Here is a 57,671-nt window from a genome sequence, read left to right on the forward strand (position 1 = left end):
CAACAAACTCATTCATCGTATTTGTGCCGTGGTGAAACGAGGAGAAAAATATAACTATTCTTTTTCTTCCCCTTTGTTAATGACATAGAAATCGGACGGTCGGCGAACTGGCGATAGGTAATTCGGGAGCGAACCTTGGCCGGTTTAGCTTCTGCCCGTCGACGCGGTCAACTCTTAGGCCGTCGCAAAGGTCTGTCGTAAGCGGCTGAGCAGAAAGCCCGCATTGGTGAAAGCCTCTACAACGAAGCCAAGTACTCCGTGGAGCAGATCGCCCGTGAGTTGCATATTTTTAAACCACCCTGTATTAATACCTCCGCCAGCGAGGAGTCGAAATTGAAGCTGCAGTTTAAATCTCATTCGTTAAAACTTAAACAAGAAGTATTTTCAGTCATTTAACATTTTTTTAAACGGAGGTCTGTTAATTGTTACGTCAAATGTTTTTCACATTTATTAAACGACCCTTTAATTGAAGTTACGCTTATGGCGGCTAGAAGAACACAGATACAGGTAATACGACGGCTAAGCGTTCCGTCATTGTTTCAGGTAGTGTAGGGCCACAACGCCCTATTTGAAAACGATTGTATCAACTAACCTCAAATCAAGGTTTTTCTGAAGGCTCCCCCCTTCGATTAGTTGTCTTCCTCTCCCCACCAGTACCGGGTGGACAACCAGATGAAATTCATCAATCAGGCCTGCTGGCAGCAATTCCGGCAGCAGGCTGACACTGTCTACGGAAATTTTTTTACCCTGTTGTCGCTTCAGCTTCAGCAGCTCCTGGGCCGGATTGCTCCGGACAATACGTGTATTTTCCTCCACCTGGTCTAGGGTTCGTGACATCACCACTCGATCGATCGCCGTCAGTTTTTGGGCGAAGCGATTTTCATCGGATGTACCGGATTGGTGTTTGGCCACATCGGCCCAAAAGGGAAACATCAGCTGATACATAATCCGGCCGAAAAAGAGCAGATCCACCTCGTCCAGCAGGCTGGTGAAATACTCGTGCACCTCTTCACTAGGATTGAACAGCGTGTGGTCGCAACAGCCATCCAGGCTGATATTCATACTAAAAGATACCGTTCTCATGTAGTTCGCTAGTCAGTTACTGTTTGCACAAAGGTAAACTCGACGAGCTGCGTTTATCAGGGTCAATCGCGACAATATGAGGGCGTTGTTAGGACCATTTCCCCAATCGATAGACATCTTAATCTAATCAGGAAACGGTATATGGATTGTAAAATGGCAGGGATGCTTGTATCGTTCAGCACATTCAAAACACCAAGCATTTTACGGTTGAAACGCTCTATTAGTAGCATAATTTCGTTGCTTATAAGGGAATTGAAAGCACTATTCGGGCCCACTTAAATAGGCACTTTTTCAAGAGTTAATATGCTCTCATTCAAATAGTTACTTACCTAAAATACTTTGTGGAATTACGAAAAATTTGGCACTATTAGGCTAGATTTAGGGTTCTATTACTAGCGACTAGATACTCATTATATGTACTGTATTAAATGTGGCAATTTAATTCCTGAAGCGCGTCTGAAAGCGCTGCCAACGGCTAAAACCTGTGTACATTGTTCAGCGGCTCAGCGAGTAGCCGGCTTCCCCTTGATTACCGGTAAAACGGAATATTCTGCTCTACAGATCGTATCACAAGCTGATGCCCAACAGTTGCATAAAATGGGAGCCCGACGAGGCACAGGAGCCTCTACTTATATGAAGCGCGAGAAGCGGAACTAGCATCTGCTGTTAGTTTTGCTCTTGTTCGATCCTACTGTCGGCTAACTCAACATCGAGTTGGCCGTTTTTATTGGACTCAATTCGTTTAACAAGCCGCTGAACCTGCATCTTATGAAAATTCGAACCACGAGGTGTTCTGAAGCCAGCTAGGTTCAGTTGTTCAGCAATTTGTTCGTAGGTCTTACCCGTTGAGCGAAGCATACTGATCAGGGCTGATGCCCGACGACTGTTTTCATTTTCTTCCGCTATTTCTCTGGAGAGTTGAGCCCCTCTTAACCCAGCATCCGCTTTTTTAGGGTTGGGGCCGCCCCTCCGCCATTCGCCAAGCCGAACCCGTCGAGCTTCGACAGCCTGTTGAGTACGGATGCTGATCAGGACCCGCTCCCGGTCGGCGATGGCCATAAATAGCGTTAGCGTGAATTTATCCAGATTCGGGATATCACAACTTTCCAGACGCTCGCCTAATTCCTTGTAGATATGAAGTGCATTTTCGGTATTGCGGCTTAGTCGGTCAATTTTGGCCACGACTAAGGTAGCCCGCTCCTTTTTGCAAAGTGCAATCGCTTTTTGGAGTTCCGGCCGTTTATGAATGGTTTTTCCACTCCGAATGTCCGTGAACTCAGCGAGTATGGTCTTGTCTTTATAAAAGTGATTGATATAAGCACGTTGAGCCTCGAGTCCTAAGCCCGATTCCCCCTGCTTTTTGGTCGATACCCGGAAATAAAGCACGTATTGTTCTTCTGTTTTCATAAGCTTTTCCCTACCAGCCGATTCCACTATACCATCTTGAGCTATTGATTAAGCCTTCCGGGGGCGTTTGATCGATGGAAGGCATAATCTTCAGCGCTGAGGTGGAGACGTAGGTATTCATCCATCCCGATGTCGTGACGTTCCAGTACGTACCGGCGAAAGGGAAAGCTCCGTTTCGCTTTGTCAAGTCCGCCTGCTTTTTCGGCCCTACGCAGTCCATCATGAGGTAAGCCTTCTAAATATTCCTCAAAGTAGATCTGAAGTAATTCCCTGGCTGAGCGGCTTTCGGCTTGAGGAGCGAGTTGCCGCTCTAACCACTCTTCTAAATCTTCGCTAGAAGCGATCGGCTCTAATTCAGCGGGTTGATCAAAAACGGGTAAGTCCTTTACCTTATTATAATAGCAATAGGTGGCATTACCAATTCGAAACATCTGAGCCATATACTCCCGCTGTCCTTCTGGTAGGGAGGCTAACACCTCGGCTTGCTGCAAGTTGTATTTTTCGATCGGGTGACGCATGGCTATTGGAGGGGTGGCATTTTAAATTTTGACGAATCTTCATAAATGATATCCTTATCGACGAACATACCCCCGGCGGGACACTTGGCTACCCGGTAAATCTGGCTAAAGGGGATATGGATACGTTCTGGTAAGGTGCCCTTTTCCGGGCTGAAAAATGTATCCAGTAAAATCCCTTCCGGGTCAAAATCAAACTGAGAAGCTGAATCCGCGTGGACGTAGATCGGACACATATACCGCCTGATGTGGAGCCGGGCGCTGTCCACAAAATCAATGTAATTTGCCGACACCATGTAATGTGCATGAGGGTCGGCGACATCGCTGACCATTTGGTTGAGAATGGTCAATAACGAAAGGTCAACGGAATTAAGAGATGCAGTGGGATCTGTGGGCATGGGTTTAGGATTCTGGTTCAACAAATCGAGTGATCCGTTCATTATATAAGTCAAGGGCGGCATCGCTGGCGTCCTGAGCGGCTATATCCAGTCGGAGCCATTTGGCCCTCTCGCCCACCGCTTCTACTTTGGTTTCAAAGGTCAGTTCTGTTTGTACCCATTCAGAGGATCGGCCGAGTGTTTTCGCCTGCTGCATAACAGCATTAAAAATAGCCGTCGTCCGATTGGGATCATCTGTTACCAAATTTAGCCCGGCAATTGTATTCACAAAATCGGTATAAGCTAAACGCCCAGGTGGCAAATCGCCCCGAAACCAGCTATAGGCTAACCGACGTACCACCTCACTCTCCGCTTCCATTCTCTATCATTGTCGTTAAGTTTACCTGCTAAATATAGTCAATTTCGGGTTTGTAACAAAGCCATAACGTCCGTCATGGCTTTGTTACGAAAGGTATTTATTATTTACAAGTTGGCTGCCAAATTGGCATGCAATAGCATCCGAAGCTTCAGGGCATTTAAATTTATCCTATTGGAATAAGTTTCATTCAAATGGCTATTCCAAAACAAATATTTGTAACCTAAAAACTTTTATTTGTTACTTAATGTAAATGTGTTTAGGTAGGATTCAGTAAAGAATCAACTATAGTCTATAGATTAGACTACTCTTAAATATATTTTGATTGATGTTGGTAGCAAAACCTATCAAAATGTATGTTTGTAATCCTAGAATTCAGTAGTATTATTTATTTCCTACTTTAACTACTTACTGCAACTTAGTCAATGACAATTAGGTAATTTTTAATGTAAATATTTACATTTTAAATAAATGTTTATAAATTTAATTTTACCTTGCTTTTTACAAAAAAATGAATAAACAATTCTATCTAAAGCGGTGAGTTTATAATGAGCATGTAACATTTTCATTCTTAACTTTTAAATTGTGTTTTTTTGAAAACTCACAATTAAAGGAAAAGATAATTCGACTGTAAATAATTGCTGTCCTAAACAATGATTTCAAATCAATATAATTAACCCCTAAAAAATTCATTCAAAATGTGGGATAAATTAATTTCAAAGTATGCCTCTATTTGGATTTGGTCCATACTTTTCGGATTAAATGCAACAATTAATTTCTCCTTAGTCGAGACGGCTTATGAAAGGGACTATGGGTCTTTAATAATAATAATAATAATAATTGTCATACTATGTTTCTCAGTTGTTCTAAATACGTGGTTTAAGTTACTTCGATTTTTTATTGATACAATTGTCCCCCTCTTTTTTGAAACGCTTAGTGAAGAGGAAGAGATTGTATTAAAAAAGAATAATAGTAAGCATCTTATTTTTGCCTTTCGATCAATAATTTATAGTTCAGCTTTATTAATTGCTATAGGAATAGCCAAAGGTATTATATTAAATATTAGATATTTTTATTAATGATAAATAAGATGTATTTCTCTGGAAAGATAAAAAATATATCTTTTTCCATAATTTTATTAATGTCATTTTCATGCAAAGAAAATGATACGGTTTATTTCATTGATAATAATAAATTTGTTACAAATAAATATAAAAATATATTGGCATTTGATCTGGGATCGGATGATCGATTAGTCTCAGCTGTAATTATTTCCAACAAAACAAAATCTCAAAGAAATACATTAATCTTACCATTCGAAATTAAAAATTCAGAAAAACAATCAAAACTTTTTAATTCATGGTCAGTACATCTAGGTAGTACAATCATTGATTACTCTCTACCTTTACATAACGGCGATGAAAGGTATATAATAAACATTTCTCCACGCTGGAGTTCTTCTTTAGACGAAACAAACAGTATTTATTGGCAGTCTCTACCAGCTACCAACAGATTTATCTATAAGCATTATAGAAACCCTGATTCTAGCTTAATTTCATCAATAAGTAAACAAGTGGAATCAATAGATGCGATCGCAATTTCACTTCCTGAAGAAGCTAAAGTATTTGAAGAACGAAATTTATCCAAGGAAATTATAAAACCAGATTTTGAACAAAATGAAATTAGATTTTTTGAGATTAATACAATAAAAGCAAATAATAGTGAACTCAAAATAGAATACACTTTAAAGCCCCCTCTATTAAGTAATGAGACTATAAAAGATCTTATAAAATTCCTTGCTACTATAGCTTTTCCATTAATTATTATTTTCTTGAACAAAGCAAAAGTACCTGTTAATGAGGATGAGAAGAGGAAGAGAAGGATTTTAAAATATGCCTTTTTATCAATTGAGGTATTAATTCTAATTATAGTTGGAATTCTTGGGTACTTGAGTTGGCGGCAAGGAAAAGGCATACCAATTCTCGACATCACAAGTATTTTTACTGGTTCTTTATTACAATACTTTGTAACAAAAACCGAATCTAAGTAAAAGTGCTATTGGCCAATTGGCTCCCCTAAATACAATAATGATGGCACTAGCTTCATAATAATTTAAATTACTATTTTTTAATATCTTTCAACAGAACTTAAATTTAATTATTTGCAATTTGAAAGACTATATACAAAAACAACGCGAATCTATAATAACTAATTCTGTAAGTATTGACGAAAAAAAATAGAGAAGACACGTTAAACAAAGCATATCTCGATGAATTTCGCCTTAAACAATCAGATCCATCTGGCCCCATTTATGATATTATTTTAAATTTAATAACACTTCTTGCAAATAATTTAACTTAATAAGATTTCAGGACATTATTCCAGGTTTGGGTATAATAACTGATCCAGCAACATGATCCAACTGATTTATACCTCTTTTCAAAACATCATATTCGTGAGTTCTTCGAGAATCGTCCCAAATAAAAATGAGTAATTGATTATATCGAGATTTATACTCACTATCATTTCCAAAGTATAAACTATTGTCAGCAGCTACTTCCTCAATTATATCGGCAAACCTGGCCGTTTTTCGTACAAATTTCACTTCTAAAATTAACTGCATTGAGGGTATCCCTAGATCGGCACGGGCATTCTTCTGACCAATTGGCTCGAAATAAAACTCGTCAACTAAATCTGGGAAAATAGGTGCTAGTAATACGTACAGAAGATTCTGTACATGATATTCATTTTGAATATCCCATTTTTGAAGGGTACTTGTAGTTGTTCTTGGCTTGTCTTCCCAGGTCCAACGCCGAAATCCAGCAGGAATCCTTTCTAAAAGACTGATTAATTGAGTAATCGTCGGTTGATTAAGAGATATAGATGGAACAGATTCTAGCAGAAATTGTAATGCCTTTAGCAGGAGGCCTGCTTGGCATGGATCCAATTCATCATTTTCTACAACATCTTTATATATATTTACTAAAAGTCCCTCATTATCAGCCTCTTGAAGAATTTGATTAATTCCGCTTTGGCTTAAAGCAATCCGAACAGCTGAAGCGTTACCAGCAACAGAAAGAGAAATGGGGCTATTCGAATCTAGTATTCTAAGGGCACTGTAAGCTATACACCGTTGCCAGAGTGCTAAACCTTTACACGTTTCTTGAACAAAACTCAACATCCATTCTGCCACCTCTTTTTGAATAGCTCCTCCAACCAATTTAGCCCCAACAGCGATGCCTAACAAGGCAATAACATCTGTTGCAAATGGAGCTCGGGATGCGCCCATAACGGTGACTGATCGTCCTACTAGTCGTCGGAGTCCACTGACTAAATTTTGTTGATGCTCAGAATATATTGTCGAATCTATTTGTGCTAATAAGCCAAGCTGAGCGACATGCCTATAATCCATAATAGATAGGTCTGTGGGCAACTTCGCATTAGTTAAGGTATTTTCTTCCAAAGAAATCCACGCTATAAATGCAGCCTCTAAGCTATAATCATCTATTTGCTTAATCGTATTAATTAATGTCCGACTAGCATCACTTAATAATGGATTAACAGTAGAGTTCATAAAAACCAGCGAGTCGTTCCTATTCGATTTAAAATAGCATCGGAAGTCCAGTAAGGCACTCCTGAAAGTTGCCCAAGCATTTGAGCCACTAACTGAGAATAGAAAACAGTTACGGGCATCGGAGCTGGTTGAAAGCTTCGCCAAGAATGGGCCGCGAAATTCACCACTTGCTTAGCCAAATAGGTTAAGTCTTTGAATGTTGAATCTCTATGTAACACTAATTGCACTGGTGTTGGCAAACCATCAGTAGCCTGTTTCAGCTCAGTTCCACCTGTGAGCGAAACAAGCATAATCCGTTTTGTTAACTGAACGTATTGCCCTCTATCGGGTGCTAATCGCCCTTTGTTATAGAAGCCAACCCCATTTTTTTTATTCGTATCAAATAATAGATAAGGATGGTCTTGCGCTACATGTACGAATGCGAATTCGACTTGATAATCACCTAATTCGCTCATTACTTTTTTAACCGCTTCAGCTTCAGCCTTTTTGAACTCCTTAAAGGCATGAAATATTAAACGAACTGTGTCCCTTGGCTGCCAGTTCAGGTCGTGTTTGACACTTGCCATTGTAGTACGCAGACTATCTAATAGCGTAGCAAAATATTCCTCTTCTGGGACCGCAGAGGAGACATTAGAGACGAAATAATTTCCATCTCCAGTAAACACAGTTGTTACTCCAATCATTCTCTCTCCACCCCCGAAGCGTCCTTCTTTGATCGTTGCCGAACCAATACCGAATACAACTTCGTGAGCTATAGGTCGATCCGCTTTTAACAACCAAGGGACACCATTTAATTTGGCATAAGTCGCTAAACTCATATTGTTCAACGTCCAGACTACTTTCTTATCTGGTAAAGCAAGCGCTTCAAGGGTAAATTCTTGAACAGGTATTTGCTGACCGATTAATCGGGCTTTAGTAGTTAAGTAGGGGTTATTATTATCAGAACGGTCACGGAATGTCCGATCTATCTGAACCAGTGCCAAATTCCATGGATCTTGGTTCGTTAAACCCTGAGCCTTTATTGCATCACTTGTGGCTCGATTATATGATTCAACAGAATCATCGATTGTTGTAAAAAATTCGATATGGCATCCTGTCAAATAATACTTCGCTTTTAGGCCAGTATACTCAAAAGATTTACCCTGCGCATATTCCACTGGAGGAATGCCATCTAGGAATTTTCGCAGAACTTGTTCGACTTGACCTTTTTTTGAAGCTTGGCATATAACGCAAATCCTTGGTTTTGAAGGTGAAAAACCTTCTCTTGAATAGGGCCCGTATTTTTGTAATCCTATGTCATTCAATTGGCTAACTTTTTGGCCACCAAACGCATATACGAACGTTGGTTTTTCAGCCATACCGATAATTGGTAAGTTTATCTCGTCAACTTTTTCTGTTAAAAAGCTGCCAATTTTGAATGGAATTCCACCTACCAATTCTAAGGAAAGCTTTTGAAAGGATTTTAATGCACTGGCAAGCCTATTTAGTTTTTCAGGGCCTGTATGAAAAGCGGCTGCTCTTTTTTCAAGTTCAGTTAAAATATGCGTTGATTGTGTACCATACAGATGTTTTATACAATGTGTTAAGACATCCTCCCTAGGCTCTAAAAATAATTTTGATGCCTGTAAAGGGGTATCTTCTCCTGGTCTTAAATCATCTAACTGTAATAAATCACCATCTTCAATACCAATAACTTTACCTACGGTTGCAAATCTGGGCTTTACGTCTGGATTACGACTACTGTTTGCCCGACCGACGTAGAAACCAGTCAAGGGTACACCATACTGAAGTAATTGGGCACAGTTATAGGAAATTCTGGGCGCAGTACTAACATTGATACTTAATGCCACAAACGGGTTTTCACCCGTTGGGTTTTGAATTCGAAATTCGATCTCCCAACGGGCAAAGACACTTAAGCCTTTCAACAAAGAAGTGTTAGGCGGCAAACAGTCAGCTATTAAATTCCTGGTGTTTACTAAATAGCTTATTGGCCGAGTAGATGTTATCCAACAAGAACGCTCTTGTAAACGTTGGTACATCGCTTTGGTCGCTAAGGCTGCTACCAAGTCTAGATTTTCGGATAAAACAAGAGAGCTTTTCCTACCACCCACTGAACTGGTATTTTTTTGGATCGGTATAACCCTTATACGATCGGCAGTTCGTTGGATAAGATGCGTATTACGATGCTGATTTAGTAACTGCTCAAATCGGTCATCTGAATACCTGAATTCTTCTATTTCAATGCTACCATCTTCAAACAGAATAGGAGCCACGTTTAATACTACAGCCATTAATTACCTATTTTGTTGCTAAAGTACAATTACTGAGTTGACAGCAAAAAAATTCTTTACCTTGTATAGAAAGGTGGACTGAGAGGGGTTTTACCGTCATATGAATTTGGAAAATAGCCAATATATCCGCATTAATCGCCGTATTCCTCTATTTGTCATGCATGAACCTTAGTTAAGTCAGAGTGAGATTTTGCTTTTATTGATAAGCTCGCCTGACACCTTGAGCATTGTTTGATGAAACACTATATACCCCATTTGATCCCGGAGAAACACCGGGTATTGCCGGATTATTTCCAGCAGCAAAACCAACCCGAAACCGCTCCAGTCACTGACCCAGTTGATTTTATGTGGTGGGCGGTGGCTGCTGTGTCAGCGCTAGCTGCTCTATTCGTTTGGTCTTACCATACTGGGTTTGGCTTTTCTCTACTTCTCCTCGCTTTCTTTGCTTCTCCCTGGGGGCGGCACCGGATTGAAAATTGGCTCCGGTTTTATTTCACCCCTATTTTAAAAACGGGAGTTTTGGGACTGCTCGTTATTTCCTGTGTTGTAACCAGTCAACAATACCGTGAGCAAATAGCGCAGGCTGCTGAAGCCTCCCGACTAGCAGCGATTGCCAAACAGAAGGCAGAACAGGAAGCGAATCATCGAGCCATGCTTCGCTTAGATAGCTTGCGAACCTATATAACAAAAGGGGACGGGCAGTTGAAAAAAGGTGCTTATGCTACATCAATTGGGTTTTACAAAAAAGCTGTACGGCTTACTTCAGAAGTTAATGCAACAGAACGTCAGCATATCTGGGCTGGTTTAGCCGAAAGTTATTTTCGAACGAAGCAGCACCAATTGGCCGTTCAACAATATGATGCCTTGATGGCAGATGGTTCAGCTGACCCAGAATACCATTATAAACGAGCACTCTGCTACCAAAAGTTAGGCCGTAAACGTGAAGCGATTGCCGATTTATATGAAGCTTCCGAAGCCGGTTATAAACCTGCTACCAAATTATACGACCAGTTGAATCCACTCCTTAGAAAACTGCTCTATTATCAGACGGTTTGTTGCGACGGCTCAGATAGTCCATCTAATGCGAAGGGAAGTGGTGCTTGCTCGCATCACGGGGGCGTCTGTAACTGGAATAAACCAATTTATGAAACCTACCGTAAGTACGATGGCAACGGTCTTTGAAATGCGTCCATTGGAGCCGCAAAGTTTTATGCAGCGACTCTTAAATCAGCACCCGATCGAAAACGCGGTCATTGAGCTCAATAATGTGCTGGCATCGAGCGCTATCCGTTCTATACCCGTTTCGGAGATTGATCGGATTGAACGGAAGTACGGCTTGTCATTGTCGAAGCAGTTTGGATTGAATTTGGAAGAGTTTTATGCGGTTTATCTCAATTACGCTTTGGCCGATCGGCGCTTGTCAGAAGAAGAAGTGGCCGATTTAATTCACTTACGAATGCTGTTGCAATTGTCAAATCAAACCATTGAACAACTGCATGCCCGAGTCGGAGCCGGTATTTACCAACAGAGTTTTGAAGAAGTAATTCAGGATGGCATCATCTCCGCCGAAGAACGGTATTTTCTAACCCAATTGGAGCAAACGCTTTCCTTACCGTCTGATTTAGCGAATCAGATCTCAGTAGAAGTGCGTAGCAATTACTTTGCTCGTTTAACTGAAGAATACAGTGCCGATGCTCGGATTACACCTGAAGAAGAGCGCCAGTTACAGCAGATTGGTAAGAGTCTTGGCATAAAACCGGATCAGACGACGAAGCGTACCTTAGATCGATATAAGCTTTATTGGGTACTTGAAAACGTTGGTTTACCGATTATTGAGATAAGCTTACCCCTTCAAAAACAAGAGCATTGCCATTGGCACTCCGAAGATGTCCAATGGTTCGAAGAAAGAGCAACGGTTCGTCGAACCAGCTACGACGATCACTATGTTCACGATAAAGTGTTGGAGGAAATTGATTTACGAGCGAACTCGCCTGCTCACCAAACCAGGTTTAAGCTGTTGAAGCGAATAGACACGGGACAACTCTTCTTGACCAACAAGCGAATAATCTTCGTTGGTCGGCTCAAAACAACTTCAATTAAATTTAATACCGTCGGCCGAGTAAGAGCGTACAAGCAGGGGCTTGAGATCGGCAAGTTAACCGGTAAGACCCCTCTACTATTGCTGAAACATAATGCGGATGTAGCCGCTATTATCTGTCAACGGTTGATCAGAGCCGCTTAAATTTGTCTTTACTTATATATGATTCGATAAGGTGGATCATTGCCATCGATCAGCCCGTAAAGTATGATCAACTAAATACGCAAATTTTGCGTTTCTTTGCTGGGCGGCTACAATACAATCAATCACTGTATTTACAGAATTTGAAGTGCCTGTAGACTACGTAACTAGAAAGAATCGCTATGGCAACGAAAACAAAACGTCTTGTCGATCTAGCTCAGAAGCTGATGCAAGACAAAAAGCAGTTAGCCGAATATTATCAGAGTGGTGATGAGTCTAGAAAACCGGCCAGCATCAAGTTCGTCAAACCTTTCTCCTTACCTACTAAGCGAGACTGATAGCGGCTTTGCCTTTACGACCGAAAGAGGCACCAGGTACCGCTTAGACTTTAGCTCTGATTCCGACTATCTGCCTGAGACTTCTTTTGCAGATTCGGTCTTCTCCTTCTCACTACTACCCGTTTCTGGCTCCTTTGATCGAAAAGATCCACGGATTGAGCCAACGCTTATTCAAGCCTTACATGTATTCTTTGAGACTAACTCAAAGGCTGTCCTCCTCTACATATGTAGCACCGAAAATGATCAGGAGCGGATCAGAAGCCGCCTATTTAGTCAATGGTTTTCAAAGCACAAGGACGGCTTTGAGAAATACGATTTCAATTACCCCAAACAACGTTTATATATGTCGGCTATCGTTCGGCAGGATCTACCGGAAAGATGGCGCGTCGAACTAATGATTTTGCGGGCAATAGAAGAGAATAAATAAAGGTCGGTCGCTCTACCGAATCGTACATAAGGCAACGCGGTTAGTCCCATGATGCTCGAACTTAACGACGTAAAAGCCGATTAGATAATTGCGAAGGGTTAATAATTGGTCTACTTGCCGGACAGCCAGAAGGCTAAGCTGGGAACGGACTGCTTCCACCATGTATCAATTCAGAGAAGTGATACATGGTGGGTAAAACGTAACTTATTGATCCGTGAATTAGTCTGTAAAGAAGAAAGTCGCCTTCTTTACAGACTAATTCACGGATCAATAATCAGTTCAGCATTGTCTTTGTAAAGCTGATCAATTCTCATCGCTTTGAATAAATCCTGCTGACACAGTTAAGCGAGCACGCCCTATTCTATAGTTTCGTTATTGTAAATTTAAAATATTATTAATATCGACTTGTTTTAACAAATCCCTATTTAATTTCCCTAAACGGTGCTTTAATATAGCTTTTTTTTCTACAGGGATCCCTCCATTCAATGAAAAGATAGCTTCTTTAAAACATGCTTCACCTTCAGTTCCAATATTATGCTTATAATTAAGGAAATACTCGATTAGTTTTTGAGCTTGACCTAAGTGGACACTATATCTAGCTTCTAAATTTAAGTCGCTCAATGTGGTGTCTAATGGTTTTAAATTCAAATTTTTTATCTCAGTTATATCAATTGAATCTCCAAGCAATGATGTTAGAGAAACTTTGAAAGTATAGAAATCGTCGAAAGACTCGTGATATGGATGTATTTGTGTTTCTATTGTGAAAGGCTTATCGCCTTTATCAGTCGAATTACATGAATGACACGAAGGGATTAAATTAAAAAAAGATGTAGCAAAATATGGATGTCTAGATTTAGGATAAAAATGATCCAAATCTAGATAAGCCTTATACTTTGTTTCCTGGGTTGAGTTACTATTTAATTTTATTATATTTAACTGGTTATCATTACAGTAAGGACAATAAATAGAGTCAAAGCCAATACGTGAAAACAGCTTTTTGCAGTATTCAGAGCTTCGGAATGATGCATAATCAAATATCTTTTCTGAGAGTAGTTTACCGAATGAGGTTTGCTGATAGTTTCCAGGTACTCCTGTGTAAAGGTCATTTGGCTGAATTATATTATACAAATCAGTAATAATTGAAGAGAAATTAGTAGGCCTAGAAATTATAATTTGCTTTAGCTTATTCGCACTATTGGCGAGTAAATAATCAAAAAACTGTTTTTGCCTAGCTGCAAAAACAGTATCCTCATTGGCATATACCTTTACATACTCTGCCTCACTTGTCTCTTTTGAGTATTTTCTGCATTTCTCAATAAGAGAAATTTTCTTATATGCTTTGCCAGTGGCTAATTTTGGATTAAGTGAATTCCATAGTTCTTCTGCGAGTGAATCAAGAAAACCATCTGGATCCACTATTGCCAAATGCTCTTGAATTTTAATCATTACCCAATAATTTTTTTATCCTGTACTGAATAATTTCGTCGCCAACTAGCTTTGCTAAACGGATTAACTCTTGTTTCTCTTCTTTTGAGACATTTTTATCTTCAGCCTTATTTATTAAATATTTAATCTTTTTGTAGGCAAAATCACTTGTTCTTTTTTGTCCGAGAAAAAAGGGTTCTGAATATAACTCGTATAAGTTCCCTCCAAAGGTTTTTGTCTTTAAATCTATCGCATCAATTGAGGAACCTACCGCATCTTTGTCAAGTATCGTAATGTTCTGATTAGGTAGATCAGAAAGTAAGAAAGGAGAATGAGATGTCAATACCAATTGAATATCACCTGGATAGATCTTAGGTAGAACAGTAATTAATTTATTAAAAAATTCAGTTTGCCATAAAGGATGCAAATAAAGGTCTCCTTCATCAATACAAATTAATAAATTATATGATCTGGTAAATCTTATTTCTTGATAAATAGATGAAAAAAGATTTAAATAGGCTTTATGACCTGAGCTAATTCCAATCCAATTTATTTCGAAAAAATTGGATTGCCCAAATAAAAAAACAAAGTCATTTATGAATTCTTTTGAATCTCTTGATTTGTACATGATTGAAAAGAACTCTACTTCTTTACTTCTACTTCCTTCTACGTTGTAAACTATTTCTACATCTTTTAGTGAGTTTTTGATTTCTTTCAAGAAACTTAATTGTTTTAATATTTTTTCTCTTATATCATAAAATTCTTTTTGACCACTCTTTTTTACATCTTTATTTAACTGATCAGTAATAAAAAAAACTATGTTTTCTTGTATAAAATCAATTAAACTTTCAGCTATATATTCAGTTTTTAAATTTAATAATGAGGGAATTATTTTCTCTAACAACTTTTCAATATGTTCCAAATTTTTATCATTTGCATTTCTTGCTTTACGATATACGCTTTCTATCATATCTAAAAAATAACCATATCGAATCAAATGGATAAACTTACTTTCAGCTTTAACTTCACGCAGTCTTTCTCTAAATACTTTTTTTAGATCTATAATATTGTTTGATTTACTGTGAATATACCTTCCTGCAGACGTATTAAATCGCGAACTCCATACCTTACTAGTTAGTTGAACTTGGGTTGGTAAGTCAATATTTAAGTTTAAAAAAGCTTTAGAATTGACAAATTTGATCTGTTTCTCAAAGTCACTAACCCATTTTTCTCTATAAAATAAGTTTCTTGAAGACAACTTATTTACAGAAATATCAGCGACCTCTTTGTTAAATTCGATTTTTCTGCCATCAAATACATTAGAAAAGTAAACGACTTTTAATGGATTGACTGAGCCTGTGTATTCTTCTATTCGAATTCTAGAATCTGTATGTGGATTCTCCCTATTTGAAAATGAACAATAACAAACTAATGAGTATTCTATTTCTGCAATTATAAAAAAATCTGATTGCATTGTCGTTTTTGATCCTTTCAAAATTTTACATAGTAATTCGACAGCATTACTTTTACCTGCTCCATTTTTTCCAATTATACCAATTACGTCAATGATACGTTCGCCAAAAAAGTCATTTGGTAGTATATTTTCTTTCTTTAAACTTATAAAGTTCTCTTCAACACTATAATTAAATTTATACTCGCTAGATAGATTAAAGCCAAAATTCTTGAAGTTTCTGAAACTCTCGACCCAGATGTAACAAATTTTCATATTTTTTTTATTGAAATATATGTAAAACAATATTGCTTATTAACGTTGTTCCTTTACTCCATCAAAACCGCCATTTGCATCAACATTTGGCTATTGGAATAAAAGGGCATGTCTGTTATGCCTAACACTGAATGCAGGACGGTAACTAACTCTGTTAAATTATACATGGGCACAATTTCGGTTTTTGCACCATTTTCAGAGAGTATGCTGATTTTGTCGGAAAAGTTAATGACGCGTTCAATGGCTCCTCCTATAGATAAGTTGCCAAGTACGGCTAGTCCTAGTTTCAGGTTTCGCCTATAGATAGCGGAAATAATGGCTATGTAAACCGCTCCGCTAACACCTGAGCCGATATTGGCCCCCAGCAGGTTCGAGATCTGGATGTTCATGTCAAAGTTCGACAGACTATGTTGTTCATTGAGAATATTCTTCTCGTTGGCTTTTATGTACTGATACGTATTTCGGATGTTCTTCTTTATAAGGGCGCTCGTCGTACCCGATATGTTTAGATTACCCGACCCTTGTATGACCACCACTATGATGCGTACTAGGGAAAAGTGATCACCTTCGCTAGTGCAAGTGTAGCACAGGCCTGGTGACAGGGGTGTGCCCTCGATCAAATGGGAGCCTTTTTTCTCCGGTGGACCCACAAACGTTTCTTCATGCGTGGCTTTGTCGATAAAGAGAAGTTGGTATCTACAATATGAATAGAGCAACTATTAAAGAGCAATTGAAAGAGAGGGTCGACGGCCGTAAACTGAAGACTATTAGCCGTTTTTTAGCCTCCTCTGATAGCCTCGTAGCACCAATACCTGCCAATAACAGTTGTTTTACCTTGTCGGATTGAAACTGGTTGAACGTTTGGTTAACTACGCTCAAGTACCTTTTGAACGAGGCTTCTGTGCGTTCGTTAAACGAAACTGAACCTGAGCTCAACCAATCCGGTCTCCTGTAAAAGTCTTCAAACCCTCCCAAGATATTGATATTGCTTTTTATCGCACCTTTATTCAGCATTACATTTTAATCTAAAAAGATCGTTCCCAATTCATACGTTTGGTTGTTCACTGTAGTTAAGTGGAAATCCAAAAACGTCCCAAAAAAATAGGGTAATTACCCTTGAACAGTCAGATAGCTAATTTGACAAAACTACTATATTCGGTCGACCTTATAGCTAGTCACTTTGATGGTGCCGAATCACTCAAAGCGTATCTGTCTGATCAACAGAAGCCTGAGTATACAGTGTTGTGTCTGTTTATTGATTAGGCGTACCCATTATAAAAAATACTAACTCTATACCTATAAACCACCCTAAATGACCTCATTAGATGAGTGCCTACGCAACTGCCAGGAGCCAACCATATGGGAAGTAGGAAACCAGACATTATATGATCTATGCGCCAAATACCCAACGCATACCGAACCAAGCCAAATTGTAGCGAAGACTTGGCTGATTGGACGGACTTACTCCGTAGCCCTAGAACGGCGCAGGGGAGCAAGGGAATCAAATGAAGTGTATTACCGGGAAAAGATCCCGCAAGTTTTTATGAGTTCTCTGCTTGATGAGTGGCTGTTACAACTTTCTGTAGATGAGGATCTAACATCTGAGCTAATACGATTAGATGATGTATTACAAGTCCACACTTACTTGGTTGCTTATCTAAAAGATAATTTAGGTATTATTAGAGGAAATGACGGCTTGAACCGAACGTCTTTCTGTTCAAAATACCTGCATTTTCATCGACCACGATTGTTCCCAATTTATGATGTCCGAGCGGTGCAAGGGTTAAGCATTTTGTTAAAAGGCCACCCCCAATTAAAAAACCTTCGTATAACAACTCCCTATAGAGCTAAATATGCCCGTTTCTGCGAAACTATCCTGGCGGTTATCAAGGTATTAAATCTACAGCTTAACAAACCGCTAACTTTACGACAGGTTGATAACCTACTGTTACAGTTGGCGCAGGATAGTAAATCCAATAACAAATCGTCTATGAAATAAAATTATTACCGGACCCATTAAACAATCAATGATACGATTTAAATAAGCTAGAAGTTATAAATAATCAACCGTTTAAAATATTTTGTCACAATTATAGACAACTTTCTAAAGGAAAAATATATATTACCTCTACGTAACTATTTGTTCAATAGGAAGTATTTTTTATTAATCACCACACCACAATGGGGCACGAGCGCATAGGCCGATTACCAGGCACAAAGAAATGGCGCAACATCGTGGATGAATTAACCGAATTCTCTCCGAAGAATAATAATGTAGCGTCTATTGCAGACAAAACTACGCGAAACGTAGCGGGTCAACTGGAGCGCATGAACAAAGACAAAGGCGTAATTGCGTCATTTTCTTATCTGCTCACGCTGCTACATGCGTCTAAGCAACGAGACCCCCACGCCTTTTTACAACAGAACGGCATTACTCTTTCGTCATCATTCTCTCTATTGGAGTTAGCGCGCTCTATCAAGCAGTTCAATCGTGCCAACTGCGACAACACAGAGTATGCGACTATAGCCTCTCAAGCTCTAATCGACACAGTTAGCACTTGGACCAAGCAAGAGCAGCAACAAACCAGTTTGTTTTTTGGTGAAGCCTCCGATCCGTTCGAGCCATGGCGACGAGCAGCCGACGCAGGTGGTTTTAGTGAAATATCTCGCATCTATTTTTCTAAGTTCATCGGGCGCTACCTGAAATACTTTCTGGAACGTGAAGCTTCTGCCTCGTTCAAAAATTTATTTGACCAGAGTAATTTCACCCAACGACTTGACTCCCATTTAGATGAAATTTCTAAAAGCGCCTTTGAGACTACTAAGGTAACCCAACAATTTGCATCTGGTTGGTATAATAAGAATGCCGCTAAACAGTTCCCGGATTCGGACAACATACAAGGCTTTGTTGGGTACGCTTTGAAAAAGTTGAAAAATAATCTCGTGTTCAATCTAGATGCAGAAGACTGATACACGGCATATTATTCTTTGCGACGGTGTGGCCATGCCAGACTCGTTGGCGGGTACCTTACCGGAACACAGGATTACGCACTTAGTAAACAGAGAAGGGTTACCCAATCGAAACATGACCGTGAAAATTCACGATTTTGCTTCGCGGCTGATTCCAAGGATGCCAGATCGTACGCGTGACCTAATTGAGATTGCGGCCTTCATCTACGCGGCTGACCGGCTCATTAAGCGCGGTAGTACGGATCAGGTCGAGTTTGAAAATTGGGCACGAGAGTTAACTTTTTGCATACCCGTACGCGATCTTGCATACTGGCAGCAAGCAGAAGTTGCTAAAGATCTTGCTAACGCTTTGACCTTTGTATCAGGCGATAAATCGTACCGGTTCAACTTCGAGCAACGAGCGGGCTATGATCCTCCAACCAGTCTATTTCATGATGTCGACACTGCGCTTGTTCCGTCTGTGCCAACCACTACCTACCCAGTCGCTTTATTTTCGGGTGGGTTAGATTCTTTGGCTGGCGTAGTTTCACTGCTCGAAACGACGGACAAAAAAGTGGTGATCACGAGCCATCGTTCAAATCCATCAACAACCAAAGTACAGAAGCGAGTGTACGATGCTCTCAATAAGGTATATCCAGATCGTCTACTCTACCATCCAATTGAATGTAATCTTACGGGGCCACGGGCCAGTGAAGAAACACAACGAACCCGGTTTTTTTTATATACGACCGTCGGATTCGCACTTGCCCAGGCATACGGACAAGATGAACTTAATATCTTTGAAAACGGAATTACATCGATCAACCTCAGTAAACGCCAAGACCTGATCAACGGACGAGCTAGTCGAACAACGCATCCCAAAACCTTAGCACTATTGCAAAAGGTATTTTCAGGTATTGTGAACCAGCCGTTTACTATAAAACATCCGTTTATTCATCTAACGAAAACGGAAGTTGTTTCGGTACTAAAAAAGTACAATCAGCCAAATTTAATCACCTCTACGGTCACCTGCACAAAAACATTCTTAAAATTCAATAACCGCACCAGTGCATCGCACTGCGGCTTTTGCTCTCAATGTGTTGATCGCCGATTTGCTATGTATGCTGCTAAGCTTGAGCAGTATGACGCCATTTATGATTTTGATTTAGCGACCGAATCATTTCCTAGTAGGGATGCACAAACTCATGTCGTTGATTACATGCGGCATGCCCACACCTTCGCTACAACTCATTTTGACGAGTTTTACAATGATTATCTTGATCCCCTCTCAGATCTTACTGAGTATGTCCATAGTTACCAGGTCGAAGAAGAAATAACAAAACTACATGAGTTGTATCAACGTCATTCGGGAGCTGTTGAACGCGCGTATCGTCGCATGAGTGATAAACATGACTCCATGTTCAAGCCACCTTTGCTCAATTCGATTTACGAAGTTGTTAATGGGCGTAGGTTTCAGAGAGACCGTGCTGAATGCTTAGCAACAGATATTGCACACATGTTGAGTGTAGCGATTCCTATTGCCCTGGCGAGTACAACACCAGGGCATGAGAATGCTTTAAACGATCAGATTCAGGCCCTGTTAAAACGCGATCAGGAAGCTTATGAACGTGAATATCCAGCTGTACGCTTCTCTTTTTCTACAGTTGTTCCCGATCACTCTTCTACTATGGCGGACATGGATCTATTCCTAGAAGCAAAATACCTTCGAAAAAAGATGTCTCCAAGCGGTATCACTGACCAGATTGCTGCTGACTTGATGAAGTACCCAGATGGGGCTTACAAGCTGTTTGTCATCTATGATCCAGAAAGACGGATCAAGGATGATACTCGCTTTAAACGCGATTTTGAGCAACGGAGCAACTGTACTATTTGTGTTATTCGTTAAGCTGTAACTTTCTTTTAATACTATCAAACACATTTACACACCCTTACAGCAGCCTGTCAATAGGATTCTATGTCCAAGCAACGGTACGAATAATTCCCAGTTCTTAAGCGTCGGCACTTATGACACTGGAGCTACAGGCCCAGCTGATTTCTTCCCGTATAGTAACGGCTCAAAATCTACAGGCGTTCGCGTTGAGGCCGCCATTGTTTTCGGTTATAATTTTTTCTGTTACCTGTTATGACTAATAAATTCCTACTCAATCAATCGGACTATAAATCGATCATTAAAAGCACTGACCACGTAAAAGATGTGAACGATTAAATTGAACGGATTAATTGAACCCAAAAAGAGAGATTATTAACCACTTCCCTCCTACCCGATCACCGTTCAGAAAAACCTCCGATTCGAATCTGGACCCGATACGCTGTATCGTCCTAAAATAAGTTGACCGTTGTCCGATCCTGAAAATAAGTTGTCAGTTTTGACGTTAGAAATAAGTAGTCAAAGTTAATCCTGATATAAGGTTGTCAGCCTGCTTCATGCTCGTTCTTTCGTGAACTGACCTTGATCCCGCGGGCCTGATTGTTGGCGGTACACTTTAGGCTTCCAGTACTTCTTTAAGGGCTCGTCACTCATGTGGGCGGCCGCAGGTGTTAAATAACCACAGCTCATGTGAGGCCTCAAGTGGTTGTAATTATAAATACTCTTCTCAACCGCTTTTGCTGCTTCATCAAAACTAATGAATACCTGACTCAAGCGAAAATCCGTTTTCAAAATGCCGTTTACTCGTTCGGCAATTGCGTTTTCATAAGGGTCACCATACTGCGTCATGCTGATCGAGATGCCCACTCCTTTTAGCTTATATATATACTCAAAACTGCAATACTGGCTACCTCGATCCGAATGATGAACCAATTCTTTCCCCTTTTCCCAGTTAGTGGCTAAAGCCATTTCCAATGCCTTCAGACAACCAGCGCTTGTTAAGAAAGGATGAAGGCAATAGCCAACGATCAGTTTGGAATAGGCATCAGTAATGATGGATAAATAGCTAAACCCAAGGCCTACGCATAGGTAGGTTATATCGCAAACCCAAACCTGCCCAGGTGCACTTATAACCCTATCAATAAGCAAGTTAGGGTATTTCTTGAGGTTGTGCTTAGAATCGGTCGTCTTGGGAATTTGACGCCGTTGACGCAACACCAGGTTATGATCTAGAAGAATCTGATGCAACTTATCCCGGCCTAACTTTATCCCGCTCTCCGCTAAGGGTTCACTCAACAAAAGGTGTAGCTTCTTGGTACCCAGTCCAGGAACGTCCCGTCTGAGAGCTACCACTAAATCTAAAACCAGCATTGCCTGGCTTACGGATCGTTGTGCGTAATCTTCTCGTCGATAAAAAGCCTGTCGGCTCACTCCAAACAGTCGGCAAAGGCTTCCGACACTGACCTTTGCTATCTCGCTCTCACGAAGTTTTAAGACCGTTTGGTGCCAGACTTTTTTCTGATCGGCACGTTTAGTTCTTTCTCCGCCACTTCAATCATGGTATTAAGTGCCATAATTAACAGATTTGCCTGTTGGAGAGCATGTTCTAATTCAGTGTTTCGCTGTTTGAGAGCGACAACATCCTGCTTTTGAGTTTTAGTCATAGCCGGTAAAGTTATCAGCCCTGTCTGAATCCTGTTCTGATAAAGCTGTATCCAGCTACGAAGTGTATAGCCGCTGTGGATGCCTAAATCAGCCATGACTTGGCTAGTATCCTCCCCACCAAAGAGGATACGAAAAACGGCGGTTTCTTTAAGTTGCTCGCTGTACTGAAAACGACTCAATAGGTCGCGAATGTAGTCTTGCATAGTTGTCGTTTTGGGTGAAAAACTGACAACCTATATCAGTATAAGACATTGACTTGCTTTTCTAAAGCTCCGCACCTATTGATCGGGTGCAAGACGGCAAAAACAGGCGTGTTAGAACAGAATCAGTTGGATGATTTTCTTAAAGCAACTGGCTTAAGTCTCTACACTTTCTTTTTCATGCACTTATTTAAACGTAGGTAGCCTCTTTGTCGATGAAGTGCCCCTAATCAACCAATACTTCAGAATTACTTCAGAATGCTAATCTACATTTATAAAGACTAGGCATAGTACGGATTCAGCCAGCCTATTTAGTCAACTAGCTGGCATCGTAATGACCCACTTAGTAGTAACTAGAAAATTACGATCGCGGATAAGTACCAATTCGCCAATTAATCCATGACTAACCAAAAAGAAACCCCGTTACGGATTCCAGGCTACCGTTACCTCCAGAATGCACAAGGCATCTGTCGGCTCGAGGGCAATGGTAATTATACAATCCTGCACGTACAGGGTGAGGCAAAGCCCTTATTGGTTAGTCAGACTTTAAAGCGGTTCGAGGAGCACTTACCCCATTTTATCCGAATCAGTAAGTCAACGATGGTCAATCCGCAGTATATTGATCAGATCATTTGGAAAGATGCCAAGGTGATTTATTTAAAACTAACGAACGGAATAAGTGTGTTGGTGTCCCGCCGTCGAACCGTTGAAACCTTAGAAGCGCTGGCTCGATCAGGCCGTATGTACGGGTAGGGTAAATTTTTCCTACCCAATGGTTTTGCGCCAAACCTATTTACTCCTTGTTCCGTATGCCCTACCAACTCACAGCTAAACTTGCCCAGCTATCGACGTATTGGGCAGCCTTACGGTTGATCATTCGGATCGGCTTACTGCGAGTCAGATAGAGCCGTTGACCAGAGGCTACCCAATAGGTAAGCTTATTAGCCAACTATCGTGAATCATGCTCCACTTTCCTGGAAGGACTTTGTTAAACGGTTATTTAATCCGCATTTGTATGTAAAATAAATTTTAAAAAGTCTTTTTATAGGTAGTAGATTTAACAAGTAAACGTATCTTAGTACATCCATGGCAAATTTATTCTTATCAGATGCCGCAAATCACGAAAATGCTTCTGACTGTCAGTATGGTATTGGTTTGGGGTTGGACAATCTTCATGGGACTTTTTGCTACTCATGCAAACGGTCGGCGGGCGGGTTGGCTAATTGGGTGCACGATTAACATACTGCTAGCGGTCTATTATAGTTACTTGGTGAAACGACCAAAGACAGTGAAGGAATGGCTAAAGATGTAAAGCTACTAGCCAACTGCTTTAGAGGCCTTTCGGGAATGGCCTCTAAAGCGGGTGACAACTTTTTAATGACCTTGGCGAATCAATAGCTGATGCCGAGATAAATAATTCGGGGATCCTGTTTTCCTTTAGCATGTTGATTCGGGGATCCAACTCGGTCTTTTTTGCGGGGTATTCAACAGATTAGCCGCAGTCAAGGTAATCTAGGTTTGCTTTTTAGAGATATCCTAATAACCGAATTTCATCAACCGAGCCATAGTTAGTTCTCTTCATCACCACCAGCTGATTTTCCTTTCTTTACTTTAGCCCCATTCAGATTACCTAGTTTATAGCTGAACGTAAGCCGGATGCTGGAGTTATAAATATACTGACGGAAATCCTGATTGAACTGGGCCGAGTTCAGCACGGACGTAAAGCGCATTCCGTTGGTGAGAAAATTCTCGGCGGCTAATCCAATACTACCTCGTTTATTCGTGAATGATTTACGGGCTCCCAACGAATACTGAGCAAACCCAATTCGATACCCTTGCAACGCGATGTCCTTCCCTCTATAGCCAAGGTTGGCCTGGATGGCCCAACCTTTGTCGAATTGTATCTGACTATCGAACCGACCACCCCAACGAATACCCGTGTTACTGAGTGGGATTGATAGCCCCGATATATCCAGAGCCAATCCACTGATGTAGCGGTACATGATATCCAAGTTTGTATTGATGCTCCAGCGAGGGGTAATATTCACCGTAGTAAACAGATTAGTGCCATAGTTGTATTCCTTTCCAATATTTGACCGACGGCTCACGACCGCACCGATTAACGTATCGGACCGCTGACTAATCGATTGAATATCATCCCGGTTGAGTCGGGTATACAGCGTCAGGTTCAGGTACGTCTTTTTAACGTAAGTACTATACCCAAACTCAATACGGTCGGCAATTTCGGGTTTTAAATACGGATTACCGATGGAAATATTGTAGGGATTGGCTGCGTTGAAATTTGGATTCAGATCCTGAACATTGGGTCGTTGAATCCGGCGATTGTAAGCCAGTTTAATTGTAGTTGACTCATTCAGTTTTTTCGAGAGATTGATGCTAGGCACCAGTTTACCATAGTTCGGAATATAAATAGGTCCCTGGTTTCCAGCAGAGGCCTGAATGTTCGTATACTCATACCGTGCTCCTGCCTTAATTGTGATCTTATCATGCGTCGTTAGTGTATACGACAGGTAAGCAGCCCCAATATTCTGGTCGTATAATAGAGAGCCATCTGGGCGCTGACTATCAACAGAATAGTCGGAGGTGGGTCCAGCCAATAAATATTGATACTGGCTATTTACTTTCCGGTACGTTTCTTTAGCGCCAAACTCCAATTGTTGCGTGGGACTGATGGGTGTCTGGTAATCCACAGCCAGAATAAATTCCTGACTGGTATTGTCATTCAGGTTCCGTTGCCGGGTTGTGAGTGTGCCCAGCGTATCCAGATTGTTCGCATCAAAATTATTGGTCAGATGATTCCGGCTGTACTGGGTAGAAATGCTGAGTTCCCGCTGTGGTCCGTCGTTTGTTTTCGGGTAGGTATGTAGGTAGTCAATATTCATATCGACTGAATTCGACAGATTCTGACTGTTGACATCCCGACTGGTGGACGCTTGTTCCATATCCCCGTTCACTAAACGGGTGGCCAGATGCTGGTCCCGGCTTAAGTTTTGAATACCAAATCGAACCCCACCCGTCAGCGATTGGTTTTTAGCCAGATCATAGTCCAGCCCCAGCGCATACTGCCCAAAAAGGCCTTTGTCAAAACCATCCGAATGCTGACGCGTCTGAACGGGGCGAATGGATTCTCCTAGAAAAGTCGTCTGGTTCAAGTCTGAAGCCGATGGATTATAGATGCCCCGGCCATTCCCGTTCAGATTTACGCCCAGTTTACCCTTTCGGAAGCTCCCATTGAGGCCCAGGGTAGAGGTCCGGTTGCCGACCCCGCCATCGACATCGAGGTGCAGGCCCTGCAACGTGTTTTTCTTGGTGATGATGTTAATGATCCCCCCGCTCCCTTCAGCGTCATATTTGGCCGACGGAGACGTAATTACTTCTACTGATTTAATCAAATCAGCCGGAATCTGCCGCAGCGCATCGGCTAGATTACCCGCCAGAATCGACGAGGGTTTGTTATTAATCAGCACGCGCACGTTGGCACTACCCTGCAAGGATACATTACCCGCCAAATCCACCGATAACATGGGCACTTTCTTAAGAAGATCGGTTGCGTCACCACCTTTGGCCGCCAAATCGACGTCGGCATTGTACACCAGCCGGTCGACCTTATCTTCGACCAGCGCTTTCTTGCCGGCTACGGTCACTTCGCCCAGTGTGCGGGTACTGGCACTAAGTCGGATAACGCCCATGTCTTTATTCTGCCCTTTGAAAAGTGCAACGTTCGCAATGGTTTTAGGGGAATAGCCTAGAAAGGAGACCAAGAGTTTGTACGTTCCAGGCGCTAATTTGGTAATCGTAAATTTACCTTTATCGTCAGCTACAGTGCCGTCAACCAGCTTATCGGTGGCCATATTATAGACAGCTACGTTGGCGTACTCAACCGCTTTGGTCAGGGTAGAATCGACAACGTAACCCGAAATTTTTGCGTTGCCCTTCGGTGCGGTTTCCCCTGTAGCGGTCGTAGAAACGGGTTGATCAGGAGCCGGTTGCGAGGTCGCAACGACGGTGGTTTGGGCCAAGGATACCCCCGTCGCCAGTAAAAAAAGAAAGCCAGTAATTTTAAACCACATAACGTGAGATGGAAAGTTGACCAGCGTAAACAGACTTACCACTGGCTTTTAATGAATTGAAAACAAACAGGCTCAACGCCATTTATACGTTGTTGAATAGCCCTGCAGACTGGCTAAAAAGAACGGAGAGGCTCACGTATCGATGCAGACTAACCAGCCACTCCATTCCATAAAGCCTACGTTTACTTAATAAACCGACCTTTTTGGTCAAAAATCAAGTCTTTACCGCCAACTTCCGCTTCGTAAGTTTTCTCACCTTTAGCATCCACGATTTCGGCTGCTTCCTTAATTTTTTTACCTGCATGGCGTTTCGCCACATACGCCCGAACAGATGCAGGTAGGGCCGATTCCGCAATGGTCGTTTCTGTTTCGAGTACGTTGCCTTTGGCATCGATCACCAGGGACAACTCTTTGCCATTGTGTGTCAGGCCCGCTTCATAATTCCCGTCTTCTTTCTCCCATTTCACGGCTTTCACCCCCGGATACAATCGGGCAATGGTCGCTTTAGCAGCGGCTGGCACATCAATAATAAATCTAACAGTAGCAGGTCTTGACCTAAGTACGTGGTTAGTCAAGGCAACTGATGCTACGTGTGCACTCGTGAATACGAATAAACAGCTGATAAGTAGGGTGTACATTAGTTTCGACTGGTTCAGTTTTCGAATCAAACCTACCAATGGATTCTAAAGTAATATTGAAGTTTTAGAATGGGACATCGAGTTGGTAACGCCTTAGAAATCGACCTGAAGCATGTGGCGACGCATCCCCGATACGTAGGTATAGTGAACCCTCATGCCATACTGCTCCGCAATCTCTTTGACCAGGGCCAGGCCTAGCCCGGTTGACTGGGGAAGCGCCTGATTGCGAACAAATCGCCCAAAAATCTGGTCTTCCGGAAAAGGCAGGGGATCGCCTTCGTTGGTAATCATAAAACGGGTAGAACTTACTTGCACGAAAACAGAACTATTGGCATCCCCGTGCCGAAAGGCGTTTTTGATTAGATTCGAAAAGAGTACCTCGGCCAGTTGCCGGTTCAGCAATCGATATGTATCCTCATTAATCAGCCGGGTAATAGTGAAGCCCCGGTGAGCCGCAAAATCCGTGTAGTTATCCAATAACCGGGTAACCAGTTCGCCGATGTTAACCGATTCATGCTTACTAAACTGCTGATTGTCAATTTTTGCCAGCAGCAATAAAGACTGATTCATGGCCGAAAGCCGCTTGATTTCCTGTTGCGAACGCTGAATCCGATCCAAATCAGTTTCGTCCAGCCGCTCCGACTGTTGAAGCAGATCTAACTCAAATGACAATACGCTTAAAGGTGTTTGCATCTCATGCGACGCATTATCGGTGAATTGCTTTTGTTGAACGTATTGATGGCGGGTTCGGCGACTCATTTCCTCGAGCGACTGACTCAGCAGCGTAAACTCGGCTACGTTACTGACGGGGAATGTAGCGTCATCGGGTCCATCGATTCGGTATTGCTTTAACTGATCGATGATGCCGTAAAAGGGTTGCCAGATCCGGCGGGTTACCAGGATGTCGGCACCAACCAGTAGCAGCACCACGACCAGAAAACAAACAGTAACGCCAACCGACAAGGCTTGGGCAATTTCATCGAACTCCAGATACGATTGCTGAAGAGTAATCCCGTAATATCGGTTTCCGATCGCATATGTCGCCCGGAGCATTCGGATATGTTCTGGTTCTTTCTCGCCCGGCAGAAAGGCAGTCGTGTCGGAATAAACAGAAGGTACGAGCTGGGGTAACCCCGTCAGCCTGATTCGTACATTAGGGTCCCAGCCCGGCAGGTTAGCGGCATCGGGTGGGTGCTGGCGTAACTGCTCTTTTACCTGAATTAGTTCACTGGCCAGCAACTCATCAATTTCGTGCCGGATATATCGATGAATAAACGAATGCAGTAGAAAAACACCCCCCAGCGAAATGGGTAGGGCGGCTAACAGGAGGTAAAGCGTCGTTTTATGGAGTAGTTTCATTCGCCTGCGGTAAAAATATAACCGGCACCGTAGCGGGTTGTAATGTAGTCAGGACTACCTGCATCCAGTAGTTTCCGGCGCAGGTTTCGAACATGGGTATACAGAAAATCGTGGGAGTCGATTCCATCCATGTAGTCACCCCAAACGTGTTCGACAATGACCGCTTTAGGTAGTAGTCGATTCTTATTGGTGACCAGAAACAAAAGCAATTCGTATTCTTTCACGGTTAAGTCCACTGGCTGATTGGCGACCAGTACGTGTTTACGGTCCGGCATAATGGTAATGACCCCAAAGCTGAGTTGCATTTCGCCCTGATGCTGGCGCCGTCGCATCAACGAGCGGATACGGGCGTTCAATTCCGGTAAATGAAACGGTTTGGTCAGGTAATCATCGGCGCCTAACTCTAACCCCGTGAGCTTATCATCCAGCGAATTTTTGGCCGACACAATGATAATGCCCGCCTGGGAATGTGCGGCTTTCAACTCGTTCACAACGGCCAGTCCTGTACCATCGGGTAGAGTAATGTCCACAATGACGCAATCATAGGCATAATCATGAATCTTTTCGGAGGCTTTTCGGAAACTGCTGGCCGTTGAAACGTTGTATTGTTCGCCTTCCAGATAATGCCGCATAGCGACTAACAGTGAGGGTTCGTCTTCAATTAATAAAATTTTCATGATCACCTCAACGGATTATTTCACCAAAGTATAGAAACAATACTGAATACATTTTGAAGTTGACGTTTTACCCGGTTGGCTATGGATCACTGAACTAACTATAGATTCTCTTTAGGTTTCCTCGCTTATTTTACCCAGGCTCCACTACACCCTTATTATTTAGCCTACGTAGTGAGTAGCAAATACAATAACCAATATGAAACAAAGCGGACGCTTACAGTCTTTACGGCTAGCCTGGATTCTGTCCAGTTGGTTTTCTTTGCTGCCACTCCTTACCGCCGTTGGGCAACCTCTGAACAGCTTATCGCTCCGTTCGCAATGGGACAGTATACCTGTCCGGCCTGCTCCGTTCCGCTGGGTGGCCCCAGCAGTTCTGATTCCCGTTGGATTAGCTTTATCGCCCGATTATCCGAACAGTCACTTCGACCGGTTTTACATACGCGGTGAGATTCAGGATAAGATCCATATTCGCACCACCGTTGACAACTACTTACAATACGCACCCATGGCAGGTTGGGCGGGGTTAAGTCTAGCGGGCGTGAAAGGTCGCTCAACGCCCCTCGACCGGATCGGTACTGCCCTGCTGGCGCACGGCATGATGACCGTTGTGGTACTAGGTCTGAAGCAAGCGACGCACGAACGGCGTCCCGACGCGTCTGATTCTTACTCATTTCCGTCGGGTCATACTGCGCTGGCGTTCACGGGAGCAGGTTTGCTGAGTCGGGAGTTTGGTGGTGTTAGTCCATGGATTCCTATCGGTGGTTATGCTTCGGCCACGTCGACCGGACTCTTACGGATGACCAATGATAAACACTGGGTATCCGACGTACTGGTTGGCGCTGGTATTGGTCTTCTCTCCGCTGAAATAGCGTATCATGTTTATCCATGGTTGAAGCGCAAATTTGTTCGGTATAAACCGGCTATAAACTAACGCATCATTCATGAACAAACGACTTTTGTTAGGCTTGCTTCTCGTATCCATTCAGATACGTGCCCAGGAATCCATGCCGGATTCTACGGAGTCCCGACGGGCTCAGGTAATTCCTTTGCTAGTAGTTTACTATACGCCCGAGACGCACCTGGGCTATGGGCTGTTGGGTGTCTGTCTGTTTAACACCGATCGCACCGCCCTAACCTCTAATGTGGATTTTGCCATTATCCACACCCTCAACCGGCAAACTGTGGTCGAGTCAACCTACACCATTTTTACCCACCATGAGCGCTACTTGCTTCGGGGTATGTTACTCTACACACAGTTTCCGGAATTTTATTATGAGCTAATCTATGAGACAACGAATAGCCAGAAAGAACTGATCTCGTACAAAAGCCTGCGGGCCTACAACCGATTTCTTCGACAGGTTATACCCGATTTGTTTATCGGGTTACAACAGCAGTATTTTAAAACCTTTGATGTTAACCGCTCCTCGGAAACCCAGTTTCCAATGAATACGCTCTCTGGCGGGTTAGGCAGCGTGGTCAATGGCGTCGGTGTGGCTGCTGTGCTGGACACGCGGGATTCTGTTTACTTGCCCGTTCGGGGCTGGTATGCTGACTTATCTAGTATGGTCTATGGGTGTGCGTTGGATAGTCAGTTTACATTTACCAATTACACGCTGGATATTCGGCGCTACCAATCGCTTTTGATCCAGACAGTGCTGGCCTTACAGGCGTTTGTGAATCTGAACGTCGGTGAAATACCCTTCAAGCAGGCCAGCGGGCCTTATTTACTGCGAGGCTATCACAATGGGCGCTACCGCGACAACAACGATATGGCCCTGAAGGCTGAAGTGCGGCAGCATTTGGTCGGGCGACTTGGTGGAGTGGTATTTGCCTCAGCGGGGGACGCAGCAAACGTACTGAGTGAGTTTTCCCCGTCGCAGTGGAAGGTTGCCGGTGGCGCGGGTTTACGATTTCTGATTAGCCAGAAAGAACATCTAAATCTGCGGCTTGACGTGGCCGTGGGGCAGCAGACGCGCGGGTTTTATGTGAATATATCGAACGCCTCTTGATAATGATAATACGAAACCTTGTCCTGCCTGGCCTAACGGTTGCCTGCTTTATCGTCCTGCTGCATAGCCCAGCCCGGGGGCAATACCCGATGATTAACGGCAATCCAGCCGCCAGGACCTTGCTGACAGAAGGACTGGATCAGGTCTATGGTAATCAGTTCATGGCAGCCAAAGCCACGTTCGCAGATCTTGAAAAATTGACGCCCAGGCATCCCGCTGTTGATTTATTAAGGGGTGTTAGTCTGTATTATCAATGGTTCCCGGCCCGCACGGATGCGAAATTGAAACAACGTTGTTTACAACAGTTAGAACTGGCGGCAAAAAAAGCCGATGACTGGCAGAAAGCCCAAACGAAAAATAACGGCGTTGAGACTCCCGAAGCGATGTTTTTATACTTCACGGCGGAGGCTATGCTGGCTAAAATAAGTCACTATGAGCATGAACCATTCGCAGCTATTGGGCACGCGAAGAATGCATATCCTTATATTCAGAAAGGCAAGGCGTTTCAGCAGTACTATCCGGACTTTTACCTCTCGACGGGCCTCTACAATTTCTACCGCGAGGTCTACCCCCAGATTCACCCATTTTATAAAACGGTTGCCTGGATCATGACCGCCGGGGATAAAAAACTGGGCATGACTCAGCTCCAATTAGCGACCGAAAAGGCTCTCTTTGTCCGAACGGAGGCCATCCTTTATCTAACACACTTATTAACGGATTACGAAAATAGACCAGCCGATGCGCTGCCCTATTTGGCTCAACTGATTATCAAGTATCCTGGCAATCCGTACTGGCGTTACAAGTACGCGGAAGCACTCCTCAATGCACACCATACAGAAGCTGTTCCCCAGGAAATCAGTCAGTTGATGGGGACTTCGGAGATGGTCTATCATCAGATGGGGACGCTTTTGAAGGCTCGTTACGCTCTGGAAAAAGGGCACCGATCAGCCGCCCAAACGTGGGCTAACGAAGTGGTTCGCAGTTCGGTGCGGGATGAATCGGTGCGGGCCTACGCGTATCTGGTTCTGGCCAGAATAGCCCGCCTTGAGGGGCAGGATAAACAGGCGAAGCAGTACTACAAAAAGATGCTTGAATTTGCTGAGTTCCCGGTATTACGTAATGAGGCTCCCTAATAAAGAACGATGCGCATCACTAAATTAATAAGCGGGCTATTAATAGTAGGCCTGTTGGATCAGAACCTGCCTAGCTATGGACAGGATATATTGGTTCATCGGGATCTGAATTTTTACCTCCAAGAAGGACTTATCAACAGTCCGGTGCTGAAAGATAACGTGAACGCCATTACGCTGAACCGGATTGACAGCCTGATTAATGTGGCCATCAATAAACCCTACGTGCAGGCCATTGGTCAGTATCTCTACGCACCCGCTGGCACGAATTGGGGATACGACCAGAATACAACCAACGGGGGCGCCTACACCGGCCTGATTCAGGCGAACCGAAATCTGCTGTACCGCCGGAACCTACGTATTCAGAACGGCTTAAACTCTGCTCTGCGCGATTCGCTGGTCAATATTATCCACATTACCCGAAACGACCTCCAGAAATCCATTGTCGACCTCTACCTGACCGCTTATCAGGACTACCAACAGATGGTCATTTTTAATGATTTGTACCAGATTCTCTCCCGACAGAACAACGTACTAAAGGAGCTGCTTCGCAAGGCGTTGTTCAATCAGTCGGATTATCTGGCGTTTCGGGTCGACTGGCAGCAAAGTGAGGTGAATTACGAAGGCGCTAAAGTGCAGTATTTCCAGGATTTGCTGGCCCTCAATACGCTCTGCAATATCCCCGAAACGAGCCTGGTCCGACTCGAAAAACCAGCGCTGGTTCCACAGCCTCAGTTTATGCTCGACGATAATCCGTACTTGCTCCGGTACCACTACGATAGCCTGATAGTGGAACGCAATCGCCGGGTGATCGACATCTTTTACCGGCCTGCCCTGGATGTAGTGGTTAATGCCGGTACGAACGCCATCAGTTCAGATCTGATTACCCGGCGCTTTGGCTACAGCGTTGGATTGAACTTCACCATGCCTATTTACAACGGAAATCAGCGTCGGCTACAATACCAGAAACTAGACGTTGAACAGCTCAACATTCGCAATTACCGCAACCAGTACCTCAACCGGTTCAATTTGCAACTTCGGACGGTGAACGAGCAATTACGGGTGAATCAAAACCTAATAAGTATCACCGAAAAACAGAACACGGATGTTGAAAACTTATTGACCATCAGTCAGACGAGGCTCTATCGGGGCGATATATCGGCCATTGATTACCTGCTTATCGTGCAGCGTTACCTGAATAGCAAACTGACACTGAATCAATTAACGGTTCAGCGGCAACGCTTCATCAATACGTTCAACTACCGAAACTTTTAATGGCCTCAACTATGCCCCACGTTATGAACAGACAACTTATTATTGTGCTTATCGGGATGTGGGTTCTGACGGGCTGTAGCGCGTCGTCAACCAGCGACAACGCTACCCAGACCGCCGACGGTGCGCCAAAACCAAAAACGCCCGTCGACGTGACGACCGTAACGGCCGACTCATTTCGGGTTGACAAAACGTTTCGGGGCATAACGTACTACCTCACTAGTGGCGATATTAAATCACCTATTGCGGGCTACGTGACCAAAGTGTATGTCAAAATTGGCGACCAGATTCGGAAAGGATCCCCTCTATTCGGACTGGAAACCAAAGAAGCCTATGCCCTGGGCGGCAAAAATTACTTGAATGACCCAACGCTCAAAAACATCGGCCAGCTGACCATTCGGGCCACCGAAGCCGGGCTGGTTACGCTAGTGCAGGCCGAAGAAAACGAGTACGTGCAGGATGGCGGTTTACTGGCCAGTTACTCAGCCCCTGATATGTTTGTCTTTTTGATTGAGGTACCGGCTGAGCAGGATTCATCTATACACGTGGGCAGCATCTGCAGCATTCAGCTCTCAAATGGTCGGCGGATTGGCGGACGGATTTCCCGCACACTGGCTATGGCCGATTCCCTCTCGCAAACCGAACGATTCGTCGTTAAACCTGACCGACCGATGGTGCTGCCGGCCCGGCTCCAGCTGGCCATAACCTTCACGGACCAGCAACACAATCAGGCCCAGTCGCTGCCTAAAGAAGCCGTGCTGGCCAACGAGCTCCAGACGGATTTCTGGGTCATGAAGCTCGTCAATGATACAACGGCGATACGCGTACCGGTCAAGATTGGCCTCCAGCGCGAAACCCGTATTGAGATTCTGAGTCCCCGGTTCAGTCCCAAAGACCGCTTTGTCAGTAAGGGCGGCTACGGGCTGGCCGATACGGCATCCATCACCATAAACCAACCCGCTCATGGCCACTAAGCCAACTGCCATTGCGCCCGGTTTCTTCCGTTTACGCAAGCCGATTCTGGGGCTGCTGATCCTGCTGCTGGTGGGGGGTATTTTTGCGTACCGGACTATTCAGGTTTCCTTATTTCCCGAAAAAACGTTTCCCAAAATCAAAGTCATTGCTGATGCGGGCGAACAACCCGTTGAGCTGATGATGGTGGCCATCACCCAGCCGCTTGAAAATGCCGTCAATCAGGTAGAAGGAGTAGAAATGGTTCGCAGCACCACCAGCCGGGGCAGTTCCGAACTGTCGATTTATTTAAACTGGTCGGTGGATATGGACGTATCGTTGCAGCGCGTCAATGCCCGGATCAACCAGATTCAAAATACGTTATTGCCCAACACGACCCTGTCGGTGGAGAAGATGTCGCCATCGATTTTGCCGGTGATGGATTTCGCCCTGACCTCTAACAGCCGCGACCTAATTGAACTGCGCAAGCTGGCTCTCTACACCATTCGTCCGTACCTAAGCCGAGTGACGGGCGTATCGAACATACAGGTAATGGGTGGACGAACCAAAGAGTACTGGATTATCCTCCAACCCGACAAACTGGCGAGCCTGAACGTGACACCGGTTGCCATCACGACTGCCCTGGCAGCAACGAACTTTATTCAGGCCGACGGGCTGGTGTCGGACTACCACCGCCTGTATCTGACGCTCACCGATGCAACGGTCCATTCCCGGCAGGATGTTGAAAACATCATCATTCGCAGCGATGGGCAACGAGTCCTGCGTTTAGCCGATGTAGCCGCCGTTGAACTACACGAGCAGCAAGAGTACACCAAAATTGAAGCGAACGGCAAGGAAACGGTCCTGGTCAATGTTGTTAAACAGCCCTCGGCCAACCTGATTAATCTCAGTAACGGCATCACCCAGAAGGTTAAGGAATTACAAAACCTGCTGCCCGCCGATGTAACGCTGACACCCACCTACGTCCAGGCCGATTTTGTGAGCGAGGCCGTTAAGAGCGTGACGGACAGTATTTTTATTGGGTTGGCGCTGGCCATCATTGTCACCAGCTTGTTTCTGCGGTCACTGAAAGCCAGTATCGTTATTCTGGTCACGATACCGGTTATCCTGGCCGCTTCGATTTTGATCCTGTACGTCATGGGCTACACCCTTGATATCATGACACTGGGCGGTATTGCAGCCGCCATTGGCCTTATTATCGACGATGCCGTCGTGATTGTGGAGCAGATTCACCGGGTTGAGGAAGAGCATGAGGGGAAATCAGATGCTCACACAATTCAGCAGGCTATCAATTATCTCTTTCCGGCGATGGTTGGTTCGTCACTCAGTACGATTGTCATTTTTATCCCCTTTTCGTTAATGAGTGGTGTAGCGGGCGCTTTTTTCAAAGTGCTGGCCACCACAATGGTCGTTACACTCACCTGCTCATTTCTCATTACCTGGCTGGGATTACCGGTGATTTACGGTCTGTTCGGATCGAACAGAAAAAAGAAGAAAGATACCGCTACGCATCCTGCCATTGGCAACGTGCTATCCGTTTTCATTCGTCGCCCCTGGATCGCTCTTGGCCTGGCGGGAGCGATGGGGTTAGCGGTCTTCTTGATCTACAGTCAGCTGGAAACAGGTTTTCTGCCAGACATGGATGAAGGGTCCATTGTGCTCGATTATCACTCTGAGCCGGGTACGTCGCTGGACGAAACCAACGTCATGCTTAATGGGGTCGACAAACAGCTAAAAACCATCCCGGAAGTAGCGGCTTATTCCAGACGAACAGGCGCTCAGATGGGCTTTTTCATTACCGAACCCAACGGGGGCGATTACCTGATTTCGCTCAAAAAAGACCGTACGCGCTCCACCAACGAAGTCATCGACGAGTTACGGAGCAAAATCGAAGCTACCCAGCCGGGCCTGACGGTTGACTTTGGACAGGTCATTGGTGATATGCTCGGCGATCTGATGAGCGAGCCCAACCCCGTGGAAGTGAAAGTATTTGGCAATCAACCCGCCGAACTTCGTCCGTTGGCCAACCAGCTTAGCAGCATTGTGACGAAGGTGCCCGGTACTGCCGATGTCTTCAACGGCATCACTGTCGCCGGGCCGTCGGTAGTGTTTAGTCCGAACTCCAGTGCTCTGCTCCAATACGGCCTGACTCCCCTCGACCTGCAAAACCAGTTGACAACCCGGCTGATTGGCAATGAGGTGGGCAATATTCTGGAAGGCAATCAATTCATCAAAATGCGGCTAAAATATCCAGGTATGGGCAGCGATTTACAACTGCTCAGGCAAAGCCCCGTTTTTACTGCCGATGGCCGTAGTCGTCTCCTGGGCGACTTCGCCAGCGTGCGGGTCGATTCGGGTACGGCCGAAATTCAGCGGGAAAATCTCCAGCCAATGGTTGCCATTACGGCCAGCCTTGCGAACCGCGATCTGGGCAGTGTGATGAACGAAATTCAACAGAAAGTAAGCACTGGCATAACATTGGCATCTGGTCAGCATATCGAGTACGGTGGGGCCTACGCTCAGCAACAGCAATCGTTTCGGGAGTTGCTGCTGATTCTGGTATCAGCCTCGCTGCTGGTGTTTATCGTGTTACTATTTCTGTTCCGCGATTTGAAAGCCGCTGGGTTGATATTGCTCATTTCAGTATTAGGCGTATCAGGTTCCTTTATGGCCTTGTTTATTACCAAAACTCCGCTTAACGTAGGCAGCTATACCGGCATTATTATGATTGTGGGTATCATCGCCGAGAATGCCATTTTCACGTTTCAGCAGTTCGCCATTCACCATCAAAACGCCCCGGTTGCGGAATCCATCGAATTCGCCATTTCGGCCCGTATTCGACCGAAACTCATGACCGCTACCAGCGCCATTGTTGCCCTGATGCCACTGGCGCTGGGTATCGGTTCGGGCGCGCAACTGCATCAGCCATTAGCCATTGCCGTGATTGGCGGGTTCTGCGCGGCCCTGCCGCTGCTGCTCCTGATTTTTCCCGGTTTATTACGATTAGCGTACAAAGATAAATCAGTTAATAAATTGATTGACAAACCAGTAGACAAAACTAAAGCTATATGAAAGCATTCTGGATTTCTGCCGTATGCCTGTCTTTAACAGGCCCGCTCTACGCCCAATCGGCGACTTATCAACTCGTCAAAAAAACCACCATTGGGGGCGAAGGGGGTTGGGATTATCTGCTGGCCGATGCCGACGGAGGCAAATTGTACGTATCGCACGGGACACAGGTGGAGGTACTCGACCTGAAAAATCACGAAAAAGTGGGAGTCATTACACCAACACCAGGCATTCATGGAATCGCCGTTGTGCCGGGCACGTCGGTCGGTTACACTACCAACGGTCGCCCAAACACGGCCACGATGTTTGACACAAAGACATTCAAAGCCAACAAAGAAATACCGACGGGTAAAAAGCCGGATGCGATTCTATACGACGCTTTCTCCAAGCGGGTGTTCATTTTTAACAACGAAGGCAATAGCGCAACGGTGCTGGATGCGACTACTGGTAACGTAGCAGCCACTGTCGAGCTGGGCGGGGCCCCTGAAGCGGCCGTTACCGACGACTACGGCCTGATATTCGTGAATCTGGAAGACAAAAACGAAGTAGCCGTTTTCGACGCGAAGACATTAGCTGTCAACCATCACTGGAAGCTGGGCAAAGGCGAAGAACCCACCGGGTTGGCTTTCGACAAACCGCATCACCAGCTGTTCAGTACCTGTAATAAGGTAATGGTTGTACTGGATTCGCAAACGGGTAAGGTGCTGGCAGAAGTACCAACGGGAAGCGGAACCGATGGAGCCGTATTTGATCCGTCGACGGGCTCGGCCATCAGTTCGAACGGGGAAGGTACGTTAACGGTGGTGAAAGAAGTCAAACCGGGCAAATTTGAGGCCGTTCAAACAGTGACGACCATGCGCGGTGCCCGTACCATTACCATTGATCCCATGAGCCACCACATTTTCGTCACAACGGCGGAGTTCGGTCCCGCACCAGCTCCTACGACGGAAAATCCACGACCCCGTCCGGCGGTGAAACCCGGTACGTTCATGGTTTTGGAATACGCTGCCAGGTAGGGTTTAGTCATGTGCGGATTTTGGGAGTTCCCGTCACCAGGGCGGTCGTAAAAGGCAATGACCTGATCTAAACTCTGGAAAAGGCAAGGTTTACCTACGTCCGTTTGTTTGGTGCAGGCATTCAGCTACCATGAACAGAAAAAACGAAGTCAGTAATCCCTAAAGCAGTAGAGTTGTTTTACTTTCATTCGATCAAACGATTTAGTGCTTTCAGCTTCCAGCCAACGGACATATACATCCAGAAACTGCTGAAATGCCCTGAATACGGGGTTGGACGCCATGCGGGATATATAACCCTTTATATCTTACCTATTTGAATAAAAACAGGTGGTTTCAGGTGACAAAATGTACCGCCCGAAACCACCTGTTTTATGGGTTGATTACCCTGAACGAGTCGAATTCTTTTCGGCAAGATCAATTGGACGGCTTGTCCGGTTTTACCATCAGTCTGAGCTATCAGTAGGGGCGCATAGTCGTCAGAAACCTGTCTTTAAATCGCTGCCATGAGTCGTTTGCTTTATTTAACTCACCTTTAATGCTGATTACCCTTCCCATTAGCTGGATAACAACCCACATCCGTACTCGGGGGCGTAATTTCGGTCGATCCAAAGTTTGGGCTTATGGGCACAACAGTCAGGGGGCTGAAGCTGGTTGTTCCCTTACCAAGCGCGGGCGATGTTGGCTGTAACCGGAAGTTCCAGGTACCCACAAAGCTGGCGTCGGCTATTTTCTTCGTTGCTACATACGGCAGCGGGAAGTTGACGAACATCGGGTTATTTTTCTGGACGACCACCGATCCGTCATAAACAGAACCCGGTTTGTAGCCAGCAGGCAAAAACGTTGTTGGAGTCGGAATATCCGTCGCCTGTGGCTTGGTATAGAAACCTGTCGGATAAATCTGGTTTGCCATCTTCAACGAATCGACGTAGTTATAGTTATAGCCAGATTTGATGTTGGCCGTATCGGCAACCACCAGAGCATTCCCGGCATAACTGGCCGTAGCCCCAACAACTCGCGGACCATATTTACAATCGACCATTAAGTTGTTATAATAACCGCCCTTCGCACCATTTTCGAAGTTAAGTGATCCTCCACGACCATCCTGCGCCCGACGGTAGCCGTTGGCAACCATCGTGTTGTTATACATCAGGATATTGGTCTGAGGCTGGTTAGGTGCCTGACCATCATTCGAGGCTTTTGGGCCGTTGGTAGCCATACCGATAACAAGGTTATAGGCAAAGTTACCGACTGTGCCTCCCTTCACGTTCCAGGCTTCTCCCCCTGTGAAGCCACATTTCTCGAAGGTATTTCGCATGACATTCCACTTACCACCGAACGGACGCATTGGATCGTCAATCGAGCCGTATACCCATGAATCTTCCAGAACCACGATGCCGTCCGAGTTTTTCGACGTCAGGGTGTAGGCATTGGCCCCGTTGGCCAGGAACGACACCGGTGATGTACCCAATTTACCACCGCCGAAATCGAGGTGTGTCCATTTGATGATAATGTTTTTAAACGTCGTTTCACCCGCAATACCACCCCAGAATCCTTTATAGGCCGGGTCGGCAGTAGGATCAGAGCCTAACGTTTCGTTCTTGACCGCTACCGAACTGGGTACGGTGAAATAGATGGGTTTATCCTGGGCACCGAGTGAAAGCAGTGACCCTTTCACCACAAAATACCACGCACCTTTCCCATCGAACAACACTTTAGCACCCGGCTGAATCAGCAGCGTGTCGCCTTCGTTGATGAACACATCGCCCGTAACGTTGTACGTTGAATCGGCCTTTAGCGTTCCTTTAATCGATCCAGCTAACGGTGTTTTGGTACTTACGGCCTGTCCTACCTGATAAAGGGGAGCCGATACCTGCACATTTTCGGATTTGTTGCAGCTCAGCAGCCCGGGAAACAGGCTGGCAATCATCACGGCGGCTAACCAGCCTAGTTGATTCTTACGTTTCATTCGAATTGATAGGTTATTAGTAAAAAGTAGATAGTTGGCTAATAGATCATTATCGCTTGTAGCGCAGTCCGAGTAGATAGGACTGCTGGAACACATCTTTCTGCACCGTAATCCGGTCACTACGATCTTGATCGGGGTAACCGGTCAGCGTATTAGGACGAAGAATGTCAACAATGATGGGGTTATTGAGTAAGTTGGTGAGTTTAGTGAACACACTCAGGCGACCTCCGTGAAAGCGCTTTTCGGCCGAGAAGTCTAGCTGCGAGGTTCCCCGCTGCCAGTAGTCAAGGTCTTTGTAGGCCGACACAATATTGATCCGCTTGCCTGTATACACCCAGGCCAATTGGGCATCGAAGCCAATACGTCCATTTTTATACATCAGCGACAGGTTAGCAATATGATCCGACTGACCCTGTAAAGGCCGGGTCTGTTCCACGTCGGTCGCTACCGTACTGCCAGAAGCATCGCGGCCATACACTCGTTTGAGTGTCGTGATACTCGATTTGGTATAGGTGTAATTGCCCGATACGCCCCAGTTGCTGAAGTACTTGGCAAACACTAGCTCAGCCCCGTAATTGATGGCCGTACCGTAGTTAATCGGCTGGTAAACGATGTTATTCTGCGCTAACTGACTAAATCCGTATTCAATAGGATTCTGGAGGTTTTTAACAAAGGCTCCTATCAGCAACTGCTCGTTCCCTTGAGGAAACAATTCATAACGCAGATCGATGTTATCAGCTACGGTATGTTTGAGGTTGTAATTCCCTGACTCAGTGAAAAAGTCGCCAGGGAACGCAGCCGGTACAATCTCAAAGTAACCCGGTCGGCTGATGCCCCGGAAGTAAGACAGTCGCAGGTTTTGGCGAGCCGATAACTGGTATTTGAGGTGCAGGCTGGGCAAGATGTCCAGATAACTAATATTTCCCGTTTTTCCGGTTGCAGTGACTGGTAACTGTGACACATACGACTGATTGGTATTTTCGGCCCGTACACCCCCCACTACCTGCCAGTTGCCCCGCGAATACTTACCCTGAATGTAGCCAGCGGCTACCTGTTCTTTGGCTGTATAGTTGTTGGCGTTGGTACTGTCGGGATAGGCATACGATTCGGGCCGGAACGAAAAAATAGCCTTATCGACACTCGTAAATACCTGCCGCTCACCGCCGGGCAGAACCGTCGATAAGGAGTAGTCGTTGTAGTAATTATCCCGGTTTTTATCCCGATACATCCCGCCCACCGACAGATCAACCGTCGGTAACAGGTTGTATGTCAGATTCACATAGCCAGTCAGATCGCGGTCGCTATTATGCGTCCAGATATAGCTCATGTCATTGATATACAGCGTCGATGTTGATTTGCCGTCCACGCCCTGATTGGTACGGTTTGTCACCGAGAGATCGGTCCAATTCGGCGTTTGACTTCCCGCCAGTGAATACACAGCCGACCATTTCAGTTTTAATTGGCCAACGCCTTGGTTAGACCCTAGTGTATGGTCGCCCTGAAGCGTAACATTGTAGATATTCTGCCGCCGGAACACTGATCGGTCAGTCGTCGTTACGTCGCCGATCTGTACCAATTGATTGCCCAATACCGTGCGATGTTGCTTGTCATCAAGCTGCATAAACAGCCCATACAGGCTTAGCTTATGACTGTCCGGGCCGCCGTCGCTATTGAAGACATAATCCGTTTTAAGATTCACGCCTAACCGCGCCTGTTCGTTTGAATAGGTACGTTGTTCCACAAATTCAAAGATGGGCGTGTTGGGCACCGGGTCGGGTGAGGGTTGACCATACAGCCGTAGAAACGACGATTGACTACCTCGATACGTATGTTGGTACGAACCGCCGACCAGAAATCCCAGCCGTTTATTCAGTACCCGATTGCCAATTGACAGACTCATCAACCCGTTGACAGGCCATTGTACAGCCTGATACTGCGCCGTTCGGGTGGAAAAATCGCCTGGTTTGGCTGCGTATCGATTACTGGCGGCTACTTCAGAGGGCGAACGAAAATTAATATCTGCCGTGCTAAATCCCGAAAACGGACGGCTACTGAACAATTGGCTGTAGCCGCCCGAAACGGTGGCATTTACAACCAAGTAATCGGGAGCCGACCGCATAATCATGTTCATGGAGCCGCCAATGGCATCGCCTTCCATAGTGGGAGTCAGCGCTTTGACCACCTCCAGCCGTTCGAGCAAATCAGCCGGAAAAATATCCATCGGCACGAAGCGGTTTTTGTTGTCCGGACTGGGAATTTTGATGCCATTGACCAGTGTATAATTATACCGGCGATCCATTCCCCGGATGATCGCAAATTGTCCGTCGCCGGTCGCGTTTCGCACCACTGATACGCCCGATACGCGTTGCAACACATTAGCCACCGTAAGGTCGGGCAGCAGCGAAATAGCTTTGGCCCCGATAATATTCAGGACGTTGTCAGCTTTTTGCTCGGCTTTTCGGGTATTGTTCTCGCTCTCCCTCTCGCCGGATGCAGTCACAACGACTTCGGCCAAATCGCTACTGCTTTCCGCCAGGCTAAAGTTGTGAACGACCGATTCGCCATCAATCGTGATCGATTTCTGGATTTTCTGGTAGCTGACGTACTGCACTACGCACGTATACGTACCATCAGGAACGCCTTTGATCTGGTAACCCCCATCCAGCCCGACCGTACCACCAAATTTGGTACTGGCCAGACTGACGGTTGCCCCGATGAGCGGCTCACCCGTGCGGGCATCGATTACTGAGCCTTTCAGCGTAGCTGCCTGCACCGTGAGCGATCCAAGTAAGAGTAGTACGTATACAGTTAATTTCATGGTTATGGTATCAAGTCGTTATTGTTTATTCATTAGTTGCCCTGCACCATCAGCGGCTCGATCTGAAACAGCCCCAGTGTGGCTGGATTGATCGTCACTTTCACCGCGTGAATGTTATCTTCCCCGAAGAGTTGCAATCGGGTGAAATTGTCGAGGTCTTTTTTGCCTTTTACGTACATGGGCTTGTCGACCAGGAACACGTGCGAATCGCCATTAACCAGAAGCACTGGTTTTTTAAAGTTCACGGTCCGACGCTGTAGTTGGACTTTGAGGGCCGTAAAGGCATTGGCTTCTTTGGCATCCTTCGCCGGATTATACATATCAGCCTGGGTGAACAGCACCACCGCGATGGCATTGCTGGCTTCAGCCTGATCGAAAACCTCATCGATCCAGGCTAGATTAGCCTTGTTGCGGTCGTAGAACTCGGCGTTATTTCCTTTCGGATCGGGATAAAAGTTGTTGTTCGTACCGACAATATGGACCGTGGCGAAGGCGACGTTACCGTACTGCCAGCGGTTGTTTTCAACGTACCGGGAAAATTCAGCATGCTTGGCCTGCGATATCAGCGGTAATCTGGATTTACCGAGACTGTTCCTGCCATCGAAGAACTGTTTCCGAATAGTCGCCAGTCGCTCATCGACGTCATATTTTCCCGGCGAGTGCTTGTTGCAATCGGTCCACTCATTATCCCCGGGGGTGTAAATCAGCGGCTTTTCAAACTGATTGAAATAGCCAAGTATTTTTTGATAGTACGCATCTGTGCAATCGGTCTCGCTCGACTTGATATCGCCAACATGCACGTTGAAGACCTGATTCTGCTTGTTTACATCCCGGATTAGGTTTTCAAACCGACCATAATCGGCAGGCAGAATGTATGGCATATCACCAAAAGCGACGAAGCTGAAGGTTGCCGGGGGAGGTATCTGCTGCGCCAGCGTCACCGAAAAACAAAGCGCGGCCAGACAAGCCCCTAATAAGGCTTTATCAACGAAAGACAACATAGGTAGTTAAGTTAGCCTGCTACGTACTGGAGTTTACCCAATCAGAACAGTTCGTACTTATTGTTTCGGACTAGGACCATAGACGTATACGCCGAACGTACCGGGGGCCGGTGTTTTGCCATCGGCCTGATAGTCAGCCCCGCTTAAATAAATTCGGTGGGTTGTTCCCCGGTGCACCATTGTTTTCTGACCAGGTTTAGTGGTTAGGGTTTGCACGACGGAGTACTTATCGGGCGAATCCTGATGAACAATCGTAACACTACCTTCGCCGTTGGAGGTCATGACCAGTTTGAGATCTTTCTCATAAACCACCGCATCGACACCGCCACCAATCGGAAGCGTCTGGATGATTTTACCCGACGTAGCGTCCAGTACAACCAGGGTTTTACTTTTGCGGCATACCGAAAATAGCCGATTACTCGCGGCATCAATCGCTAATCCGGTTGGCTGGACATTGGCTCCAAGTGAAAATTTCTGCTTCACACTCAGGGTCTTTGGGTCAAACGCAACAATCTCGTTAGCATCTTCCAGATTGACATACACCATGCCTTTGTCCGTACTGACGGCAAATTCAGGGGCTTCGCCTACTTCCACTTTACCAACAACCTGGTCGGTGGCCGCATCAATCGCAATGGCTACTTTGTCGCCGTTGCAAAACGCCAGCACCCGATTCGAATATTTATCGAACAGCATAGCGTCGGGCTTTTTACCCTCCAGTTGAATGGTTTTGAGCACGTTAAACGTATTGTAATCGAAAACCGTAACCGTATTGTTGGTGCCGTTGCTGATGTAGCCTTTTTGCAGCGCCTTTGCCAGTGTAACGCCGTGCACGCCCTGAAGACCGGTTATTTCACCAATAGCTTTATTGGTATTCAGGTCGATGACGTGTACACGATCCAAGTGGGATACGAAGAGTCGTTCGCGTTCGCCATCCATTTTCAGGTAATCCCATTTACCATCGCCTGTTGGTAGACTGATTTTTTGAATGAATGAGTAGGTGGGCGTCTGCTGCGCACTAACGTGTAGCTGGCTGGCTCCTAGCAGGCAGGTAACTATTGTAATTTTCTTGATGAAAGAGACCATAAAGTATTGCGGGAAAAGAAAAATGTTTTGATTCTTTTCGGTTGCAAACTTATAGACTCTTTCGAAGACACAACGATTCAATAATAACATTTAACTATTTAGTAATAAGCCATTTATAATAAATTAATATTGATTTTATATATAACAAAAGCCATAACCGATCGACTGCTTTTGTAGGCAGGCCTAGCGGTTATGGCTACTATATGGTGAGTCTGGTTAGGTGCGAACCTCTACGTCCGAAGATCTAGATTACGTTGGTTATATCTGGCTATGTTGTGGCACTAGTAAAGACCGTTTATAAATACAGTGCTTCCTGACAAGTATCGCTATTCACCACGGACTGTTGGGCAGGAAAAAAATGTGAATGACAGGTTTATCGTGATCGCAAAAATGGAGGTCAATCCTAAAGCAATTCTAAAGTTTGCGCAGATTTAACCAGCTTCTATCAGACGTCAGACCGTTAGTTTTCCTAAAAATTAGCCGTGCCAGAGTTTTACCCTGTTGCACAGAGGCAAGTTTATGCTACACTTCAATATCTCTTTAGAATGCTGCCGTTAGTTTGTACCCAGTATCTCTGCTTTAGCTCGAGACTTTTGTGAATGACTACGAATCAACTTCAACACCATATTTATCGTCGCTTCGGTCGCTTCGCTACCCGTTACCCTGACCTTGTTCGCTGGCTGGCCGAACGGTTATCAACGGAACAGTTCAAGGGCTTGCCCCTCACCGTGCTTGCCGGATTGCTGGTTGTCAACGTACTGGTTTTATCCGAAATAGCCGAAAATATAGTCAACTCCGAACCCATGATTCAGATTGATCAGGGATTCACACAATGGCTTTTTCAGGTGCGCAGTACATCGGTCAGCCAGGCACTTTACGCGCTCACCTGGTTAGGTTCTGGCTACGTAACGGTCGGTTTAACCCTTCTAGGTTCATTTGTATTATATCAACAGAAAAAGAAACGTAACATTTTGATCCTTTGGCTTTTGATGGCTGGCGTCGGCTTATTTGTGCAGGTTGGCAAACGAACCTTCATTCGACAACGCCCTACACTAGTAGCGTATTACAACGAAACGGGCTATTCGTTTCCCAGTGGTCATTCGGCCACGGCCATGACTTTGTACGGACTACTGGGCTACTGGCTTGTCCGGGGGCGCCGACGTATTCGGAGCCAGTGGCTGGTCGGCCTTAGCGCCGTTGGGTTGATTTTGGTGGTCGGCTTCAGTCGAATCTATTTGGGTGTTCATTTTTTGAGTGACGTACTAGGTGGCTATCTCTTAGGGGCTTGCTGGCTTATCGTGGGCATAGCCTTAACCGAGTGGCAGCGAACGAATCACCTGTTTAATGAAGTTTAGGACCTGGCATTTTTGCATCAACCCATCTAGTTTATGTTTTTATCTGGTTTGCTATTGTTTGGTTGTGCCCTGTTGGCCTTTTCGCTCAGTGCGGTTTGTGGCGGTGGAGCTGGTCTTTTGCTATTACCCATATTAGGCTCCCTGCTGCCAGGGGCTCAAGTTCCGGCAGCCCTGTCGATTGGTACGGTGTCCAGCTCTATTTCCCGAATCATCGCCTTCTGGTCCCGTATCCGCTGGGATGTTGTGGTTTGGTTTGTTCCGCCCGCTCTTCCGGCGGTTTGGTTGGGTGCCAAATTGCTTACTTATATTAATCCACTCTACTTAGAGTTGTTGATGGGCTTATTTTTAATGGCCAACCTGCCGTTAATTTTTCGTTCCAGTAACGAACTGGAGGAAATTAATCCACTGCCCAAAGGCTATCTGGCTCTGATTGGCTTAAGCGCGGGGTTTGTTTCGGGACTGACGGGTGCCGTAGGTCTACTGTTTAACCGATTTTATTTACGCTATGGGATGACTAAAGAGGAAATTGTGGCTACCCGAGCAGCTAACGAAGTAATGCTGCACCTGGTGAAACTGACCTTATACGCTTCATTTGGTTTATCGACAGGTAAAGCACTCATGTTAGGGGCCGTGATCGCCGTAGCAGCCATGCTTTCTTCCTGGGGTATGAAGTGGGTACTACCCCGCCTTAGCGAAAATCTTTTCAGACGGGTTGGCTATACGGCCATGGTTGTTTCGGGCTTGAGTCTGTTTACAGAAGCGGCTGGTCAGGTCGTGACAAAATCGTCCGTGGATATTAATTATTCTCCGCTTGCTAACGGCATGACCACGCAGCTTCAGTGGCGAAATAAACTTTTTTCCCTTGAATTTGAATACGATGAAGGCTTTGAATTCGAACATACGATCCCGTACCAGGAACTCCCTTACGACAAGCAAGTTGACGTGACCAAACTGGGTCAGGGAGCCGATCATGTTGTTCTGGAAGAAGTGTTTGGGATTGGAAAACATTCTTACGAAGCTTACGTCTATCGAAAAGGCAAGCTGGAAACGTTTGACATATAGCGTTCCTATTCTTTGTTCTATAAGAGTATGAATGAAACAGGCTCCTGAAGAGTAACCTTCAGGAGCCTGTTTCGTGTACTGTAGCGTTGTGCTTACAGCGTAAATTTCAGCGCCAGATTCACAATCCGCCCCTCCAAGGGTGCCCATACAGGCCGGAAAGTGGGTTGCACGGTTGGATTGGCACCCAGCACAACCGTTTCGTAGTTAGCTTGTTTTACATTGAAAATATTCTCCCCGTTGAGCACCAACCGCCAGTGGTCGTTATAATGATATTCAGCCGCTGCGGCAAAGAAGGTATAATTAGGTACTTTCTGGTTGTTGTACAGATACTGCGTACCTACGTAGCTAGCTTCAACGCCAAACCGAAAATGCTCATTTTCCCAGGCCAGCGTAGTGGAAAACTTGTCCTGGGGCGCCAGCGGCAGGTATGTATTATCAGTTGGTCCGTCGCGCCGGGCTAGCGTATGGTTGTAACCGAAATAGAGTTCATAATCGTTGTATTCCAGACGGACGTAGGTATCGGTACCCAGACTAAACAAATTGTAAGGCGCATTGATCAACTGCGTGTAGGGGCCCAGGTTGCTCGACAAACTGGCAAATGCTGACACGACGGGTGAGTTGACAACGGTATAATAAAATGCCTGATCGATCTGCACCGAAAAGCCGCTCTGAAAGGTTTTGGAATACGCAATATCAATATTAGTGCCGACTGACCGTTCGGCTTTTACGTTCGCTACCTCAATCGGTAGCAACCGCGGGAAAATTAAACTCACATTCAACGCGCCAGGCGTTTGGTTAACAAATAGATTGGGGGTTTTGTAACCCGTACCCACACTCAGACGAATCGTCCATGGATCGGATGGCTTGAGTTTTACGGATAGACGGGGCAGCAGAAAACTACCAAACGTATTGTGATGATCGAATCGAAGACCCGCCTGTAGTGCTACCTTTTCACCCACCTGCCAATCGTCCTGCACAAACCCACCAATGGTGTTATACGTGTAATCCACCAGCCGGGTACTATCAGGATTCTTACGGAAGGCTTCGACCGTCAGGTTTGCACCCACAATAAGCTGGTGTTTACCAAAGCGGGTCAGATCATTTGTCTCCAGATAAATGGATGATTGCCGACCGTCGGACAGCTTCTGATAATCCGTATTTTTCCGATGGAATGTACTAACGGCTCCTTTGACCGTCAGCGAATTGGTTTCCGACGTGTTGTGGCTGGCGTTAACATCAACGGTGTGACGCTGAAGGTCGGTTACGTTTTTATACGAATTAAGTTCCGCACCCTCAAGAGCCGGCAAATAACCACCCGTACGATTTTCGGTCGTAAAGGCGTACCCAATATCGAGTTTGGTATGATCGGTTGGATTCCAGAAAAACTTAGGGTGGAAATTAAATTGCTTAATACCGGGACTATCCGTAAACCCGTCGCCCGTAACGTCCACGGCTTTCTGATACGTATACCCAGAGAAAAGCGTCAGGCCCGCCTTGCCATAGCGCTGGGAATAATACGCATTCAGGTTCGTTTCTTTCAGATTAGACCGGTTTAGCAGCGCCGTAAATTCAGGGGTATCCGAGGTGGGTGATTTGGAAACGATATTGATCATCCCGCCAATAGCCCCTCCCCCGTAGAGCGTTGACACGGAACCTTTCACCACTTCGATCTGCTTCAAATCCAGCGGTGGAATCTGTAAAACGCCCAGATTTCCCGAAAACCCTTCGTAAAGTGGTAAGCCGTCACGCAAAATCTGGGTGTATTTTGGATCGAGGCCCTGCATCCGAATGGCCTGGTTACCGTTCACGGCCGATGTCCGCTGCACATGAATGATAGAAATATCGCCCAGGATACTACTAACATTGCCTGGTACAACCGCACTTTCTTCATCCATATCTTCCTGGCCCAGCACCTCCACTTTAATGGGTAAATCCTCGATGCGTGAGTTGGTACGGGTGGACGTCACGGTCACTTCATCCAGCGATTCATCCTGACTATGGAGACCAAAAACGAGCGTATCACTACCTGTTGTAAGCGGAAACGATTCGGTTTCATACCCAACGGCACTGACTGTTAGCGCCGTTACACTGGCTGGCGTAGCGGGCATAGTGGCCATTCCATTCACGTCGGTTACAGCACCTACAACCGGCTTTATCGAGGATGGTGTTCGAATGGTTGCTCCGATAATGGGTTCATGAGTGGCACTATCTTCAATCCGAATCAGGCGGTTAGATTGGGCAAAGGCCGTTGTTACACCGAGCAAGAGCAGGCCAAAAAGAATAAGTTGTTTCATCAGCGGCAAAATTTACCCGCAAGTTTCGTCATCAAATTTTAAGCAAATTTGAAGTTATCCTTTTTTTATCTACGAATCCGATTTGAAATGAATGTTCTGGGCTGGCCTGTTTCTATTTATAGTTAAACGGCATCCGTATCGATTGAAAATCTGTTTGACTAAAGCTAGTCTTATACCTATTAGATCCTAGTATAGTCTGAATTGAACAGTGGTAAACATAAGTTAGGATGGGTCAACGCTATTTCCGTCCATTAAAAGGCTGTTATATATTATTTGTTGAACGGGTAAGATGTTTATTGCCAATATCTTACCCGGTATTTTAGAGATCAAAAAAACGACCACGAAAACCTCCGGATACAATCAGTACAAGACACTACTTACCTATCATTACAGATACGATTGTAGAATGCGGCCAATCTGCGCAATTGTGGACGTATTACTGAATAAGGATTCATGTTGTCCAACCAGTTGATGTACGTCAACGCCATGGCGTGCATAACGTCCCCAGCCAAAATTAACCTTGCTCTCTCCGGTACCAAAAACATCGGCCTTGGCAACCCGCAGAAAAACAACTTTACCGTCGTAGGGCTTAAATTCATACCGACTGTACGCTTCCCGGAAGCCTTTCGCCAGCAAATTCTCGGGTTCGATACTACCTTTTTGTGTCGATTGACTCCTCACTGATTCTTTTTTTCTTCGTAGCGAATGGCGAAATCGCTCGAATAAATAGTGGCTTATCCAGGGAACTTTCTTCCGAAGTATGGGCAAAAGCAAAACCGGGTCTTTGGGAAGTGAGCGCCAATAATGGTAATAATACAGGACAAGTTGGCGCATCGGAAACTTCGTATGATCTTCGACATGGGGGTTGATAGGGTAGGCATCAATCAATGCTACCAGATTCAGCTGCTTACCAAGAGACCTTAATTGACGAGCCATCTCAAAGGCAATGATGCCGCCCAGCGAGAATCCCCCAATTGAATACGGACCCTCCGATTGCTTATCCAGGATTAGCTGGACGTAGTAGTTTGCCAAGGATTCAATGGACTCAAGGGGTTGGCTAATGCCATCCAGACCCACCGCCCGCAAGCCATACACTGTTTGTGTTTCCGATAAATAAGGTGCTAGTTGATATACGTAATTGACATCACCCGAAATGGGATGCACTAGAAAAAGCGGCTTACCATCGCCCGCGTTTTTTACCGAAACCAAGGATTGCCAGGCCAGATCGGGCTGGGTTGCTTCCAGATAAAGAGCCAGTTGACGAATGGTGGGGTGGGCAAAAATACTGCTAATCGGTAGCGAATAAGTTGTCTGACGCTGAATGGCCCCCATCATCTGAACGGCTAAAAGCGAGTGACCACCCAGCGCGAAGAAATCCTCATCCAGCCCTACGTCCGTTTTATCCAGTAGCCTGCACCAAATTGGTTTCAGCAAATCGACAAGAGACGAATTTTTCGGTAACGAATCAAGATTCTCCTCGATGCCCGGTTCAGCCCTGGAAGGGTCCGGAAGGGAAAGAGGCCGTGTTAATTGATTGTCAGTGCCAGCTAAATACGTTATCGGTTGATCGGGTAGAGAGACGAGTTGTTCTATCAACTGAACAAACTGATCAGCCATTTTTGCTAGGGTTTGTTCATTAAACAAATCGACCCTATAATTAAACGTACCGACGAGTCCTGTCGGCGTCTCGCGGCAGGAAAGGGTCAAATCAAATTTGGCCATGCGCTGTTCAAAAGGCACTTGCTCAACCTGAAGGCCGGCCAATTTCCAGTCGTTCGTTTTGTCCTCCTGCAAATCAAATAAAACCTGAACCAAAGGTGAATACCCCAGCGTACGGGGTGGCCTGATCGCTTCCACAACCCGTTCAAATGGAATTTCCTGGTGGTCGTAAGCTTCTAAAGCCAGTTGTCGGACGGTAGCTAATAATTGCCGGTAGGTTAGATCCGCAAAAACGTTAACGCGCAAAACGACGGTATTGACGAAAAACCCAATCAACCCGTCCAGTTCCGGACGATTGCGTCCCGCTACCGGTATACCGATAACGACATCGCTGGTTTTTGCCGTCTGATGAACCCATACCACAAATACGGTTAGCAAACGCAGAAATAAGGTCGTTCCAGGCTCCTGAAAACCATATCGAATCTGCTGCCAGAGTTGATATGGTAATGCGAAGGAATAATCGGCCCCGGCAAACGACTGTATAGCTGGTCGAGGCTTATCAATCGGTAGATTGAGTAGCGGATTTACGCTCGCCAGATGCTGTTTCCAATAAGCCAGTTCACGAGCAAGCGTTTCCGACTTGACCTGATCAGCCTGCCACTGTGCGTAATCAGCGTATTGAATGGGTAATGCAGGGAGCGATGCTGGCAGATTCCGCATCAGGGTTGAATACAAGAGACTTAACTCATTCGCCAGCACTTTTGTCGACAACCCATCATAAATAAGGTGATGAAAAGTTAAGAGTAATATCCATGACCCCTCTCCGAGGTTCGCTACGTTCACGCGAACCAGGGGACCCTTGTTCAGATCGAAAGGCTGGTACGCTTCGTCCATGAGCCAATTTGCCAGGACAGTAGGCGGCTCAGCATCCGTTGGCAATGAAAGATTGGTCACGGGGATACGAAGCGTAAAGGTGGACTCAATGCGTAGAAAAGGAGAGCCGTTGGTATCCCCAAATGTCGTACGCAGACTTTCATGCCGACGAATTATTTCGGTCAAACTCTTTTGCATGACCGCCAAGTCCAGTGCCCCCTGTATACGAAGTACAATCGGAACGTTATAAGTACCCTGTAAGGCATACAGCTGCTCCAGTATCCATAGTCTGTTCTGCGCAAACGACAGCGGCAATGATGCTGAATTCGTTCGGGTCGGCGATACTACGTTTAAGGAAACATCCTGATGGGGTAATTGATCGATGTAGTCACTTAGTTTCTGTAAGGTTGGATGTTTGAATACATCGTTCATATTCAACCGGACCCCCAATTTCTTAGTAATCAGGGAAATCAACTGGATAGCCATCAATGAACTCCCACCTGAATCAAAAAAGTGGTCGGTGCCCGTTGGATCGTGCACATTCAGCACGGTCTTCCACAGTGGCTTTATCGCTAGTGCTGTTGACGTGAGTAAACTGCGTTGGTGATGCGAGCTGTTGCTGGAGACAAGAGGTAATTTTGATTTATCAACTTTCCCATTCCCTGTTAACGGAATGGCCCCTATGGGAATCAATAGATTGGGAATCAGGAAATCAGGTAGACTTATTTTCAAAAAAGCCCGCAGTACATCCGGCTCTATGAGCGCCCCGGATCGGGGAACCACATAGGCCACCAATCGTTTCATACCCGATGTTAATTCATCGCCCAGTACCACCGCTTCAGCAACGGATGGATGCTGACAAAGTGCCTGCTCAATCTCACCGGGTTCAATGCGGAAGCCACGTATTTTCAACTGATCATCCAGACGCCCCAGAAATTCAATTGTTCCATCGGGTAGATACCGAGCCTGATCGCCGGTTCGGTAAAGACGACTATTAGGCCGATTGCGGAAAGGGTCAGGGATGAACTTCTGTTGGGTTAGCTCCGGTTGATAAAGATATTCCCGAGCCAACCCATCACCCCCGATGAGCAATTCGCCGGGTACGCCCACCGGCATCGGGTTTAAAAATGAATCGACAATGTATAACTGTGTATTGGTGAGTGGCTTTCCGATTGGCACGGAAGCTGTCTCCCATTGGCCAGCTGACAGGTTATAAAAACTGGCAAAGGTGGTGCTTTCGGTCGGTCCATAGCCGTTAATCAGTACGCAATCAGGCAACTGATGTCTGGCCCGACCGACATGCTGGGTTGAAGCCGCTTCGCCACCGGTTGCCAGTTGAGTCAACGTAGTTAGGCTACTAATACCACTGTCTACCAGTACGTTAAATAAGGCCGCCGTAAAAAAAACGGCATTAACACTGTGGGCCTGAATGGTCTGCTTTATGTCTTCAAGGGAGGGGGGATTTTCCCTAACCAAGACCAATCGCCCACCATTGGTTAAACTTCCCCAAATCTCCAGGGTAGAGGCATCAAATGCCAATGGAGCCAATCCGAGCATACACACTGTCTCGTCCAACCGCATGTAATTAACGCCCCATACGGTTCGCACGATGGCCCGGTGCGGAATGGCGACGCTCTTCGGCCGCCCCGTTGAACCGGATGTAAACAGAACATACGCTAATTGATCGCCCCGGATCGGGATGGCCAGGTTCTGAACGCTTTGCTGTGCGATCAGCGTCAGCGCTTCGTCGAGTAGGATGTATGTTTTCTCCTTGGGAAGGCGATCCAGACAGGCTTTCCTGCTAATGATGTACTCGATGTTTGTTTGCGCGGCTAGCTTAGTTAAACGAGCCGCCGGGAATGTAGGATCGAGCGGAACATAAGCTCCTCCGGCTTTTAGTATGGCCAGCAGACTAACGATCATATCCGGCGATCGCTCCAGACAAATGCCGACCAGCGTATCGGATTTTACTCCCAGTTTTTGCAGATACCAGGCCAGTTGATTAGCCGCTTGATTTAGCTGTTCATACGTGAGCGCGACGTCTCCAAAGCGGATCGCTTCGGTCTGAGGTCGTTGCTGAACCTGGGCTTCAATGAGTTGATGTACGGCTTGTTGGAAAGGATAGGGCACTTCCGTAGCATTCCAGTCATTTAGCATTCGGTGTTGCTCCTGGGGAGTCAGCAATGAAACCGTTTTAAGGGGCTGATTCGATTGGCAAATAAGATTTTCCAGCAGCAGTAAACACCGATCAACAAAGTCGGCCACCCCCTTTGCTGACCAGCTAGCGGGATCGAAAACGACCTGATACGGAACAACCGCTTCCTCGGCCAGAAGGATCGTTATCGCCTGTCTGGGGAAAGTTTGACTGGAGGGCGTTGGGACACGACAGATAACAAGCGGGGCTTCTGGCTGGTCAAATCCCTGATGCCGGGCTGCTTGATTGGCCAGGCTATCCCCGGCGAACGTCAAATGTTTCTGCACCGCTGTTTGTTCTTGCTGGACAACGCCAAGGGCTTCTTCCAGTCCAGCTTCCCAGTCGAATTCCACCCGAAACGGGAGGAATTCGACGAACAATCCGGCGGTGTCGGCGGCCAGCTGAGCGTTCACTTCCGACTGGTACAGGACGCTGACTGATCGCTGATTCGCTAAGCGCGCCAGGGTTATCAGTACTGCGGTAACTAGGAGGTCTGAAATTTTGACTGTTGTACCGTTGAGTTCAGTCGCGGCTTGAACGGAAGGACTTAGCACGACATTAACCCGTTCAAGGGTTGACTGAACGCCCTTAGCTCCGCCTGGCTTAGCCAGCCAGGGAAGCGTTGTTGGCTGAAAAGTACCGATTTTATCCAGCCAGTACGATTTGTACCGAGCACATTGGCCATCAGCTTTGTGAATGGCCTGGATCTGGTCGGGAGCAGGTAGGGGTAGTACCTGGCCTTCAACAAGGCCAGATTGTTGGTATAAGGTTGTGAGGGAAATTGGCTTTCCGTCGAGGGTCAGGAGACCACGGATGGATAGAAGACCGTTACGGGTTGCCACCAGCAGGCTTTCGGGCAACATGCTTACGATCGTGCCGGGTGGATGCCGGCTCTTTGTTTCTATGCCGGCTATGTCTTGTATCAGCCAAAAGTTATTTCCATCCCAGATTTTCAAAAGCCCAAAGGGATTTGACTGAAAACCAAAATCCAGTGCCCGATGCAACCGATCGGTATAGTCCGCTGACTTTGCATAATCCAGCAGTAAATCTGGCCGTTTATTCCGGGCGTAATAGGATCGGTTCGTTAAATCCTGAGGCTGAATGGTCAACGTATTGGCCGTTAGTTCATTTATCAATTCCTGAAACGAATGGACGGCGGCCGCATAGCTTTTTATGTTCAAACTAATGGATGTCTCCTTATCTTCGATCGGGAACCGGCTTTGTTTAACGATCGCCCCCGTATCGATACCCGTATCCACTAGATGCCAGGTGATACCGTGCGTTCGTTCGCCATTCAGGAGTGCCCAAAATGTAGCATGGACCCCGGCATAGGCGGGCAGCGGCCCGTCGTGGTAGTTGATTGTATGGAAACGGGGAAGCCGCAGAACTTCTTCCGGGAGAACATATCCATTCGAGATACTAAACAGTAGATCGAAGGGAGCCTCTTCTAAAAGGGTAACAAATTGTAGCGATGCATCCGCGTAGAGTAGCCCAGCCTTATCACAATATGTCCGCACCTGAGGGTCCTGACTGATCACCCCCCGCACCAGGTAGCCTTTCTCACGAAGTATTGTTGTGCACTCGATCAACAGGGTCCCGTTTCCGATAATAAAACAGCTATGGGCCATTGTAAACGAGGAAGTGGATTGAATGGGTGAACGCACCTGGCGTAGTGCTTCATCAAAATTAATCGTTTTTAATAACCCTACCTATAATCGATTTCCTGATCAGACCGCTAGATAGCGTATCACTAATCAGCCGCTTACCAGAAATGACCCCTTATTCGTTAGTTCAACAAGTGAACAGACTACCGTCCAGCGTATAAAACTGAAGATTTTCGGAAGTCCGGTCATAAGCAACTGCCCCAAGGTACCCTTCTGCAATGCTAAAACTATCGACTCGCCAAGTGCAGTCTGGCTTACCGCTAGCTGGTACCAACTGGTAGAATCCTATCAGAGAAGGAATTTGTGGGAAATTTTCATCAATACCAGTGCCAATAGCCTTTACAAACGCTTCTTTTCGGGTCCATAACTCGTAAAAACGAAGCGGAGCTTGCTCATCTGTTCCAATGTACTGCCGTTCCTCATTAGTAAAGCCAACAGGGATTACATCCGCCAACGGAAAGTCAGACTTTATTTCTTCAACATCAATACCCACGCTGGACTTGCCAATAACCAAGACAACCCAGTTTCCGGAATGAGCCGCATTTATCTGCCAACCTGGATGGTCCGGCAAGGTCGGTTTATTTCTTAAACCCGTTGTCAAGCGAATCGCAAGTGGATGCTGATGGGTATATTTCCCAACCAGAATTCTTAGTAGACTTCCTGCGTACAGCGAGCGTAAACGGTCTTCCTCCCGACGGTACCGCTGGGTTCGCTTAATTTCTTCAGGTTGTAGCCATTTAAGCCAGTCCGGATGGTGGACGGTCTGGTCTGCGTAGCAAAATCTAAAAACCGCTACGGCATCCTTACCAGTGAAACTGGACCAATGTTGCCATAGGACGGGCCCATAATTAGCACATACAAGCGAATTGCCAGCGCCGTTGTCGGTTGAAATGACAGAAAAATCGTTCATATAAAACGCCGTGAACGGCTAAAACCGAACGGTAATCTCTTGATATTATAATTGGCCTTTCCTTTTTTCGTGAGGCAAG

Annotated in this window: 43 protein-coding genes; 19 read left to right on the plus strand and 24 right to left on the minus strand. The window is 45.5% G+C overall.

Annotated features, from left to right (window positions below):
• Positions 1-174: 174 nt before the first annotated feature.
• Positions 175-357 carry a hypothetical protein gene (locus ACYVC2_RS10580; protein WP_461102349.1) on the minus strand — a complete coding sequence of 61 codons (183 nt, stop codon included), beginning with the start codon at positions 355-357 and terminating at the stop codon, positions 175-177.
• Between the two features lie 207 nt (positions 358-564).
• The gene (locus ACYVC2_RS10585) at positions 565-1,083 is read right to left on the minus strand and encodes a dihydrofolate reductase family protein (protein WP_461102351.1); all 519 of its coding nucleotides are present in this window, start codon (positions 1,081-1,083) and stop codon (positions 565-567) included.
• Between the two features lie 414 nt (positions 1,084-1,497).
• Between ACYVC2_RS10585 and ACYVC2_RS10590 the strand changes: the two genes are divergently transcribed.
• Complete coding sequence (locus ACYVC2_RS10590; protein WP_461102353.1) at positions 1,498-1,740, plus strand: TraR/DksA family transcriptional regulator; 243 nt, start codon at positions 1,498-1,500, stop codon at positions 1,738-1,740.
• 9 nt (positions 1,741-1,749) lie between these two features.
• On the opposite strand, the gene ACYVC2_RS10595 is transcribed toward ACYVC2_RS10590, so the two are convergent.
• From ACYVC2_RS10595 to ACYVC2_RS10610, 4 genes are read right to left on the minus strand one after another with little or no spacing between them, the layout of a single operon-like run.
• Positions 1,750-2,490, minus strand: a complete 741-nt coding sequence (locus ACYVC2_RS10595; RefSeq protein ID WP_461102355.1) for a recombinase family protein — start codon at positions 2,488-2,490, stop codon at positions 1,750-1,752.
• 41 nt (positions 2,491-2,531) lie between these two features.
• On the minus strand, positions 2,532-3,008 hold the full coding sequence (locus tag ACYVC2_RS10600; RefSeq protein ID WP_461102357.1) for a hypothetical protein: 477 nt from the start codon (positions 3,006-3,008) through the stop codon (positions 2,532-2,534).
• Positions 3,009-3,010: 2 nt separating this feature from the next.
• Entirely contained in the window at positions 3,011-3,403 is a 393-nt protein-coding gene (locus ACYVC2_RS10605; protein WP_461102359.1) for a hypothetical protein, read from the minus strand.
• Positions 3,404-3,407: 4 nt separating this feature from the next.
• On the minus strand, positions 3,408-3,761 hold the full coding sequence (locus ACYVC2_RS10610) for a hypothetical protein (RefSeq protein WP_461102361.1): 354 nt from the start codon (positions 3,759-3,761) through the stop codon (positions 3,408-3,410).
• 1,087 nt (positions 3,762-4,848) lie between these two features.
• Between ACYVC2_RS10610 and ACYVC2_RS10615 the strand changes: the two genes are divergently transcribed.
• Positions 4,849-5,808 carry a hypothetical protein gene (locus ACYVC2_RS10615; RefSeq protein WP_461102363.1) on the plus strand — a complete coding sequence of 320 codons (960 nt, stop codon included), beginning with the start codon at positions 4,849-4,851 and terminating at the stop codon, positions 5,806-5,808.
• A 318-nt stretch (positions 5,809-6,126) separates the two neighbouring features.
• On the opposite strand, the gene ACYVC2_RS10620 is transcribed toward ACYVC2_RS10615, so the two are convergent.
• Together ACYVC2_RS10620 and ACYVC2_RS10625 are read right to left on the minus strand one after the other, a co-directional pair.
• Positions 6,127-7,332: a PD-(D/E)XK nuclease domain-containing protein gene (locus ACYVC2_RS10620; RefSeq protein WP_461102365.1), complete on the minus strand. Its 1,206-nt coding sequence runs from the start codon at positions 7,330-7,332 to the stop codon at positions 6,127-6,129.
• Positions 7,329-9,623 carry an argonaute/piwi family protein gene (locus ACYVC2_RS10625; protein ID WP_461102366.1) on the minus strand — a complete coding sequence of 765 codons (2,295 nt, stop codon included), beginning with the start codon at positions 9,621-9,623 and terminating at the stop codon, positions 7,329-7,331. Before ACYVC2_RS10625 ends, ACYVC2_RS10620 begins: the two co-directional genes overlap by 4 nt.
• Before the next feature lie 231 nt (positions 9,624-9,854).
• Here ACYVC2_RS10625 and ACYVC2_RS10630 point away from each other — a divergent pair, with 231 nt between their 5' ends.
• From ACYVC2_RS10630 to ACYVC2_RS10645, 4 genes are all read left to right on the plus strand, one after another.
• Complete coding sequence (locus ACYVC2_RS10630) at positions 9,855-10,805, plus strand: tetratricopeptide repeat protein (RefSeq protein ID WP_461102368.1); 951 nt, start codon at positions 9,855-9,857, stop codon at positions 10,803-10,805.
• Positions 10,768-11,865 carry a hypothetical protein gene (locus tag ACYVC2_RS10635; protein WP_461102371.1) on the plus strand — a complete coding sequence of 366 codons (1,098 nt, stop codon included), beginning with the start codon at positions 10,768-10,770 and terminating at the stop codon, positions 11,863-11,865. The genes ACYVC2_RS10630 and ACYVC2_RS10635 overlap by 38 nt, the downstream gene beginning before the upstream one ends.
• Positions 11,866-12,044: 179 nt before the next feature.
• Positions 12,045-12,200 carry a hypothetical protein gene (locus tag ACYVC2_RS10640; protein ID WP_190893622.1) on the plus strand — a complete coding sequence of 52 codons (156 nt, stop codon included), beginning with the start codon at positions 12,045-12,047 and terminating at the stop codon, positions 12,198-12,200.
• The gene (locus ACYVC2_RS10645) at positions 12,133-12,627 is read left to right on the plus strand and encodes a DUF6169 family protein (protein WP_461102373.1); all 495 of its coding nucleotides are present in this window, start codon (positions 12,133-12,135) and stop codon (positions 12,625-12,627) included. The genes ACYVC2_RS10640 and ACYVC2_RS10645 overlap by 68 nt, the downstream gene beginning before the upstream one ends.
• A 372-nt stretch (positions 12,628-12,999) precedes the next feature.
• Here the strand turns inward: ACYVC2_RS10645 and ACYVC2_RS10650 are convergent, their stop codons facing one another.
• The 3 genes from ACYVC2_RS10650 to ACYVC2_RS10660 are packed head-to-tail and all read right to left on the minus strand — an operon-like array spanning position 13,000 to position 16,428.
• Positions 13,000-14,073, minus strand: coding sequence for an HNH endonuclease family protein (locus tag ACYVC2_RS10650; RefSeq protein WP_461102375.1), 1,074 nt, complete (start codon positions 14,071-14,073; stop codon positions 13,000-13,002).
• Positions 14,066-15,778 (minus strand): AAA family ATPase, encoded by a 1,713-nt coding sequence (locus ACYVC2_RS10655; RefSeq protein ID WP_461102376.1) that lies wholly within the window; start codon positions 15,776-15,778, stop codon positions 14,066-14,068. The genes ACYVC2_RS10650 and ACYVC2_RS10655 overlap by 8 nt, the downstream gene beginning before the upstream one ends.
• 53 nt (positions 15,779-15,831) lie before the next feature.
• The gene (locus ACYVC2_RS10660) at positions 15,832-16,428 is read right to left on the minus strand and encodes a S16 family serine protease (protein WP_461102448.1); all 597 of its coding nucleotides are present in this window, start codon (positions 16,426-16,428) and stop codon (positions 15,832-15,834) included.
• A 662-nt stretch (positions 16,429-17,090) separates the two neighbouring features.
• On the opposite strand from ACYVC2_RS10660, the gene ACYVC2_RS10665 reads away from it, so the two are divergent.
• The 3 genes from ACYVC2_RS10665 to ACYVC2_RS10675 all read left to right on the plus strand — a co-directional run bounded on the left by ACYVC2_RS10665 (position 17,091) and on the right by ACYVC2_RS10675 (position 20,633).
• Complete coding sequence (locus tag ACYVC2_RS10665) at positions 17,091-17,777, plus strand: hypothetical protein (protein WP_461102378.1); 687 nt, start codon at positions 17,091-17,093, stop codon at positions 17,775-17,777.
• Between the two features lie 182 nt (positions 17,778-17,959).
• Positions 17,960-18,748 carry a hypothetical protein gene (locus ACYVC2_RS10670; protein WP_461102380.1) on the plus strand — a complete coding sequence of 263 codons (789 nt, stop codon included), beginning with the start codon at positions 17,960-17,962 and terminating at the stop codon, positions 18,746-18,748.
• Positions 18,749-18,863: 115 nt separating this feature from the next.
• Entirely contained in the window at positions 18,864-20,633 is a 1,770-nt protein-coding gene (locus ACYVC2_RS10675; RefSeq protein ID WP_461102382.1) for a PD-(D/E)XK nuclease domain-containing protein, read from the plus strand.
• Positions 20,634-21,170: 537 nt separating this feature from the next.
• On the opposite strand, the gene ACYVC2_RS10680 is transcribed toward ACYVC2_RS10675, so the two are convergent.
• Positions 21,171-22,088, minus strand: coding sequence for an IS3 family transposase (locus ACYVC2_RS10680; RefSeq protein WP_461102449.1), 918 nt, complete (start codon positions 22,086-22,088; stop codon positions 21,171-21,173).
• A 17-nt stretch (positions 22,089-22,105) separates the two neighbouring features.
• Positions 22,106-22,483 carry a transposase gene (locus tag ACYVC2_RS10685; RefSeq protein WP_461102383.1) on the minus strand — a complete coding sequence of 126 codons (378 nt, stop codon included), beginning with the start codon at positions 22,481-22,483 and terminating at the stop codon, positions 22,106-22,108.
• A 396-nt stretch (positions 22,484-22,879) separates the two neighbouring features.
• Between ACYVC2_RS10685 and ACYVC2_RS10690 the strand changes: the two genes are divergently transcribed.
• The gene (locus ACYVC2_RS10690; RefSeq protein WP_461102385.1) at positions 22,880-23,233 is read left to right on the plus strand and encodes a LytR/AlgR family response regulator transcription factor; all 354 of its coding nucleotides are present in this window, start codon (positions 22,880-22,882) and stop codon (positions 23,231-23,233) included.
• Positions 23,234-24,048: 815 nt separating this feature from the next.
• Here the strand turns inward: ACYVC2_RS10690 and ACYVC2_RS10695 are convergent.
• The 4 genes from ACYVC2_RS10695 to ACYVC2_RS10710 all read right to left on the minus strand — a co-directional run bounded on the left by ACYVC2_RS10695 (position 24,049) and on the right by ACYVC2_RS10710 (position 29,245).
• Positions 24,049-26,571: a TonB-dependent receptor gene (locus tag ACYVC2_RS10695; RefSeq protein ID WP_461102387.1), complete on the minus strand. Its 2,523-nt coding sequence runs from the start codon at positions 26,569-26,571 to the stop codon at positions 24,049-24,051.
• 182 nt (positions 26,572-26,753) lie between these two features.
• Positions 26,754-27,092, minus strand: a complete 339-nt coding sequence (locus tag ACYVC2_RS10700; protein WP_461102389.1) for a PepSY-like domain-containing protein — start codon at positions 27,090-27,092, stop codon at positions 26,754-26,756.
• 210 nt (positions 27,093-27,302) lie between these two features.
• A complete protein-coding gene (locus ACYVC2_RS10705) occupies positions 27,303-28,568 on the minus strand; it encodes a sensor histidine kinase (protein ID WP_461102391.1) in 1,266 nt (421 codons plus the stop codon).
• Positions 28,565-29,245 (minus strand): response regulator transcription factor, encoded by a 681-nt coding sequence (locus ACYVC2_RS10710; protein ID WP_461102393.1) that lies wholly within the window; start codon positions 29,243-29,245, stop codon positions 28,565-28,567. The genes ACYVC2_RS10705 and ACYVC2_RS10710 overlap by 4 nt, the downstream gene beginning before the upstream one ends.
• 196 nt (positions 29,246-29,441) lie before the next feature.
• Here ACYVC2_RS10710 and ACYVC2_RS10715 point away from each other — a divergent pair, with 196 nt between their 5' ends.
• From ACYVC2_RS10715 to ACYVC2_RS10745, 7 genes are read left to right on the plus strand one after another with little or no spacing between them, the layout of a single operon-like run.
• Positions 29,442-30,176 (plus strand): phosphatase PAP2 family protein, encoded by a 735-nt coding sequence (locus ACYVC2_RS10715; protein ID WP_461102395.1) that lies wholly within the window; start codon positions 29,442-29,444, stop codon positions 30,174-30,176.
• 10 nt (positions 30,177-30,186) lie between these two features.
• Entirely contained in the window at positions 30,187-31,254 is a 1,068-nt protein-coding gene (locus ACYVC2_RS10720; protein ID WP_461102397.1) for a BamA/TamA family outer membrane protein, read from the plus strand.
• A gap of 2 nt (positions 31,255-31,256) precedes the next feature.
• On the plus strand, positions 31,257-32,387 hold the full coding sequence (locus ACYVC2_RS10725) for a hypothetical protein (RefSeq protein WP_461102399.1): 1,131 nt from the start codon (positions 31,257-31,259) through the stop codon (positions 32,385-32,387).
• A gap of 9 nt (positions 32,388-32,396) precedes the next feature.
• A complete protein-coding gene (locus tag ACYVC2_RS10730; protein ID WP_461102401.1) occupies positions 32,397-33,659 on the plus strand; it encodes a TolC family protein in 1,263 nt (420 codons plus the stop codon).
• Positions 33,660-33,682: 23 nt separating this feature from the next.
• A complete protein-coding gene (locus ACYVC2_RS10735) occupies positions 33,683-34,630 on the plus strand; it encodes an efflux RND transporter periplasmic adaptor subunit (RefSeq protein WP_461102403.1) in 948 nt (315 codons plus the stop codon).
• Complete coding sequence (locus tag ACYVC2_RS10740) at positions 34,620-37,700, plus strand: efflux RND transporter permease subunit (RefSeq protein ID WP_461102406.1); 3,081 nt, start codon at positions 34,620-34,622, stop codon at positions 37,698-37,700. The genes ACYVC2_RS10735 and ACYVC2_RS10740 overlap by 11 nt, the downstream gene beginning before the upstream one ends.
• Positions 37,697-38,713 (plus strand): YncE family protein, encoded by a 1,017-nt coding sequence (locus ACYVC2_RS10745; RefSeq protein ID WP_461102408.1) that lies wholly within the window; start codon positions 37,697-37,699, stop codon positions 38,711-38,713. The genes ACYVC2_RS10740 and ACYVC2_RS10745 overlap by 4 nt, the downstream gene beginning before the upstream one ends.
• 532 nt (positions 38,714-39,245) lie before the next feature.
• Here ACYVC2_RS10745 and ACYVC2_RS10750 read toward each other — a convergent pair.
• The 4 genes from ACYVC2_RS10750 to ACYVC2_RS10765 are packed head-to-tail and all read right to left on the minus strand — an operon-like array spanning position 39,246 to position 45,581.
• Entirely contained in the window at positions 39,246-40,679 is a 1,434-nt protein-coding gene (locus tag ACYVC2_RS10750; RefSeq protein WP_461102410.1) for a hypothetical protein, read from the minus strand.
• Between the two features lie 49 nt (positions 40,680-40,728).
• Positions 40,729-43,497, minus strand: a complete 2,769-nt coding sequence (locus tag ACYVC2_RS10755; protein ID WP_461102412.1) for a TonB-dependent receptor — start codon at positions 43,495-43,497, stop codon at positions 40,729-40,731.
• Between the two features lie 32 nt (positions 43,498-43,529).
• The gene (locus tag ACYVC2_RS10760) at positions 43,530-44,498 is read right to left on the minus strand and encodes a metallophosphoesterase (RefSeq protein ID WP_461102414.1); all 969 of its coding nucleotides are present in this window, start codon (positions 44,496-44,498) and stop codon (positions 43,530-43,532) included.
• 57 nt (positions 44,499-44,555) lie between these two features.
• Positions 44,556-45,581 (minus strand): YncE family protein, encoded by a 1,026-nt coding sequence (locus ACYVC2_RS10765; RefSeq protein ID WP_461102416.1) that lies wholly within the window; start codon positions 45,579-45,581, stop codon positions 44,556-44,558.
• 599 nt (positions 45,582-46,180) lie between these two features.
• Here ACYVC2_RS10765 and ACYVC2_RS10770 point away from each other — a divergent pair.
• Entirely contained in the window at positions 46,181-46,936 is a 756-nt protein-coding gene (locus ACYVC2_RS10770; RefSeq protein ID WP_461102418.1) for a phosphatase PAP2 family protein, read from the plus strand.
• A gap of 33 nt (positions 46,937-46,969) precedes the next feature.
• Positions 46,970-47,998, plus strand: coding sequence for a sulfite exporter TauE/SafE family protein (locus ACYVC2_RS10775; protein WP_461102420.1), 1,029 nt, complete (start codon positions 46,970-46,972; stop codon positions 47,996-47,998).
• Positions 47,999-48,090: 92 nt separating this feature from the next.
• Here ACYVC2_RS10775 and ACYVC2_RS10780 read toward each other — a convergent pair whose 3' ends face one another.
• From ACYVC2_RS10780 to ACYVC2_RS10790, 3 genes are all read right to left on the minus strand, one after another.
• A complete protein-coding gene (locus ACYVC2_RS10780; RefSeq protein WP_461102422.1) occupies positions 48,091-50,292 on the minus strand; it encodes a TonB-dependent receptor in 2,202 nt (733 codons plus the stop codon).
• Between the two features lie 387 nt (positions 50,293-50,679).
• Positions 50,680-56,646, minus strand: a complete 5,967-nt coding sequence (locus ACYVC2_RS10785) for an amino acid adenylation domain-containing protein (protein WP_461102424.1) — start codon at positions 56,644-56,646, stop codon at positions 50,680-50,682.
• A gap of 163 nt (positions 56,647-56,809) precedes the next feature.
• The gene (locus tag ACYVC2_RS10790; protein WP_461102426.1) at positions 56,810-57,592 is read right to left on the minus strand and encodes a 4'-phosphopantetheinyl transferase family protein; all 783 of its coding nucleotides are present in this window, start codon (positions 57,590-57,592) and stop codon (positions 56,810-56,812) included.
• Between the last annotated feature and the right edge of the window lie 79 nt (positions 57,593-57,671).

The organism is Spirosoma koreense, from assembly GCF_054777875.1.

Coding starts and splice junctions, on each gene's coding strand:
- ACYVC2_RS10645 (WP_461102373.1), top strand. CDS start 12,133: ATGAGTCTAGAAAACCGGCCAGCATCAAGTTCGTCAAACCTTTCTCCT.
- ACYVC2_RS10640 (WP_190893622.1), top strand. CDS start 12,045: ATGGCAACGAAAACAAAACGTCTTGTCGATCTAGCTCAGAAGCTGATG.
- ACYVC2_RS10745 (WP_461102408.1), top strand. CDS start 37,697: ATGAAAGCATTCTGGATTTCTGCCGTATGCCTGTCTTTAACAGGCCCG.
- ACYVC2_RS10695 (WP_461102387.1), bottom strand. CDS start 26,571: ATGTGGTTTAAAATTACTGGCTTTCTTTTTTTACTGGCGACGGGGGTA.
- ACYVC2_RS10655 (WP_461102376.1), bottom strand. CDS start 15,778: ATGAAAATTTGTTACATCTGGGTCGAGAGTTTCAGAAACTTCAAGAAT.
- ACYVC2_RS10580 (WP_461102349.1), bottom strand. CDS start 357: ATGAGATTTAAACTGCAGCTTCAATTTCGACTCCTCGCTGGCGGAGGT.
- ACYVC2_RS10710 (WP_461102393.1), bottom strand. CDS start 29,245: ATGAAAATTTTATTAATTGAAGACGAACCCTCACTGTTAGTCGCTATG.
- ACYVC2_RS10620 (WP_461102365.1), bottom strand. CDS start 7,332: ATGAACTCTACTGTTAATCCATTATTAAGTGATGCTAGTCGGACATTA.
- ACYVC2_RS10765 (WP_461102416.1), bottom strand. CDS start 45,581: ATGGTCTCTTTCATCAAGAAAATTACAATAGTTACCTGCCTGCTAGGA.
- ACYVC2_RS10675 (WP_461102382.1), top strand. CDS start 18,864: ATGACCGTGAAAATTCACGATTTTGCTTCGCGGCTGATTCCAAGGATG.
- ACYVC2_RS10595 (WP_461102355.1), bottom strand. CDS start 2,490: ATGAAAACAGAAGAACAATACGTGCTTTATTTCCGGGTATCGACCAAA.
- ACYVC2_RS10735 (WP_461102403.1), top strand. CDS start 33,683: ATGAACAGACAACTTATTATTGTGCTTATCGGGATGTGGGTTCTGACG.
- ACYVC2_RS10750 (WP_461102410.1), bottom strand. CDS start 40,679: ATGAAACGTAAGAATCAACTAGGCTGGTTAGCCGCCGTGATGATTGCC.
- ACYVC2_RS10665 (WP_461102378.1), top strand. CDS start 17,091: ATGACCTCATTAGATGAGTGCCTACGCAACTGCCAGGAGCCAACCATA.
- ACYVC2_RS10760 (WP_461102414.1), bottom strand. CDS start 44,498: ATGTTGTCTTTCGTTGATAAAGCCTTATTAGGGGCTTGTCTGGCCGCG.
- ACYVC2_RS10725 (WP_461102399.1), top strand. CDS start 31,257: ATGATAATACGAAACCTTGTCCTGCCTGGCCTAACGGTTGCCTGCTTT.
- ACYVC2_RS10625 (WP_461102366.1), bottom strand. CDS start 9,623: ATGGCTGTAGTATTAAACGTGGCTCCTATTCTGTTTGAAGATGGTAGC.
- ACYVC2_RS10690 (WP_461102385.1), top strand. CDS start 22,880: ATGACTAACCAAAAAGAAACCCCGTTACGGATTCCAGGCTACCGTTAC.
- ACYVC2_RS10780 (WP_461102422.1), bottom strand. CDS start 50,292: ATGAAACAACTTATTCTTTTTGGCCTGCTCTTGCTCGGTGTAACAACG.
- ACYVC2_RS10685 (WP_461102383.1), bottom strand. CDS start 22,483: ATGCAAGACTACATTCGCGACCTATTGAGTCGTTTTCAGTACAGCGAG.
- ACYVC2_RS10775 (WP_461102420.1), top strand. CDS start 46,970: ATGTTTTTATCTGGTTTGCTATTGTTTGGTTGTGCCCTGTTGGCCTTT.
- ACYVC2_RS10705 (WP_461102391.1), bottom strand. CDS start 28,568: ATGAAACTACTCCATAAAACGACGCTTTACCTCCTGTTAGCCGCCCTA.
- ACYVC2_RS10590 (WP_461102353.1), top strand. CDS start 1,498: ATGTACTGTATTAAATGTGGCAATTTAATTCCTGAAGCGCGTCTGAAA.
- ACYVC2_RS10600 (WP_461102357.1), bottom strand. CDS start 3,008: ATGCGTCACCCGATCGAAAAATACAACTTGCAGCAAGCCGAGGTGTTA.
- ACYVC2_RS10715 (WP_461102395.1), top strand. CDS start 29,442: ATGAAACAAAGCGGACGCTTACAGTCTTTACGGCTAGCCTGGATTCTG.
- ACYVC2_RS10615 (WP_461102363.1), top strand. CDS start 4,849: ATGTATTTCTCTGGAAAGATAAAAAATATATCTTTTTCCATAATTTTA.
- ACYVC2_RS10770 (WP_461102418.1), top strand. CDS start 46,181: ATGACTACGAATCAACTTCAACACCATATTTATCGTCGCTTCGGTCGC.
- ACYVC2_RS10730 (WP_461102401.1), top strand. CDS start 32,397: ATGCGCATCACTAAATTAATAAGCGGGCTATTAATAGTAGGCCTGTTG.
- ACYVC2_RS10585 (WP_461102351.1), bottom strand. CDS start 1,083: ATGAGAACGGTATCTTTTAGTATGAATATCAGCCTGGATGGCTGTTGC.
- ACYVC2_RS10755 (WP_461102412.1), bottom strand. CDS start 43,497: ATGAAATTAACTGTATACGTACTACTCTTACTTGGATCGCTCACGGTG.
- ACYVC2_RS10670 (WP_461102380.1), top strand. CDS start 17,960: ATGGGGCACGAGCGCATAGGCCGATTACCAGGCACAAAGAAATGGCGC.
- ACYVC2_RS10605 (WP_461102359.1), bottom strand. CDS start 3,403: ATGCCCACAGATCCCACTGCATCTCTTAATTCCGTTGACCTTTCGTTA.
- ACYVC2_RS10790 (WP_461102426.1), bottom strand. CDS start 57,592: ATGAACGATTTTTCTGTCATTTCAACCGACAACGGCGCTGGCAATTCG.
- ACYVC2_RS10785 (WP_461102424.1), bottom strand. CDS start 56,646: ATGGCCCATAGCTGTTTTATTATCGGAAACGGGACCCTGTTGATCGAG.
- ACYVC2_RS10740 (WP_461102406.1), top strand. CDS start 34,620: ATGGCCACTAAGCCAACTGCCATTGCGCCCGGTTTCTTCCGTTTACGC.
- ACYVC2_RS10650 (WP_461102375.1), bottom strand. CDS start 14,073: ATGATTAAAATTCAAGAGCATTTGGCAATAGTGGATCCAGATGGTTTT.
- ACYVC2_RS10635 (WP_461102371.1), top strand. CDS start 10,768: ATGAAACCTACCGTAAGTACGATGGCAACGGTCTTTGAAATGCGTCCA.
- ACYVC2_RS10720 (WP_461102397.1), top strand. CDS start 30,187: ATGAACAAACGACTTTTGTTAGGCTTGCTTCTCGTATCCATTCAGATA.
- ACYVC2_RS10610 (WP_461102361.1), bottom strand. CDS start 3,761: ATGGAAGCGGAGAGTGAGGTGGTACGTCGGTTAGCCTATAGCTGGTTT.